Origin of the sequence: Flavobacterium polysaccharolyticum, assembly GCF_038739875.1 — a bacterium.
Taxonomy (GTDB): Bacteria; Bacteroidota; Bacteroidia; order Flavobacteriales; family Flavobacteriaceae; genus Flavobacterium; species Flavobacterium polysaccharolyticum.
This window is the reverse complement of the sequence record NZ_JBCGDP010000016.1, coordinates 1-57671: the sequence shown is the minus strand read 5'-3', so window position 1 is coordinate 57671 and position 57671 is coordinate 1. Positions and strand designations below refer to the sequence as shown.

Sequence of the window (57671 nt, the reverse complement as noted above, 5' to 3'; positions counted from 1 at the left end):
AAATTTAGACAAACGCGCCTCAATATAACGAGAAGCAGCTGCGCCATCGCCTGTTAGAATGTTACCCCAGTTTCCTTGGCAGTCAATCAATAAATCTTTTTGACCAATTTGCACCATAGCATCAGCAATACTCTGATCCCCGTGAGGATGGTATTGCATAGTGTGTCCTACCACATTTGCTACTTTGTTATAGCGACCGTCGTCTAATTCTTTTAACGAATGCATAATACGGCGCTGCACCGGCTTGAATCCGTCTTCGATTGCGGGTACGGCACGTTCTAAGATTACATACGAAGCGTAATCCAAAAACCAATCTTTGTACATTCCTGTAACTTTGGTAATGGTATCGTGCTCGTCTGCATTATTTTCGTAAAAATGGTGCATCCCACTTGAAGTCGATATATCATCGAATCCTTCTTGATCATTAGCATCAAAGCTGGCGTCGTTGTTTTCGTCTTCGTTAGGAAGGATGTTATCTTCTTCTTCGTCTTTCATTTATATCTTTATAAATCTACTTAATCGTTATTTCAGTGCTAAAAAGAATACTTTTCTTTGCAAATATGTTCTTTTGTGGTCACCCAATTTCCGCTTTTGTCTTTCGTTTTTTTGGTTTGCATTCCACATTCTTTATGATCATTACTTCTGATAATAAAAAATGTCCCACCAAAACCTAGGGCAAAAGCTAAAATAATGAGTACTATGGTTTTCTTGTTCATTTTTTATTCTTAATTCAATTAAAATATACCTTTACTTTTTAAAAAATTATATTCTTTTTCTCCATCCCCATCCTCAACAAAAAGTTCTATTCCAAATTTTCGAAATAGTTCCGCCATATCAGCATAACAATATTTTTGGAATCCTTCCAAATTATTTGAACTTCTCGAGCCAATACAACTTATACAAAACTCATTGTAACCAACAATTCTATTTTTTCCATCTCTAAACAATATCATATGTCTTGGAGAATAACAACCCGCTTCCATATCTTTCGGAACACAGGTGTCACTTATCAATAGATTTAAAAGTTCTTTCTCTTGAATTTTATTTAAAACCACTCTCTCTTGTATCATTGAACTATCAAAAGTAAGTTTATAATTATCAACTAATAGTTTATATGAGGGCCACTCACCCTTATATTTTATAGTATCCCAAAGAACTCTATTATAATAAGAAACCAATTCAATTTTAGAAAAATTCTTTATTGGAAAATCTCTCTTGCTAATTATTTTACTAATTGATTTTTCAATCGGAATCCCTTCGGATTCTTTCGATTGTTGTGCATTCTCATTTTTACAAGAAACCAATAGTAAAATAGCAATTAAAAATATTATTTTCCACATAAACTAAATTCTCACTTTAAAACAATACTACTCTTTCTCAATCACATCCAAATCTACCTTCAAGTTTTTGATGATAAACTCTTGTCGGTCTGGGGTGTTTTTGCCCATATAAAACGACAATAATTGCTCGATTGACGTATTTTTATCCATCATAATAGGATCCAATCGGATGGTTTCTCCAATGAAATTTTTGAACTCATCTGGCGAAATTTCTCCAAGTCCTTTAAATCGAGTGATTTCTGGTTTGGGTTTTAATTTTTCAATGGCGTCTCTGCGCTCTTCATCAGAATAGCAATAAATGGTTTCTTTCTTATTTCGAACTCTAAAAAGCGGCGTTTGCAAAATATACAAATGCCCTTCTTTGATTAATTCAGGAAAAAATTGCAAGAAAAAGGTAATCAACAACAAGCGAATGTGCATTCCATCGACATCGGCATCGGTGGCGATTACAATATTGTTGTAGCGCAAGTCACACATATCTTCTTCGATATTCAAGGCCGCTTGTAACAAATTGAATTCTTCATTTTCATACACAATCTTCTTACTCATTCCGTAAGAATTCAAAGGCTTTCCACGCAAACTAAAAACCGCTTGTGTATTCACATCACGCGATTTGGTAATCGACCCAGAAGCCGAATCTCCCTCGGTAATAAACAACGTACTTTCTAAATATCTTGGGTTTTTGATGTCTGGCAAATGCACCCGACAATCTCTCAATTTCTTGTTGTGCAAACTGGCTTTTTTAGCACGGTCTTTGGCTAATTTTCGAATGCCTGATAGTTCTTTTCGTTCGCGCTCGGCTTGTAGAATTTTTCGCAGCAACAAATCGGCTGTTTCTGGATTTTTATGTAAAAAATTGTCTAATTTATTTTTCACAAAGTCATTCACAAATGTTCTAACCGATGCCATTCCTGGCTCAGACCCCATATCCGTAGAACCTAATTTGGTTTTGGTTTGGGATTCAAAAACAGGTTCCATGACCTTAATACTAACCGCACTCACAATCGATTTACGAATATCAGAAGGATCGAAGGTTTTGTTGTAAAATTCACGTATGGTTTTGACTACCGCTTCTCTAAAAGCGACTAAATGGGTTCCCCCTTGCGTCGTATTTTGACCGTTTACAAAAGAATGGTATTCCTCGCTATATTGCGATTTACTATGGGTCATCGCGATCTCAATATCATCACCTTTAAGATGGATAATTGGATACACCATATCTTCCTCGGCAATATTTTCATCTAATAAATCTTTCAATCCATTTTCAGAAAAATATTTTTCACCATTATAGATAATTGTTAAGCCCGTATTTAGGTAACAATAGTTTTTAAGCATTTTTACTATATACTCATTTCTAAATTTATAGTTTTTAAAAATGGCTTCATCTGGTGTAAACGTAACTTTGGTTCCTTTACGCTTGGTGGTTTCGATAATATCTTCTTCCAAAACCAAATTTCCGGCTGAAAATTCAGCTGCTTTTTGCTTCTCGTCACGAACCGATTCAACTCTAAAATAATTGGACAAAGCATTAACCGCCTTGGTTCCTACTCCATTCAATCCAACTGATTTTTTAAACGCCAAAGAGTCGTACTTCCCACCAGTATTCATTTTTGAAACCACGTCGATTACCTTGCCTAAAGGAATGCCTCGACCATAATCACGAACCGCTACAGTTTTATCTTTAATGGTCACTTCGATAGATTTTCCAGCGCCCATTACGAACTCATCAATACAGTTGTCTAATACTTCTTTTAAAAGAATATAAATACCGTCATCCGGCGAAGAACCGTCACCAAGCTTTCCGATATACATTCCGGGACGCATCCGGATGTGTTCTTTCCAATCGAGAGAACGTATATTGTCTTCATTATAAATATTTTGCTCAACCATAAACAGATTTTGGATTTTCACGCAATATAGCATATATCTCCAAAAAATGAAAGGTGATACTCTTTAATTTTTTTTAATAAAATCTAGGGCTACAACAATGTTTTACATCTGTTTTGAGTAAATTTATCGCCAAATTTTTCCAATAAATGCCAAATACCATAAAACCGAGTTTAGACCAAATTAAACTCATCAACGAATATTTATTATTTGACACTCCAAACGAGGAACAGTACGACAACCTTACTTTTTTGGCTTCCCAAATATGCAATACTCCTATTTCTACAATCACCTTAATCGACACTACTCGTCAATGGTTCAAATCGAAAATAGGCTTTACGCACAACGAAAACCCTATAGAATATTCCTTTTGCGCCTTGGCCCTCTCCAAAAATCTAGATTTTTTAGAAATTCCAAACCTAATGTTAGACGAAGAATTTAGCGGCATAGGCAAATTAAACGGCTTGAAAGAAAACGGATTTTATGCTAGTGTAGCAATTCGAAATGAAAAAGGGATTCCATTAGCTACCTTGTGCGTTATAGATTATGAAAGCAAAAAACTAACAAACGATCAAAAAAAAGGATTACAAATTTTAGGAAAACAAGTAGAAGAACTTTTTAAATTAAGGCTTAAAAACGCAACACTGCTTAACAATTACAAACTATTAAGTGAACAATATGAGACTTTAAAACAATTCTCCAATCGTGTGTCGCATGACATTCAATCACCGCTTAACAATATTATTTCATTGATTACACTTTTCAGAGAAGAAAATGAGACTTCTTTTTCTAGCTCTGAATATTTGCAGTTAATGATTGAGAGTTCTAGTCAACTCAAAGAATATGTTACTAAACTCCTTTATTATTATCGTTCCGAAAACCAAACCATTGCCAAAAAAATCTTCGCCATTCAAGATATAATCACCACCACCAACTCTATTTTAAATCCTAAAAAAGAGTTCAAAATAATATCAACTTTCGAAAAAGTAGAAATTTATTCGGATCCATTAGCTTTGACACAAATAGTAATGAATCTCGTTTCGAACGGTTTAAAGTACAATTACAGCACTACTCCAGCAATTACATTTGGTTTCAAGGAAACTGCAACTTCCTACGAACTAAAAATTAGCGATAACGGAATTGGCTTGAGCGAAATTGAAGCCGCCACACTCATAGACAATGCGGCTAGTATTGCAAAAAAAGATCGTTTTGGCAACTACGGGACACAATTAGGCTGGACCACGATCAAAAATCTTTGCAGTAAAATAGGAGCAACCATTACAATTCATTCAAAACTCAACGAAGGCAGTACGTTTATTCTGTTAATTCCAAAAGACACCAACACAGTTTTGCTTTCTTAATATCGAATAAAAACCTAACGATCAGTACATTTTTAATCGAAATCTAAAACCTATGCAAAAACATTTTTTTTTAGATATTATATTTTCCGATTCAACCATCAAAAAAAGCTCGAAAAACAAGTTTTCTTATTAAACAACAAGCTGTTTTGAGGAAGCTAAAATCTTGCTGTAGTAAACCCAATTCTTAAAAAAAATTCATACTTTTGAAACTCAAAAAAAATAACGATATGGCAACAGTAACATTAGGTGGAAACCCAATTCACACTTCAGGCGAACTTCCTCAAGTAGGGAGTAAATTAGTAGATTTCAAACTAATCAAAAATGATTTATCAGTAGCTACATTGGCTGATTTTGCTGGTAAAAAATTGGTTTTAAATATTTTTCCAAGTATAGATACTGGAACATGTGCTACTTCAGTTAGAAAATTCAACGAAAGCGCTAGTTCATTAGAAAACACTACTGTTTTATGTATCTCTAGAGATTTACCATTTGCACAAAAGCGTTTTTGTGGTGCCGAAGGTTTAGAAAATGTAGTTAATTTATCCGATTTCCAAGAAGGTAATTTTGGCAAAACCAATGGTTTAGAAATCACTGACGGTCCTTTGGCTGGATTGCACTCTAGAGTAATTATTGTGTTAGACGAAAACGGTGTGGTTACACATACTGAACAAGTAGCTGAAATCGCTAACGAACCTAATTACGAAGCAGCTTTAGCCGCACTATAATACATTTATGGAATTTCAAAAAGACAATTCTTTTATAACCGGAAGATTAAAAAGTGTTACGTATGCTTTTAAAGGAGCGATAAAATTAATAAGTACGGAACATAGCATAATGGTTCAGTTTTCTATTGGAATACTCATTAGCATTTTAGGCTTTATAATGAACATTTCTGCTACAGAATGGTTGTTTCAAACTTTTGCGATTGGCTTAGTCATGAGCATTGAAGGACTAAATACCGCAGTAGAAAAAATAGCCGACTTTATTCATCCGAATTACAGTCAAAGAATTGGTTTTATCAAAGACATTGCTGCAGGGTCTGTTTTCTTTGCAGCAATTACTGCTATAATTATAGGTTTAATCATTTACGTTCCAAAATTCATATAGGCTTACTTCAAAAAAAGAATGGCAAAAACAAATAAAAAAAACTCATCTGAGACTCCTTCTGATGTTACTACTCCAAAATCTAAATTTTGGGAAGTATCCAAGCAAAACAAACTCATAATAGGCAGCTTACTGGTATTATTTTCTATTGGTTTACTAATCGCTTTTGTTTCCTTTTTTCTATATGGCCAAGAGGATCAAAGTGCTGTAAATAGTTTAGCCGATAGGAACGAAGTTGTACAAAATTGGTTAGGAAAAATTGGAGCTTTCCTTGCGGACGCTCTTATTTATAAAGGTTTCGGAATTGCATCTTTCCTATTTGTGCGTTTATTCTTTTTGACAGGTTTGTTTTTATTTTTAGATTTAAAAATAAAAAAACTCAAAAACATTTGGTTTTGGGACTTGTTTTTAATTGTAATTCTATCCGTTTTATTTGGATTCTTTGCGACTTCTGTGCCAGAATTAGGAGGAACCGTAGGCTACGAACTTAATTTGTTTTTTCAAGATTATATAGGAAAAACAGGCACGTTATTAGTGTTGATTTTCGGTATTTTGATTTACTTAATTTTCAAAATAAAAATATCACCAGAAAAAATTCAAAACATATTTCACTCGACCAAAGATGAAATTAAAGATGAAATAGCCAATAATCCTTTTCCCAAAGAGACTTCAAACACATATAATTTAGAAGAATTTGCCATTGAAGAGGAAGAAGATTTAGAAGACATCATTCATCTTAAAAGCTCAGGTTCACAGTTTGAAATCAATAAAGAAGCCTTGAAACCTACAATTAGTAGTGCTTCAGAAATTAATTTGGAACCCCAGTTGAAACCACAACCCGTAGTTACTCCAATTCCAAATGAAGTAATCACTACCAACGACGACGCTTTTGTAATTGAAAAAGCAGCCGAAGAAGATATTATCGAAGAAAATCTTGCTTCACGTTTGGTTTCTGATTTCGGTTTATTCGACCCAACGTTGGATTTATCGCATTACAAATACCCAACAATAGATTTATTAAAAGAATATTCTACTGGCGGAATTACCATAAATCAAGAAGAATTAGAAGAAAACAAAAACAAAATCGTTGATACCCTTCGCAATTACAAAATAGAAATTGCACAAATTAAAGCAACAGTTGGTCCATCGGTTACCTTATATGAAATTGTTCCAGAAGCGGGAATCAGAATTTCAAAAATCAAGAGTTTAGAGGACGATATTGCTTTGTCATTATCCGCACTTGGAATTCGTATCATTGCACCAATTCCTGGCAAAGGAACCATTGGTATTGAGGTTCCAAATAAAAATCCTACTATGGTCTCTATGAAAAGCGTCATTGGTTCGGCTAAATTTCAAGAAGCCGAAATGGAATTACCAATTGCTTTAGGAAAAACCATTTCTAATGAAACTTTTGTAGTCGATTTGGCAAAAATGCCTCACTTATTGATGGCGGGGGCTACTGGACAAGGAAAATCGGTAGGATTAAATGCCGTGTTGACTTCTCTTTTGTACAAAAAACATCCAGCCGAAGTAAAATTCGTTCTGGTCGATCCTAAAAAAGTAGAGCTTACTCTTTTTAATAAAATAGAAAGACATTATTTAGCTAAATTACCCGATACCGAAGACGCCATTATTACCGATAACGCGAAAGTTGTAGCAACTTTAAATTCGCTTTGTGTAGAGATGGACAATCGTTATTCGTTGTTAAAAGACGCTATGGTGCGCAACATCAAAGAATATAATGATAAATTTAAAGCCCGAAAGTTAAATCCAGAATTAGGACACCGTTTTTTACCTTATATTGTATTGGTAGTCGACGAGTTTGCCGACTTAATTATGACGGCTGGTAAAGAAGTAGAGGTTCCAATTGCCCGTTTGGCTCAATTGGCTCGTGCCATTGGAATACATTTGATTATCGCTACCCAAAGACCTTCGGTGAATGTAATTACAGGTTTGATCAAAGCCAACTTTCCAGCTCGTATCGCCTTTAGAGTAACCTCAAAAATTGACTCTAGAACTATTTTAGACACACAAGGAGCTGATCAATTGATTGGTAGAGGAGATTTATTATACACCAACGGTAATGATGTTGTTCGTGTACAATGCGCCTTTATCGACACCCCAGAAGTAGAAAAAATAACCGAATTCATAGGTGCTCAAAAAGCCTATGCCACTGCTTATTTACTTCCAGAGTTCGTTGGAGAAGAAAGTGGCATTAATCTTGATATGGATGTTTCCGAAAGAGACCCCTTATTTAGAGAAGCCGCCGAAATTATTGTCAATGCACAACAAGGCTCCGCTTCTTTATTACAACGCAAACTCAAATTGGGATACAACAGAGCGGGACGACTAATTGATCAATTAGAAGCCGCCGGAATTGTAGGCTCGTTTGAAGGAAGTAAAGCACGTAGTGTTAATATCCAAGATATGAGTTCTCTTGATCAATTTTTCAATAACGAACTAAACAATTAAATCATGTTACCTAGTATTCAAAACTCCTCACTTGTTCCTTCAAATAACAAGTTCCAATCTATTATGTCCTTATTTACAGCAATTGCTTTGTTTTTTGTTGTTTTTTCATCATCCGCTCAAGACAAAAAAGCAAAAGCTTTATTAGAACAAGTCACTAGCAAAGTTAAAAGCTACGACAACATTGCGATTGATTTTAAATACAGTTTGCAAAATGCCAAAGAAAACATCAATCAAGACAGCAAAGGAAATGTTACCCTAAAAGGAAACATGTATGTACTCAATTTCATGGGGGTTACCAAACTTTTTGATGGCAAAAAAACCTACACTATCGTTCCTGAAGATGAAGAAATTACGATTTCTAAATTGAATGAGAATGACGATAACGCCATTACACCTTCTAAAATGTTGACTTTTTTCAACTCAGGCTATAAATACACTATGGACATCATTCAAGATGTTAGAGGGCGAAAAATACAATACGTAAAACTAGTTCCAACGAATGCAAAAGATCAAAGAAAAGAAATCTTATTAGGTATTGATATTCAAACCAAACACATTTACAACTTAATAGAATTTGGAAAAAAAGGAACGAAAACCACACTTACCGTTAATTCTTTTAAAACTAATCAGCCATTATCAAAAAATCAATTTACCTTTGTGCCGAGTAAATACCCCAATTACTACATCAATAAATTAGATTAAACATAGGTGAAGATACTTGACAAATATTTATTAAAATCCTTTTTGATTACATTTACTACGGTTTTTGTTATCCTTTTTTTCATCTTTATTCTCCAAACTGTTTGGCTTTTTATCACTGAATTAGCTGGAAAAGATTTGGATTTCATAATGATCGTCAAATTTTTATTATTTTCTATGCCAAGGATTATTCCTTTGGTTTTACCGCTATCCGTCCTGTTAGCTTCTATTATGACTTTTGGAAGTTTTTCCGAAAATTATGAATTGGCAGCCATGAAATCCTCAGGAATTTCGTTGCAGCGTTGCTTTCGTACCTTGGTTATTTTTATCTTTTTCTTGAGCATTGTAGCTTTTATGTTTGCCAATAACGTAATTCCGTATGCTGAGTATAAATTTATGAGTTTCAGAAGAAACATTGCCCAAGTAAAACCAGCTTTGGCTATAGCCGAAGGACAATTTAATACCGTTGGTGTGTACAACATTAAAGTGAATAAAAAGTCAGGGGATAAAGGGAATTTTTTGAGTGGCGTTACCATTCACAAGAAATCATTGATGGGCGATGGCAACAAAACCGTAATCAAAGCCAAAACAGGCGAATTGATCAGCAACGAAGCTTCAAATTTATTGCAACTGGTTTTGAAAGATGGGTACTATTATGAAGATGTCACGCCAAAGAAGTACGAAGACAGAGAAAAAATGCCTTTTGTAAAAAGCTCTTTTAAAAGAGACATTATCAATATTGACTTATCTAAATTAAACACAACAGCTGTAGAGGATACCAAAGACTCCAATACCAAAGGAATGCTTGATGTATCGGAACTAAGATATACCATCGATTCTTTATCAAAAAGCAAAGCCACGGAAGCCAAGTCTTTTTCTGAAAACATCAATCAGAAAGTCACTATTCCATTAGCCTCTACCACTACTCCAACTAATGATACGGTAAAAAAAACAAAAAAGATCAATACCAAAGATCCATTGGGAGTTTTTACTGACGAAGAAAAAGCAACCGTGTACAAAAATGCTTTGGCCAATACACAAAGTACCGTGGTAAGTATTGATGGCACCCTTTCGGATTTAAAATTAAAACAGAAAAACATCAACAGTCACGAATTTGTTATTTATGAGAAATTTGTAATTGCTTTTGCTTGCTTCTTGATGTTCTTCATTGGTGCACCATTAGGCGCTATTATCCGAAAAGGCGGTATTGGACTTCCTATAGTATTTGCGGTTTTGATATTTATCACCTTTCATTTCATAAACACCTTCGGAAAAAGAATCTCACAAGAAGACGGACTAACTCCTTTCATGGGAGCATGGATGTCCTCGTTCATATTGACGCCTTTGGCAATTTTGTTAACCCACAGAGCCATCAATGATATTGGTATCATCAATATGGATCGTATAACAGAACCTTTTCAAAAATTGGTTAAAAAATTATTCCCTTCTAAAAACTAATTCTACACATGGTAGCAGATAAAATACAACTCAATACAATTGAGGAAGCAATTGAAGACATTCGTCAAGGTAAAATAATTATTGTAGTAGACGATGAAGACAGAGAAAACGAAGGTGATTTTTTGGCCGCAGCCGAAAAAGTAACACCCGAAATGATCAATTTCATGGCTACCCACGGACGAGGACTAATCTGTGCTCCTCTTACCGAAAGTCGTTGTAAAGAACTAGGATTACATGTGATGGTGAGCAACAATACCGATCCTATGGAAACCGCTTTTACTGTTTCGGTAGATTTGAGGGGCAATGGCGTTACTACTGGTATTTCTGCTTCAGATAGAGCCAAAACCATACTTTCTTTGGTAGATGCCAACACCAAACCACACGATTTAGCACGACCAGGACATATCTTCCCGCTTATCGCGAAACAAGGCGGTGTTTTGAGAAGAACCGGACATACAGAAGCTGCCATCGATTTTGCGCGTTTAGCAGGCTTTAAATCCGCTGGTGTGATTGTAGAAATCATGAACGAAGACGGAACTATGGCGCGTTTGCCACAATTGGTCAAAGTGGCTAAAAAATTCGATTTGAAATTGGTTTCAATAGAAGCATTGGTAGCTTACAGAATGCAACACGATAGCCTTATTGTTAAGAAAGAAGATTTCGATATCCACACTCGTTTTGGCACCTTTAGATTTCGTGCTTACCAACAAACCACCAACAAACAAGTACATATCGCCTTAACCAAAGGTACATGGAATTTAGGAGAGTCCATTTTAACTAGAATCAACTCTTCTCAAGTCAATAATGATTTACTAGGTACACTAACCAACAACGCCGACAAACAGCTGGACGATATGTTTACCACCATTAACAAGGAAGGAAAAGGCGCCGTAATCTTTATCAATCAAGATATGCAAGCAATAAATTTATTGAGCCGAATTGCTGAATTGAGAGAATTACAAGCCAACGGCGAACTCAAAGCGCCTAAAATAAAAATTGACAGCAAAGATTTTGGCATTGGTGCACAAATCCTTCACGATCTAGATATTTCAAAAATACGTTTAGTGACCAATTCTGCTCACGAAAAACGTGTAGGTATGATTGGGTATGGCCTAGAAATTACAGAATACGTAAACTATTAACATGGGGACTTTAGAAGAAAGAATCATAAAATCAGAAACACATATTTTTAAGGCTGTTTTTCCGAGTACCACCAATCATTACGACACTTTATTTGGAGGTACGGCGCTTCATCTGATGGACGAAGTGGCTTTTATATGTGCCACAAGATTCAGCCGAAAGAAAGTAGTCACGATTTCAACCGGGCAGATTGATTTTAAAAAACCCATTCCGGCTGGAACTTTGATTGAATTGGTTGCAAAAGTAATCAGCGTTGGCAGAACCAGCTGTAAAATTCATGTGGATATTTTTATGGAACAAATGTATTCCGAGCTTCGCGAAACAGTAGTTTCAGGAACTTTTTCGTTTGTTGCGGTTGATAAAGACAAAAAACCAACCCCAATTTTAGAATAATTGCATGCTGTAGCTCAAAAATAGCCAAAAGCTAAATCCTGATTATGAAGCGTTTGAAAATTAATTTAAAATAAACTTCAAAAAAGGTTAAAAAAAGTTTTGAGAACCGAAAAAGCGTGTTATATTTGCACTCGCAATCACGAAATGATAGCGACTTACTGGAGAAATGGCAGAGCGGTCGAATGCGGCAGTCTTGAAAACTGTTGACTGTAACAGGTCCGGGGGTTCGAATCCCTCTTTCTCCGCTGAAAAAAATCCTAAATGGTGTCAAAACCCTGTAAATCTTATGATTTACGGGGTTTTTTGCTTTTGCACATATACCAAATTATTCATCGAATCTTATCGCTAAAGGGGCAAAATCGAGACCCTAGAAAAAACCTAAAACCTAGGGTCTCGCTAAATCCTTTTAACCCTTGCAAACACTGGGTTTACAATTGAAAAACTATAGCTAGTTCATTCAGTAAACATCTTGTTTGACTCGGATTAGGAATTTAAATTGATAAATAATTAATCAGTCAGTAAAATGAAAGCGAAAGTAAACCTGCATTTCTATGCAAAATCCACAAAAGCTAATGCCAAAGGGCAATGTCCAATTTATGTCCGTCTTACTGTAAACGGAATCAGAACAGAATTCAGTACTAAAAAATTCATAGAACCTAGCCGATGGTTATCTGAAGCGTCAAAAGTTAAAGGAACTACAGAGGAAGCCCGTTCAATAAATGGCTATCTTGATTTACTTAAATCTAAAGTTCTAGATGTTCAAATGGAACTAATTCACAAGAATCAAGAATTGAATATTGAGAATTTTAGACAAGGACTTTTTGGTGCTGATGAAAAACAACGAATGCTCGTTCCCATCTTCCAAGACCATAACAGTAAAATAAAAGAACTGGTTGGCAAAGAATACGCTCCCGGAACATTGGAGCGCTATACGACTTCTTTGAAGCATACCGTTGAATTTTTAGAGTGGAAATTTAATGTGTCAGATATTGAGATTTCCAAAATAAATCATGCTTTCATTACTGATTACGAATTCTATTTAAGAAGTGTTAGAAATTGTTCGAATAATACTGCTGTAAAATATATCAAGAACTTTAGTAAAATAATCAAGATTTGCTTGGCTAATGACTGGTTGGAGAAAAACCCATTTGCGAACTATAAAGCAAAAGTTAAAGAAGTTGAACGAGTTTACCTAACAGAAAAAGAAGTCCAAAATATCATTGAAAAAGATTTAAAGAATGATAGGCTTTCTCTTGTTCGTGATATCTTCCTTTTTAGCTGCTTTACAGGTTTAGCATACATAGATGTCAAAAACTTAACAAAGTCGCATATAAGTTACGGAATTGATGGAGAGAAATGGATTTTTACCCATAGACAAAAAACCGAATCTGCTTCAAAAATTCCAATACTACCAGTTACTCAAATGATAATAAATAAGTACGAAAATCATCCTCAATGTGTTGGAGAAGACAAACTACTTCCGATTCTTTCAAATCAAAAGATGAATGCGTACTTAAAAGAAATTTCGGGAATTTGTAAAATAGATAAAGAATTGACCTTTCATATTGCCAGACATACTTTTGCAACAACCGTTACACTTACTAATGGTGTCCCAATTGAAAGTGTAAGTAAAATGCTTGGACATAAAAATTTAAGAACTACGCAACACTACGCCAAAGTGTTGGATAGAAAAGTAAGTGAGGATATGCAGGCTTTAAGAGATAAATTATTCTATTTAAATCCTTTAAATTCTTCACATTTAGATAAAAAAGTAAAATAATTACAAAAAAAATGAACGTTGTTCAAAAAAAATACATATCTTTGTAAAGAAAATAATATTTATGAGTGTAGCAGATAGAAAAGCGCGAGAAAAAGAAGCATTAAAAGCATTGATTTTAAAAGGAGCAAAAAAACTTTTTTTAGAAAAAGGAATTGAGCAAACAACTATTAGAAACATAGCTGATGAAATAGATTATAGTGTTGGAACCGTATATGTTTACTTTAAAGATAAAAATGCTATTCTACATGATTTACACTCTATTGGTTTTCAGGAACTTGGAAGTAATTTTCAAGAATTATTTATCATTGAAGATCCAATGGAGAGATTAAGAAAAATGGGGATTGTATATATCAAGTTCGGAATAGAAAACCAGGAAATGTATGATTTAATGTTTAATGTTAAAGCACCAATGGAGTATCTTGAAGAATCCGATAACGACTTTTGGGATGAAGGCGTTGCAACTTTTGACCTGGTTAAAAAAACAGTTGAAGAATGCATCAATAAAGGACATTTTGAAGGACATAATGTAGAATCGCTTTCGTTTATGATTTGGAGTTTAGTTCACGGTATGTGTTGTCTTGAAATTAGACAAAGAACAAAAGGTGTGAAATTCACGAACCCTGATACTATCCTATTTGACGGATACAATGCCTACTTGAAAATAATAGATAAATTATAATTTTTTTTTGTTCAAAAAAATGAACAATGTTCAAATAACAAACAATGTATTAAAATGAAAAAAACACTAATTCTAATGGCAATTTTACTTGGGTATTATGGATATTCCCAGAGTAAATTAGACGGTTACATTGAAACCGGATTAAAAAATAATGAGATCATCAAGCAACATAACTTTGACATTAACAAAAGTCTGTATGCCTTAAAAGAAGCACATTCACTATTCTACCCCAGCGTTTCCCTAAATACCAACTACACAAAGGCTGACGGAGGAAGAACAATAGATATTCCTATTGGAGATATGCTAAATCCAGTGTACAGCACATTAAATCAAATGACTAATTCAAATGCTTTTCCGACTTTACAAAATCAATCAGTTCTCATAAATCCTGATAATTTTTACGATGCAAAAATTCACACTACAATGCCATTACTGAATTTTGAAATCATTTATAACAAGAGAATTAAAACACAACAAAGTTCCTTGCAAAAAATAGAACTCGAAATTTACAAAAGAGAGTTAGTTAAGGAAATAAAAATCGCCTACTACAAATACCTCCAATCAATTGAGGGAATTAAAATTTATGAGGATGCTTTAAAACTGGTTAAAGAAAATCAGAGAGTGAACCAATCCCTATTTAAAAATGACAAAATAAACCGTACAGCAGTTTTGCGTAGTGATAACGAGGTAATCCGTATAGAAGCAAATCTTGAAATCGCAAAGCAAACAAGTAATAATGCAAAAGCTTATTTCAATTTCTTACTAAATCAAAAACTTGATTCTGAAATAGAAGTTGATTCTGAAAACGAGTTGCTACCTAATGCTATGGTCAATGAGAATACCCAAAACCGGGAAGAACTTTCAAAATTGAGCATAGTTAAAGAGCTTAATGGTAATGTAAACAAGCTAACACAATCGTATTGGTTTCCAAAATTAAGTGCTTTTACTGATTTTGGTTTTCAGGATTTTGATTTTGAAATAAATAAGGACTCTCGCTATTATTTCGCAGGTGTTGCTTTGGAATGGAATATTTTTTCAGGTAACAAAAATAAATTCAAACTCAAACAGGTAGAAGAAGATACTAAAAAAATAAATTCTCAAATTGACAATGTTAAACAGCAGTTGTTGCTTCAGTTTCAAGTTACGCAAAATAATTTGAAATCAGCTTTGGAACAATTCAATGCTAATAAAAATCAAAAAGAGTCTGCCAAAAAATATAATGACGATATAACCAAATTGTATAAAGAAGGTCAAGCCATCTATATTGAACTTCTTGACGCACAAAATCAATGGGTAAATGCCCAACTCAATACTAATATAGCACTTTATAATTCGTGGATTGCTTTTGCAGAATTAGAAAGAGCAAATGCAACTTTTACTTTAAACAATTAAAAATTAAGATCATGAAATCAAAGATTCACGAATACCAAAAAAACAATTTTACACTTATGAGTAAGAAATCAATAATTATTTCCCTATTCGTATTACCTCTTTTCTTCGCTTGCAAAGAAGAAAAAAAAGTACACACTCCTTTCGAAGCTGCAGATGTTATTTCCATTAAAACCGCAACTGCCGAATCTCTGGCGCTTACCAGCAATATAAGTGCATCAGGATTGGTAACAACAGAAAACCAAGCCAATTACTCGTTCAAAATTGGTGGAGTTGTTAACCATATTTTTGTGGAAGAAGGACAGTTTTTCAAAAAAGGACAACTTTTGGCCACTTTAGACGAAACTGAAATCGGTTCAGGCTTGAATCAATCCGATTTGAATGTTAAAAAATACGAGCGTGATTATACTCGAGCTTTAAATCTTTATAAAGACAGTGTATATACTTTAGAACAGCTTCAAAACACAAAAACAGGTCTTGACATTGCCAAAAAACAAAAAGATGCCGTTGCTTTTAATGCTCGTTATGCAAAAATTTATGCCACAGCCGATGGATTTGTTACTTCAAAAATTGCTAATGAAGGTGAAGTTGTGGGTGCAGGATCTCCAATTTTGGCAATAAATGAAACCCGTCAAAATAGCAATTATTTGCTAAGAGTTGGCCTGACAGACCAAGAATGGGCAGCTGTAAAAATAGGTCAAAAAGCGACTGTTACTCTTGATGGTTATCCTGACGAAAGCTTTGATGCGTCTGTTTTTAGAAAGTCACAAGCGGCAGATGCTGCATTGGGTTCATTTCAGGTAGAACTAAAACTGAATATGAAAAACAGCAAACCAGCAGTTGGAATGTTTGGAAAGGCAGAAATTAAAGCAGATAAAGCCGAAGATTTTATCGTGATTCCTTATAATTCACTTATTGAAGCCGACGGTAATAAAGCTTTTGTATTTATCATAGAAAATAATAAAGTAAGACGCCAGCCCATTACGATTAATAAATTCGACAATAAGAAGGTGTTAGTAAAAGACGGCCTTCAAAAAACAGACCAGATAGTAACTTCCAATAGTGCCTATTTAAATGAACAATCAACGATTAAAATCATTAAATAATCTTACACCATGAAGATAACAAACTTTGCCGTCAAAAATTATCAGTTCACACTGATTATCTTTCTTCTTGTTGCAGTTGTAGGGGTTCTTACCTTATTTACGATGCCGAGAGCAGAAGACCCTTCCACACATCCACCGCAATATTTAATTACGGTTATTTATCCAGGTACGAGTCCAAAAGATATGGAAGAACAAGTCGTAAAACCTATTGAAAATAAAATTTATGGACTGGAGAACATCGAAAAAATACTAACCACTGTAGAAGATGGTGTAGCTGCTTTTCAGGTGAAATTTAAATACGGTGTGGATATTGATAATAAATATCAGGAAATATCTACTGAAATGAATGCACTCAAGAGTAGCGAACTTCCGAAAGATATTTATCAGATAAAAACTGAAAAAAATTCGTCTTCGGATGTAAAAATTCTTCAGGTAGCCTTGGTTTCTGAAAATGCATCCGACAAAAAATTGCGTGATGAAGCAGATAAACTAAAGGCAAAAATTGAAAAAATAACCAATCTTAAAGAAGTGAAATACTCAGGAATTCCAGAACAGGAAATCCGGGTGGATTTGAATTTGGAAAAATTAGCACAATTAAAAATTCCATTAAATGTAGTAATGGGAAGTTTACAAAGTGAAGCTGCCGATATTCCTGGTGGAAGTATTGATATGGGCACCAAAGTATTCAACGTAAAAACAAGTGGTAAATTCAAAAATGCAGATGATGTTGCCAATACGGTGGTTTACAATGCCAACGGAAAAATCATCTATATGAAAGATGTAGCCGAAGTAAACTATAAATCTGAAGTTGTAAATCATATCACCAGAATTAACGGACACCGATGTGTTTTGGTTACTGCTGGAATGAAAGACAATGTAAACATTAGCGATGTTCAAAAAGAATATTTGCCACTAATAGATGCATTTTCTAAAGACTTGCCTGCTAACATTAAACTAATAAAAAACTTTGACCAAGCCGATATGGTATCAAGACGTTTGGGGCATTTAGGTTTTGATTTTGGTTTGGCTATTCTTTTGGTTGTTATCACATTGGTACCGTTAGGAGGGAGAGCGTCTCTAATCGTAATGTTATCCATCCCTTTATCTTTGGCTTTAGGGTTAATTGCAATGAATGCTTTAGGGTATTCTTTAAACCAGTTGAGTATTGTAGGGTTGGTAGTCGCTTTAGGGTTACTGGTCGACGACAGTATTGTGGTCGTAGAAAATATTGAACGTTGGCTCCGTGAAGGACATTCTAAAATGGATGCCGTTTTAAAAGGTACAAAGCAAATTGGTATTGCTGTTGTAGGTACTACTGCCACTTTGGTTATAGCCTTTATACCACTGGCTTTTCTTCCAGATATGGCTGGTGAGTTTCTACGAAGTTTGCCTATGGCGGTTATAACGAGTGTATTGGCTTCTATGATTGTGGCTTTGACATTGGTTCCGTTTTTGGGAAGTCGATTTTTAAAAACACACGAACACGGTGAAGGAAACATCTTTCTTCAATATTTGCAAAAGTTTCTTACCAGAGCTTACAGAGATATTATGCCAAAGGCATTGAAATTTCCAAAAACGACGATTGCCATTTCTCTATTTTTAAGTGTTATTGCTTTTGGGCTATTCTCTGTAGCTGGATTTAAGTTATTTCCAACTTCGGAAAAACCTATGTTTTTAATCAACATAAAAATGCCACTTCAAGCTAATATTTCGGAAAGTGACAGGGTAACAAAACTTGTGGAAAAAGAATTGAAAAACCACAAAGAAATTGTGTATTTCACTTCAAATGTTGGACACGGAAACCCTCAGATTTACTACAACGTGCATCCACAGGACAGAAAATCTGATTTTGCCCAAATTTTCGTGCAATTGGAAGATGAAGCAAAACCTTCAGATAAAACTAGTCTTATACAAGAATTGCGTGAAAAATTTAAAACGATGCCTTATGGTAAAGTGGAGGTGAAAGATTTTGAACAAGGGCCACCATTGGAAGCCAATATCGTAGTGCGATTATTCGGCGAAGATCAAGCGGTTTTACGTAAGTTATCTTCTCAAGTAGAAACTATCTTGAGAAATCAGGAAGGAACAGTTTATATCAACAACGAGTTGAATACCTATAAAACCGATGTCAAAGTAAAGATTAATAAAGAAAAAGCGAGAACATTGGGTGTACTGACCAGTGAGGTCGATAAAGTAATTCGACTTGCTGTTGCCGGTTTAACAGTTGGAGATTATATAGATGACCGTGGAGATGCAAGAAACGTGACCATTACTTTACCAAGAGATAAGTTTTCTAATCTTGATGCATTGAAAAGTTTATATGTAAATAATGTTCAGGGGACACCAATTGCATTGAATCAAATTGCAACAGTATCTTTTGAAACAGCACCAACTGCAATTAATCACTTTAACAAATCGCCTTTTTCAAAAGTCAGTGCGATGACTAAAGACGGTTATTTAGCAAATGACCTGCTGGTAGATATTATACCAAAATTGAATAAACTTGAAATGCCAAAAGGTTATTATTACAAACTATCCGGGGAAAAAGAATCGGAAGGTGATGCTTTGGGTGGCAACTTTCTTTCAGTAATTATATTGAGTACGTTCTTATTTATTGCTGTTTTATTGCTTCAATTTAAAACATTTAAAGGAATCATTATTGTTATGTCCATCATTCCGCTAGGTATTTTAGGAGGTGTATTATTTTTAATAGCATCAGGAAACCCAATGTCATTGGTTTCTATTATCGGTTTCATTGGGTTGTCGGGAATTCAAGTCAAAAACTCCCTTCTTCTGGTCGATTTTACAAATCAATTAAGACAAGAAGGAAAGTCCATTGACGAAGCGATTGCTATTGCAGGAGAAACTCGTTTTCTTCCGGTAGTTTTAACATCAGTTACCGCAATCTGTGGTTTGATACCTTTAGCGTTGAATTCCAATCCTCAAATATCTCCATTGGCAATTGTATTAATTGGTGGGTTGATAAGTTCAACAGTTTTGGCAAGAATTGTAACACCGGTAATGTACAAATTGATTCCGCCAAAACTAGATGAGATATAAAAATGAATGTTATCTATTACAATATTAAAGACGATTCAATTGTCACTAAATTAAAAGAGATAATAAAATCCAAAATAGATAAAATATATTGGATGGAAACTCTAGTTCTGATAGAGTCTGAGAAATTACACTTTAAAAATGTTGTTCAGCTATTATATAACTTTTTTAAAGAACACAAGCTAGACATTGAGGACTTTGTTTACGTCTACAATTTTTCAGGGTATGATGAAAAAGATTGGTTTTGCCAAATACTGAAGAAAAGAGGTTTAAAAAAAATTAGTTCTAATTTTAAAAAATAAGTTAAAAAATGAAAAAAACAATTTTAATAACAGGAGCATCATCAGGCTTTGGCTTGCTGCTAGCAGAGAATTTACATCAACAAGGTCATAATGTAATTGGTACCAGTAGAAATGCAGATAAACTGCAAGCCACTGTTCCCTTTAAAGTATTGGCTTTGGATATTTCTAATGAGAATTCAATTAAAGAATTTACAAAGCAACTTTTTGAAACCGTAGATCAATTAGATGTTTTGGTTAATAATGCGGGTTATATGCTCATTGGATTAGCAGAGGAAACATCAACAGAAGAAGGGAGACTTCAATTTGAAACTAACTTTTGGGGAACAGTAAATGTAACAAAAGCTATATTGCCTTATTTCAGAAAACAAAAGTTTGGCCAGATTATTACAGTTAGCTCAATGATGGGGCTTTTATCTTTGCCTATGCACCCAATATATGCTGCATCCAAACATGCTTTAGAAGGATTCTTCAAATCATTGCGTTTTGAGGTAAGTCAATTTAATATCAAGGTTAGTATGGTACAGCCTATGTGGGCAAAAACAAATATTGGCACAAATATGACTGCTGTTGATGGGAATATAACAGAATACAAGAACTATAAAGAGCAAGTGAATAAGTATATCAAAAATGGTTTGGCAAATGGAGATGAGCCTTCTATAATAGTGAACAAAATTATTAAAGTGATTAATGCTAAAAAACCAAAGTTCCGAAACATTGTAGGGAAAATGGCGGGAATGGTATTATTCCTTAATAATTACGCCTATACACAGTTTGAAGGAGCAATATATAAAAGTGTAAAAACAGCAAAATAAATCATCTTAAATATGAATACAATGGAGAAAATTCGTAACGAATCAGAACAAGGTGAGTCCATGTCAAAAAACAAAGACACCGTCTCTCGTACAACGACTCTTGGAGAAGAGATGACACACATGGAGTTCGAACACGTCACCTTCGACCTGCCTCACGGCACCTTTCATGCTCTGCAAGGTGGTGATCCCAATGGTCAACCAACTATCTTCTTGCACGGCTTCCCAGACCATCCGCCGACCGCGAGGCTATTCCTAGCCGAGCTCAGCCGTCGCGGACGTTACGTCGTCGCACCTTGGCTTCGCGGTTACTCGCCGTCCCCGATCGCTGGGCCGTTCGACTTTGTATCCCTCACCAGCGACGTGCTCGCGCTAATCGACCGTTGGTCTCCTGGACGGCCTGTTGAGTTGATTGGCCACGACTGGGGCGCCCTGATCACATACGATGTCTGTGTCACAGCACCGGAGAAGATTGTACGCGCAGTCGCGCTCGCAATCCCTCACCCACTCACGTTCATGAGCCGACTAACGCACCTACCTCAGTTACGCCGGAGCTGGTACATGGGGCTTTTTCAATTTCCTGGAAGCGGCTGGGTAGCCACCGCTCGCGATCTTTCCCTCATTGACAACCTTTGGCGTCAATGGTCGCCCGGCTTCTCGCTCGATCCTGCTCTCAAGGCGGAACTACATGAGCACCTGCGGGCGAGCATGCCTGCGCCTCTAAAGTACTACCGTGCGATGTTGCGACCCGGCATGCTTGGGGCGACGCGACGCATGTCTAAGCCAATCAAAGTGCCCTTGTTGCAGCTTTACGGTACCAACGACGGCTGCATCCTCCCTGCACAGGTTGACGACCGACATCGTTTTGCCGCCCAGCATACGATGGAGGTCGTCCCAGACACTGGCCACTTCCTTCACATCGAGGCACCCGAGGCGATCGCGGAACGGATCGCGGCATGGAGCCTTACTACTTTAAGAAACGGCACACATCTATAAGACAAATGACTGAAGTGAAAAAAATATCAAGACGAGAACTGATAAAACAAGGGGGACTTGCTTTATCAGTTTTAGCTTTACCTTTTCCATTAATAACATTTTCAAATTTTAACGAAATGACAGATAACAAAAATTTTGACGCAATCATAGTTGGCGGAAGCTATGCAGGACTTTCGGCAGCAATGGCTTTGGGACGGGCATTAAGAAGTGTTCTAATCATTGACAGCGGTTTGCCTTGTAACCGGCAAACACCTCATTCACATAACTTCATCACGCAAGACGGCGAAAAACCAAGGGTTATTGCGGAAAAAGCAAAAAAACAAGTGTTGAAATACGACACAGTAAAATTCGTAACTGACCTTGCCGTTAGTGGATCGAAAACCGATAAAGGCTTTGAGATTTCAACGCAATCAGGAAAAGTATTTTTAGCAAAAAAACTCGTTTTTGCAACAGGCTTAAAGGACAGAATGCTAAAAATTGAAGGGTTTTCTGAATGTTGGGGAATTACCGTAATTCATTGTCCCTATTGCCACGGATATGAAGTAAAGAATCAAAAAACAGGGATTTTAGCAAATGGGGATGGTGCATTTCATTTGGCTCGACTCATTCACAATTGGACAAAAGATTTAACCATATTTACTAATGGAAAATCGGAATTGACACAAGAGCAAACCGATGAAATCAAAAGGCACAATATTTCAATAGTTGAAAAGGAAATCACCTCATTGAAACACAAAAACGGTGTTGTTGAAGAAATAATTTTTTCAGACAATTCAAGTTTTGAATTGAAAGCGATCTATTCAAGACCTCCTTTTGAACAACACTGTAAAATCCCCGAATTACTGGGTTGTGAACTGACAGAACAGGGACTTATCAAAGTAGATGGATTTCAGCAGACAACTGTAGAAAATATATTCGCTTGTGGAGACAGTACCAATCCTGTTCGTGCTGTATCATATGCTGTATCGACAGGGAATAATACAGGAGTATTCTTAAATAATGCAATGACAGAAGAAGATTTTTCAAAATAACAATAATAGCTGCATATAATCTGCGGCTGGCGTTAACCGTCAGCAGCAAGCAATTTTTAAATCAATTCAGTATGAAAACTTCAATACCGCGCATACCTCCTCCAATTCATTTACTTGTAGGATTAACTGCGATGATACTACTCAGTTCATTTGTTCCAATCGGACATTGGTTAGTTTTTCCTTGGAGATACATAGGAATTATAATAATTGTTCTTGGATTTTCTCTTGCTATTGGAAGTGGCATGTTCTTTCGAAAATTTGGCACAGATCCTCGCCCAGGTAACCGGGCATCCCTAATTGTAACAAAAGGACCATTCAAGTTTACAAGAAATCCGATGTACCTGGGGTATATCACTATACTTATTGGCACTTCAATACTTTTAGGAACATTTTCTCCTCTCATTGTAATCCCAATCATTTTTTTAATACTTCACACGCAATTTGTACTTCGAGAAGAGAAATGGATGGAAGAATGGTTTGGCGAGCCATACTTAGAATATAAAAAGAAAACCCCAAGGTGGCTAATTTAAGAAAAATGCCTGACCCTAAAAGAAAACAAAGTACACAACAGCACATCCATAATAAATTAATTGAAAAAGCAAAAGAAGCATTAATGACTACGGAGTTTTAGACTTTTTGGGAAATTAAATAGAAAATAAAATGGAAAATAAAAGACTTCAATTACTTAAAGATTTCATTGGAAAACCATTTTCAGGAAGCCCGTCCCCATTCGCCAAATGGCTAAATGGGACGGTAATTTCTGTTGATGAAAATTCAGTTGAATTTCAATTTGAGGTAAGAAAAGAAATGACTAATCCGGCCGGGACACTTCACGGCGGAGTTATTTGTGGGATGTTTGATGATTGTATCGGTGTAAATTTTATGATTTTGGGCACAGAAAATTTCTTCCCTACAATTAATCTAAATGTTGAATTTTTTAGTTCAGTGAAAGAAGGAGATACTGTCATAGTAAAAACAAATATTATTAAAAAAGGGAAATCGGTAATCAATGTAAAAGCAAATATGCTTAGTTCTAAAGGAATTATTGCTTCCGCTACTTCAAACCTTGTAATAAGTGATTTGAAAATCAATCTGTAAACAGATTTATGAGTAATTGATTAATGATGATGACAATTTAAAATTAAATGTCAATGTATAGAATAATCAGAATAATAAAGGAAAATTGGATTTTGATATTGACTCTAATTGTGGTGCTTTTTACTGTATTTCAGTTATATATAACTGTTAAATAATTGTGTTTCTCAATTTCCATTAACACTAACCATTTTATTTTAATCCTCATTTTGAATAATAAAGCACTAATTCACTTAACAAAACTTAACGAACAACTCAGTTTCATAGATTTAGAAATAGATAACCAAATAGAGAAATGTGAAAGTGCGATTGACATTATTTTAAAATCAATAGATGTGGTTAAGAAAATCATATCTAAAAACTCGTTTAAATCTGATTTGGAAGAGGTGCTTTTTTTCAAAGAAACGAAACCTCAATTTACCTCTAAACTTATATATTATAACATGATTTATAAGATTGAAATGAAAAGGCCAAATGGAGGAAATAGAATATTAAAAAAATACTATCACAACGAACTTCTGAAATTAAAATCATTCTTTGATAATGAATTAGAATTCTACCAATATTACCGTTCAGGAAGTACTTACTTGGATTATAAGTACTTCCAAAGAGGTAAATTCGATATAAAGTTGGCATTAGATAGCTATTATTTCGAAGCGGATACTACATTTTCAACTTCACACGATTTTAAAGTTGCAAGAATTTTGGCTAATGACTTGATTCAATTATATTTAGAGAGCCAGTTGGTTATGATTGAAAATAAAGATAATGGTGAGAAATCACAACGTAAACCAAACATCAAATTGATGTGGACAGGCTCAAAAGTTGCCTTAACTGAATTATTATATGCTCTCCACTCTGAAGGTGTTTTCAATAATGGTGCTGTTGATTTAAAAAATATTGCCGAATATTTTGAGCAAGTTTTTGAAATAGATTTAGGACAATATCGCCGTACTTTCCTTGAAATTAGAGCAAGGAAGAGTGATAGGACAAAATTTATTAACTCCTTAAATGAAACTCTTTTAAAAAGAATGGACAATGCAGATGACATAGTTTAGTTAAAAATCGTTCACAGCATAATCCCCGTTGTGAAATAAAAACCCTCAAACTGGACAATTTTGTGCTATAACAATCTAAATCATATGTTATGGCAATAGAAGTAATTACCCGTGAAGACTTAAATGAATTCAGAAGTCTTTTATTAAATGATTTAAAACAAATCATTCAACCTCAATCTCAACAAATAAAGCAATGGCTCAAATCTAACGAAGTCCGAAAATTGCTTAATATTTCCCCAGGAACTTTGCAAAATCTCCGAATTAATGGGACACTTTCTTATACCAAAATTGGAGGTATAATGTATTACAACTATTCGGACATTGAAAAAGTCTTGAATGGTAATACTCAAAAGAGGAGTTCAACTCTTTTCAAATAATGTAATACAATTGAATGAATTACATTAAACATCTGACAGGTTTTTTTTATTGCATCGGCAATGAAGAAATCATTTACCCAACTCACATCAGTTTGTATTTGGCATTGTTTCAAAGTTGGAATGTAAATCGGTTTAAAAATCCCATTACAATTTCTAGGGATGAAATGATGAAAGCCAGTAGGATTGCCTCAAAAGCAACCTATCATAAGTGTATTAAAGAATTGCAATTGCTAGGATTCATAGAATATTTACCATCCTATAATCCGTACCATGGTACAGAAGTAATAATGTATAATCTTTCTGATGGGAATAAGCGAAGAAGTAGTTCAATAATTGGCAATACAAAACCAATAATTGAACAAGTTAATGGTCAGGCTACTGAACATGTTATTGAACCCCATATATATAATAATAAACAAACATTTAAAAACAATAAAAACATATCTATTGAAAGCAATTTTGAGGATTCAATCGATGAAGAATATTTAGAAGCTGACGAGAAAGAAAAAAAAAGTTCCGCAAAAAAAAAAGAAAGTCCAAGTTTAGAATTGGTGAAGGAATATTTCAAGTATCAGGATTATCCTGAGATTGAAGCTGAACGATTTTTTAATTATTATACAAGCAATGGCTGGTTAATTGGTGGCAAAACCAAAATGAAAGATTGGAATGCGGCAGCAAGGAATTGGATGCTTACAACTTCAAAATTTTCAATCAATTTACCTCAGAGTAAAGTACAATCAAGAGCTAATAATTTACACACGCAGGAAGATAAAGACTATGCAGAACCATTGTAAGAGAATCAACTATGAATTTACAATACAACTACCCGGAAATTCTAGCTTGGTTGGAACAAAAAGGGAAACAAGACTATGGAGACAAGTTTCATTTTAAACAACAGGATACGCCTAATATCACAAAGCTTGTAGCCTATTTTTTGAAAGATGAGACAAAAACTAATGAGTATGGCATTGATTTGACTAAAGGGATTCTATTATCGGGTCCTGTAGGCTGTGGAAAGACAACTTTAATGACTTTGATGAAATATGTTGCCAAACAGAATAATAGATTTTATCTGAAGACATGTAGGGATATAAGTTTTGAATTTATCAAAGAAGGATATGAAATTATACACCGCTACAGTCGAGGAAGTTATTCTCAAACTGAGTATAAGAATTATTGCTTTGATGATTTAGGAGTTGAGCAAAACTTAAAATACTATGGCAATGAGTGTAACGTAATGGCTGAAATCATTCTTTCGAGATATGATCTATTTATTGTAAGAAAAGTACAAACGCATTTGACAACTAATCTCTCAGCTTCAGAAATAGAAACAGCTTACGGAAATAGAATCAGGTCGAGATTAAGAGGGATGCTGAACCTCATTGCATTTGATAAAAACACGGCAGACAAACGCTAACTAAAAATACCAATATGAAAATAATTTTAAAAAAAATTAAGAAAATAGACATTGAGATAATACAATATGAATTGCTGAAGTTCATCAGAAATAAGGTTGATAATATTCATCATTGCAAAGATTATGAAAAGTATTGCAATGATATAATTGTCATTGACACCCTACAAAGTATGTTCTACATTTTTAGAACAAAAATTGAAGCCCAAAAAGTAAATTCAAATATTAGCTTAACTCCAACACAATCAGTTATTCTAATCTATTGTTGCCAATGGGAAAGAAAAGAGCGAACCCAAGAGCAGGGAATTGTAATGCAAACTATCTCTGATATAATTCACGAAAAGCTTGTCAATATTTAAAATCAAAAATTATGAAAGTAAAAAACCGCTTTAAAATAGTTTACCTAAATGCACTAGCATTAATAATATGCTTTGCAATCATTATAACCTCACCATTGCAATTTTTAGATTTTATCTTCAGAGGTAAAAATCGAATCCTAAAGTATTTGGAAGATAAGGTTTTTAGAATCTTATTCCGTATAAATGATTTGAGAAAGAATACCTAACAGAAACAAGGCTACAAATGAGTAAAAAAAATAAAAAACCGCTTCCGCATTCGGCAACTAAAGCTGAACTGATTGCAATGTATTGCAATCAGTTCAGTGAAGCCAAAATTAGAAGCCAAATAAATGAAATCCTAAAAGAGAAGAACATTTCTAAAGATACCAAAATAATACCTCATTTGGAGTTTATGGAGTTTGTAGAAACTTACGGATTGCCAAAAGGGTATTATTTTGAAGATGATTAATTAATATTTGTGCTTTAGCAAATAGCTTTCTATTTCAGTATCTTCAAAAATGTTTTCTTCAATAACAACCTGTTTAAAAATGTCTACTTGAATTTCTGTATCGAGCTCAACTTCATTCATTGATTGTGCATTTTCAATGTAAAAATACCACCCAACATTATCAACTCTGTTTTGATAGTCATACATTAATTTTGCAAGCTCCAATTCAGATTTTGATGCTTTTAGTAGCGAAGCCCATTTATCAAAGTTTGCAATTTTTGCAATTACATGCTGGGCATTCATAAGACTAAAATTGTTCTCATTAATGTCAAAATCTGCAATAACCATTTCTATATCAAAGTACTTTGGTGAGTATTCATAAAGAAATGCACTGCTCGTTTTGTCAACAAGAGTTGTTTTTGTTTTAAAATCTTTGTGTAGATTTTTTGCTTGAAGTTTGAAATAGTCAATAGTGTTCATAATATAAATCCTTTAATTTCAAAGATTATTATCCTGAGGTTTTGCGTTCGTATACTATTGTCGGATAATAAGCCCTGAAGGTTTATATTATCTAGTTATTGGTTGATAAAATCTTTGCACGAACGAGCTGGCATACCAAAAATACCTGATACAAATATATAAATTTCATTGAAATTATTTATTCATTTTTTTTAACTTTTAATTGGTTAATCAATTTTGCTAGTGTGAACAGTATTGCAATAGAATTGCAATGATACCTAACAATACTTTACGATACCTAAGAAATCTGTACAATACCTTACCATACCTCACCTTACTTCAAGGCGAGGTTTTTTTATTTCAAACATTTGCTTATGAAAGTTAGTAAATGAAGATGACCAAAGATGAAATCAACTTAATTCTAAAGCGAAGGATAAAAAACGGTGATGAGTTTAATCATCTAATTGAAGAACCTAAAGGACAAAAAGTAAAACTCAAAAAGGGAGATACTTTTTATTCTGTCTCAATGATGAAAGTGTGGGTAGAAACTTTTTACAAACAGGTTGCTAAATTATCACAAATACTGAAAGGAAAAACGATTCAAGAGACAAGTGATAAAATTCATTATTTCTTGTATTACGATATCCAGTATCAAGCTGATGGGGTAACACAGAATTTAAGAAGTCCTGCCAATAGTTGGTTTAACCGCCGTGAGGGAATCGATTGTAAAAGCTATTCTATTTTCGCCAGTTCTGTATTGATGAATTTGGGAATCAAGCATTACATCAGGCAAATCAAACAGCCCAAGTTCAACCCAAAGCAGTACACACATGTTTATGTGATTGTGCCTTTTGACCAAGTAAGCGGAAAATTGGTTAATGGTTATGCAATTATTGACGGAACAATACAGAGCAACAAAGAACCAAATTATACGGATAAAAAAGATGTTTTTATGGATCAGAAATTACCACACATAGGATTGAATTGTCCTGCTCCTAGAAAGAAAGGTTGGTATGTAACCAAGAAACCTTGCAAAAGAGCATATGAGTTATACGATTTTGCTAGAAGTGCTGAACAAGCAAAGAATATGCTAAAATCATTAGGTAATGATGCAATTGCCCATAAATCAACAAGTGAAGGCGGTGCATATAATATCTATGTCAAAAGTAATAGTGTTTATGGCAGTAAAAGAGGACTTAAAGGTGTAGTGAAAAATACAATTCAATCCCGTAGAAGATTTCCATTTTAAATAATTTGATTATGATAATATTAGAAGAACAAGCGGGATTAAACGCTGGATTAAACCGAGGGCTGAAAATAGGAAAAATGCTCAAAAAGAATGTCCGACTAAAAAATGTTAGTATTAAAAATGCTGTGAAAGTTGGTAAAGCGGTAGTTCCGATTGCCACAACTGCTATGAGTTTTTTCCCTGCTACTGCACCCATTGGGATAGCCTCAAAAATAGCCAAAGCTGGAAAACTGGCTAAAATTGCAGCCAAAGCGGGTAAGATTGGAAAAATTGCAATGAAAGTCAAAAAAATTGCAGGTACAAAAGTTGGACAGTTTGCACTAAAGAATATTGTAAAACCTGCGGTTAATAATGCAATTTCCAGAATTAGTAATCAACCGCAATCTATTAGTGACTCACAGTCATTTGAAACTGCCGAGCCAGTAGAAGTAATGCCAAATGCGACTCCTACGCCTGCTCAATTGGAAACCATTGCAGAGGTAAAAGGAGTTCCGGCGGAATCCTTAACTACTGGCACAACAGAAACTGGTGAGGCACTTCCAAATGATGCACAGCTTGAAACTATTTCCAAAGTTAAGGATATTCCTGTGCAAAATTTAAAGGAAGAAGCCCAAGCTCAAAAAGAAACAGCACAACTCGAAAGTGGAGCTTCAACGGTTGACAAGCCTAATTACACGATTCCAATTGTTATCGGTGTTGGAGCTGTAGGAGCCATTCTTTTAGCAACAAGTTCAAAAAGTAATTAATAAACATAGAAATGAAACAAGAATTAATAACAATCAGTTCTGCCGTTGTTGTAGGTGCTCTATCAAGAGGTCTTACAGGCACTATGACCGAGACATCCTCTAACACGGTAAAAGGTGTTGTTAATGGAGCGGTTGCTATTGGTGCAGGATTTTTAGCGGTAAAAGTAAATGGAAGTGATACCAAAAGTTCACTTTTAAGAGGTTCGGCAATCGGAGTTTCCATAGCCCACGGTCTGGAATTAGTGAAGAATATTTTTTTATCTGAGAAAATAGCGGCCAAGCTAAATCCTGAAACAACCATCGGAAGATTTATGCAAAAAACCGCAGGTCTTTCGGGAGCAGTTAATGGTCTAAGTGGGTATATCGATGCTTACGGTAACTATCATGAAGATGGTTTAGGCGGTTACATCGATATCAACGGTAACTATGTAGAAAATGGTTTAAATGCTTATGACGGTGGTGATGGCTTAGGCGCTTACGAAGAAGAAGGCTTGAACGGGTATTTTGATGATGCAGGAAACTATCATGAAGATGGTTTAGGAGGTTACATTGATGTAAATGGAAACTATGTTGAAGATGGCTTAAGCGGTTATGAGGATGACGGATTAGGTGCTTATGAAGATGATGGCTTAGGTGCCTATATCGATGAAAACGGAAACTATATCCTGTAACCCACAATAAGAAGTAAAATTTAATTTATAAAGAAAAATGGAAAATAGAAATCCACAATTGCAAAGAGCAATTAAAGTTTTAGGAGCAAGACAACGTCAAAACACTCAAGTTGCAAGACCACAAGCTACCAAATTGGTCGATAAGACATTCTACCTTAATGTAAAAGTTGACGGAATGAGTGGTATTAATGAACTCGTTGATGCCAATACCAAGAAAATTGTTGGGGTTACCAACTTTGATGGAAACCTACTTAACTCAGGGCGTGATGTGGTTATTGATGCTATTCGTGTGCAGTTTACCACAAAAGGAGATAAAATTGAAAATGCGGATTGGCAAAGTAGAGATACACTTCCTGCAGAATTGCAAAATGCAGATTTAAGACTGATTCAAACCAATGATATGCTCATTGATTTGCCGCTTACCGATGTTCAAAACTTCAAGACTGAAGATTATCGTCCCATTGCAACCACCCCTCTTTTGAGAGCTAAAGAGGAATTTAAATTGGAATTGGAGTTTCCTAAAGGTGTTACCGTTCCGATAAAAGAAGGAATCCACATGTTTTTACGATTGGAATTTAGAGTAACTGAGGCTAAAAAATAAGAGAACAAATAAAAGCCGAAGTCATAACGGCTGCGGCTTTTTAAATTTTAAAAAGTATGCGACAAATTCAACATGTTGTAAAGGCAATCATAAAGCCAGGAGAAAGTAATACTTCTGAGAATTTTAAACTTCCAATTGGTTTTACTACAGGTGTAGCAGTGTACACTAATGGAGTTGAAAAAAGTATCAGTGCAATGACATCCATTGAAATGAAAGATGATAACAGTATTGCTATCATTCCTTCGGTTCATATTGATAATTGGAGACAATCAAATGGTGGCGAATACGAAAAGAGTTTTAAACCTTTGAATTTCGACACTGGGAACAAAGATTATTCACTCATTTTCGCTTTGGACGAACCATTAAAAAGCAATGTTCCATTAAAATTTCATGTAGTGTTTTTATATAACAATAACATTAATAAAGTATAGCATGTTTGTAGAATCTGCTTTTATAACAAGAGAGTTCAAAGAAGAACAAATTCCCGTTTTAGAGGGAGTTACCTGCCTTTCGGTTGTAAACACAGGAACTACAATTGCAATTATCAACGGTGTTACTATTTACCCAACACAGAAGCAAATATTAATTCCACCCGATGGCACTTTTTCAAAGGTAAAGTTAGAGGTCAATTATGTGACAAGCGAATCAACTTTCGACCCAATATTGGTAAAGAGAATCATTACTGTGGAAGAACGAAACAGGATTTTACTTATCTACAAAAAACTAATTTAAAATGGAGCAATTAGATGATTTGATGGATAAACTGGCAAGCGATAAATTTTGCGCTGTAACGGTTTACGACAGGACTACTTCAAAGCCAATTTTTCGCAATATTACCCATGAACAGATAAAAAACGATTATGGTACAAGTGAAGAATTCTTTGAGAAACTCTATAGTGATGGGTTTACTAAACTCACCATTCAGGAAAAGCGTAAAAATGGTGTAAATGCCTTTAAAATTGAAGGCGACCCTTTTGATGTGACTTTTGGGGAAGTTAAATCTAAGTCAAGAGACGTAGAAGACGAACCAAATCAAGTTTTTAAAAAGAAGAAGAAAAAGAAAAAAAGTGCTGGTCTGATGGGTTTGGGAATTGCTGACATCTTCGACTTGAAATTACAAGCTCGTGATCGGGATGAACTAGCTAAAAAATTAGAAGAATCTGAAAAATACAATCGGGAACTTAAAGCTAAAAACGAAGAACTTACAGAGGAAAAACTGCAAAGAAAGTACACAAAGGAAAGTAACGATAGCCTGAATAACATGCTTTTAGGAGTAGTCAAACAAGCCCCAATCATTTTAAAAGGATTAGGGTTTAATATCCCTGTTGAAAATGGTGGTTTAGCAATGGCTTCACCTGAAGATTTGGAAGATGAAAACTATACCGACACAAAAAAAGCTTTCTTGGATATTGCCCGAACCCTTGACGATGATACTATTACGCTGCTTTCAGTCATTTATCAGAAAATCAACGAAAAGACCGAAAACAACTTCTTTTCTCAGGAATTATTCGAGCTTTTACAAAAACATCAAATGTTAGTATGAATACAATAAGTATAAAAACAAAGGAAACCAACCCTTTCAAATTACAGAAGAAAACTAAGCTGATTCAGGAATTAGCAGATTTAGATAATGAAGTTTTGGAAAAATTGGTGGAGCTGAAGAAATCCAAAAAAGCCATTGCAATGGTTACCGACCCGCAGAGCTGGCAAACAATCAAAGAGTTCATAATGTAGAAAGTTGGAGTAACCTGCCTGTATGCTCCGTTTACGGGTGGGTGAAACAATGATAAAGTACAGGTGTAGGCATTGCTCCAAGTTAAGAGAGTAAAAATGAAACGAGAAGAGTAAAATGAACCAACTACTGGGACAACTCTTTAGAATGCTAAAAATAAAATTCTCAGAGTAAAAATGAAATTGGGAGCAATACTACAGCCAAGAAATGACTATGAAAAGACAAGGTTTACATAATCCCGCAGTACTTACAGCAGTGGCTTCATCCCCACAAGGACAAAAAGCAATTGCTAGTACTCTTGAGAATACTAGTGCAGGAGTAAATGCCACGGTCTCGATAGTAAAAGGTGTTTTGAAAATGGGACTTTTTTTAGGTGTGGGTTACTTTGCTTATAAGAAGATTTTTAACGGTTTTTCACCACTAAAAGAGAACAAAAGAGACAGACCAAGTAATATTTCAACAGGAATGGCAAAGAACAAAGCCGAAGCAATTTACAGCGCTATGTATGGTGTTGGAAATGGTTTTAAATCGGTAAAGCAAAACCTTATGGGTGTAAATCCGAACGGATTTGTGAGAATTCATAATGCTTTCGGACTTAGAAAAGGAATCAATCCCTTATCCAAGAAAATGACTCTGATAGAATGGTTTGGAGACCAGTTCAGTCAAAATGAACTAATGGAATTACGCTTTTTAATTCCCAACTTTTTTTAATCATGGACAGTTCAAAATTACTGCCTATCTCGGTTAGTGTAGCGGGATTGGGAATATTGCTTTTTGCCATAGCTCAAGCAAATAAAGATAAAAATGGAAATGCTTATTTGAATCAAGGAACTGTAGAAAATAGCTTCAATGCAAAAGAAATAGCCACCGTGCTTTACGATGCTATGAAAGAAGCCAATTTCACCAATACTGAGAAGCGCAAAACCATTTTTACAACACTCACAGGGGTAAGTCAAGCACAGTTTTCATGGGTTATTAAAGCCTTTGGAAGTAGATATTATAATACTCTTACAGGTAACACCTATTTCGCCTTATGGCAAAGTCCTGTAAAGCATCCTTTGAAGGTTTGGCTTAAAGAGGAATTAAGTGACAGTGATTATAAATTATTGAAATCAAATTATCCAAAATACTTATAAAAATGACCACAGAAGATAAAATATGGATTGGTGGCGGAATCGCACTTGCTATAGGTGGTGGCATTTATTATTTCGTTCAAAAAAACAAGAATGATAATGAAATCAGTCAAGAAGTTGAAGCGGATTTGAGCAATGAAACTTTACCAGTAGCAACTCCGAAGCCTATAAGAACCCCAACATTGGCAACCGCTCCGATTGTTCCTATGAAAACGATTTCAGAACCTCCAGTCAGAAGTGCTGATGCATTTAGATATAACATAGGTCAGGAAGTGATGGCTTCAGGATTTAATGGAACAAAAACTTATGATGCACGAAAAATGGCAGACGGGAATTACACTAGTGAGGGAATTCGAAAAGCTACTTTTAAAAAAGGCGATAAAATCGGTAAAATCATTTGGGTTGGCAAAAGACCTGATGGAACATATCGCTATGTAGCTCAAAGAGACGGTACTTTTTTAAATGATATCTACTGGATTGCAGATCATAGTGTCATAAAACCTGTTGGTAAGATTTTACCAACTATCCAAGCGGTAACAGAGATATCAGGAATAGATAAATCTATGCTTCTTAAAAAAGGTAGTAAAGGCAAGGAAGTAAGAACACTACAAACTTTATTAAAAATTAAGGTGGACGGTGATTTTGGAAGAAATACAGAGAATGCTCTTTTCACTCAAAAAGGAATAAAACAAATCAGACTTAAAGACTGGAGATAATGAATACAAGTACAGGAGTATGGATTGGTTTAGGCGTATTGGGCGCAATCATTATCGCTTCAATGAGTGATGAATCTAAACCTAAAATAGAATCCAAATCAAACGAAAAACCAAATGTCGAACCCAAAAAGGTACAATTGTAATGGAATTTTTATTATCAAATAGTACGCCTTTTTTGAAGGCTTTTAAAAAGTATGCAATTAATACTCCAAAGCGTGTTGCGCATTTTTTAGCGCAGCTTCACGAGGAAACGGGCGGATTTATAAAGCTATCTGAAAATTTGAATTACACACCTGCTGGACTAATTGAAACTTTTGGGACAAATCAGATTTCGATTGCTCAAGCCAATCTTTATGGTAGAACCGCTAAACGTAAAGCGAATCAGGAAGCCATTGCCAATATAGTGTATGGTGGTAAATGGGGGAAAGCCAATTTGGGTAATACACAAGTTGGTGACGGTTGGCGTTTTAGAGGACGTGGATTAATTCAATTAACAGGTAGAGTAAACTATCAGGCTTACAAGGATTATTCAGGAGTTGATGTTATTGCAAACCCTGATTTAGCATCACGTCCTGACATTGCAATTGATATTGCAGGTTGGTTTTGGAGTGTGAGATTCAAGCTTAATCCAATTGCAGACACCAATAATGTCACATCAATTACCAAGAAAATTAACGGTGGTCTTACCAATTTTTCTGAGCGTGTCAAACAGCTTAATTATTACACAGGTATTGACACACTTGGGATATTAAAAAAAAAAGCGAGTCCGAGACCGGTCAAATCGAAGAGTAAACCTGTTTATAGCTACTACAACCCTTTTACTAGGGTGCTCGATTTTGGTTCTAAAACTAAATAAAGGATAAAATATGTTACCAATAGAAACCATACTAAACTATTTCTTGGGTTCAACGACCCTGATTTCAATATACATTGCTTGGAGGTCAAGGAATTCTGAGCTGAAAAAAAATGAAGCATCAGCTCTTGAAGCTATCGATTCGATTTACACCAAAATGTCAATTGTAACGGATAAGAAGTTTGAAGAAATGCAGAGGATTATTGATGAAAACACTATTGAAATTAAAAACCTTAAAGAACAATTGCAAGAATACCAGGAAAGATGTGCCAGCTGTTTGAATAACAAGAATAATGAAAAGACAAATTCTGAATAGAATCATTTTTGCCGCCAGTTTGTATTATGAAATTGATTTGTTTCAGGCAATAGAGACTAGCAAACTACTTCTTTTCATTATCAAAATTCATCTTAACAAACCTAAACCATGAAAAAATCAATCCAATTACTCATTCTCATTTTTTGTATTCTGCTAACAAGCTGTTCTTCTACTAAAAAACTCAAAGAAGAAAACACTTTACTTAAGAGCGAGATTCAGAAACGGGACAGTATTAAAAATACGGTTATCAATCAAGCAATCGATGATAAATTAATTACTCCGATTGTACAAAGTCAAACTGGAAATTCTGTTTTTGATAGTCTTGTAAATGCCAAGGTAGATGAAATACTATCCAAACTAAACACTTCCAAGAATTCGGGTGACAATGGTTATAAACTCATTTATGACAAGCTTAAAAAACAGTTGGAGTTTTACGCCCAAATCGCCCAAACTCAGAATGAAAATACAGCGGTTAAAAATGAAAAAGTAAAAACGATTATCCAGGTAAAAAAGATTCCCATGGTAGTAGAAAAACCACTTTCTAAACTGGAAAAGTTTTTAATGGGATTAGGGATTTTGGCTTTGCTCTACATTGTGTATAAAATAATAGACATAATCAGAAGAAAAACAAGCGTATGGGCATAAGAGCAAAACATATTGTAATCACAGGGGCATTATTAGGCATTGGAGCATTATGGTACAGCAGTAAACTCAATAAGTGGAAAGAAACAATGAAAAAACTAAAAGCATTACCAACTGGAATTAGAAACTTCGATATTAATTTCAAACGAGTGCGTTTTAATTTGGATGTTACAATCTACAATCCTACAGGTGACAATTTCAGTCCTGATGGAGTTATTGCAACTATTAAACGAATTATTCTCAAAGATAAAACAGCCAAGCGAATTGCCACAATCACAGTCAATAAATCCTTTTTATCAATTCCTGCCAAAGGAAAACATGTACTGAAGGATCTAATTGTAGAAATTCCAATACTGGAGAATATTTCTAATTGGCAAAATCTCTCACAGATAAGAAGCGTAAATGATATCCAGACCGAAACAATTTTGGGAGTTTTAGGTAAAGAGTATTCAATAATAAAGTAAGCATGGATTTAATATCATCATTCAATAATCTTAACGGTAAAACTGTAAAACGTTCCGTTTTGAAATCTCTTTTAACAAGAGCTAAAAAGCAGAGGCATTCGATTATTGCAAGTCGGATTAGTAAAGTTTTACAGCAAAATAATGATGCACTTTTTACTATTGAGCTAATGCAATTAATAGAACCTGCTGGACTTAGTGGAGCAGAGCAAAAAATCATTCTTCCAACATTGGAATACATTTCTGAAGAAGATTCAGAAGGAGGGCTAAATGGTGTTTCTCCTGATGATATTTATAGCTACATCACAGACTTGATTATTAATACAATTGATAAGGTCGGGCATTTGCCTTGGCAAAAAGATTGGGTTGGTTCAGGTTCTGAAGGTGCAGCTAAAAATTATGTTAGCAAGAAAGAATATACAGGAGCAAACTTCCTACTCAATTTCGATATTAAGTTTGACAAAGAAGGTAAAGGGTATTTAGTACCAATTAAGTTCATTCAGCCTTATTATTTAACATTCAACCAGATTAAGGAAACTGGTGCAAGTTTAAAGAAAGACAGTAAAGCAAGACGTGTAATTTATTACACCATGATTTTCAGTTTTGACAACGGTGTTTTGCAGTTCAAAACTACGGACAGGGAAAAGTTTGCCGAGTTTGTAAAAGCCAATGGATTAACTAAAGAAGATTTAAGAGAGCATCTGCAAAAGATCCCAGTAATCAAATATTACAATGTCTTTAGAGCTGATGATTGTACAGGTTTGAAATTTCCTGAAGCAACAGGTAATAAAAACGTGAATCCAATTGAACAAGCCCAAAGTCTTATTGATGGATATAAAGATCCACCCACATACACTTTTGTTGGAGATAGAGCCTATTATCAACCTTCAACCGATAAACTTAACATGCCTAATATCAAAGCTTTCAAAAAAGAAGCTTCCTACTACTGTACTTTTTTTCATGAACTCACACACTCCACAGGAGCAAAAAAGCGATTGAATAGGGATATGACTGGAACCTTTGGAAGTAAGCCTTATGCCTTTGAAGAACTGATCGCTGAACTCGGAGCCGTCTTTATGTGCTCCGAAGCAGGCATATTGTTTCAAACTAAAGAAAATTCAGCAAAGTATCTTAAAAACTGGAATACTGTTTTGGTGAATGAATTGGAAAATGATAACCGCTTTTTCTTGAAAGCTTCAGCGCAATCCCAAAAAGCAGTCAATTACATATTAGGTAGAAATACAGAAAGTGAAGAATCGGAAATAGTGAAAGAAGAGGTTAAAAAAGTAGCTGCAAAAAGACCAGGAAAGAAAAAGGTAAAACCTAAAGTTACCAAAGCTAAAAAAATCGGACTATCAGCTTCAATTGTGGCAAGTAAAAATACTGAATTAACCAAAAAGAGAACTGTACAAACTGTAGTTAAAAAAAGAGATAGTAAAGTTGCTTCCAATCAGGATAAAAGCCTTAATGCGCTTGAAAAACTTGGTTTTATTTCTGCTAATTCTGTACCAAAGGAAGTAAAAGATGTTTTTGTACTGGGTGGCGAAATTGGGAAGTTTTTACAAAAACAACAGCCTCATAAAGCTTTAATCCTAATAAAAGGAAACAAGCACAGTTCAAAATCACAGTTGGCCATGCAGATTGCCAATGCTTTTGGAGAAGCACAAATTCCAGTAGCTTATATCGATTATGAGCAAGGAGGAATTGAAAGCAAGGACACAGTAGATAGTATCAACAGAAATACTACTGAAGCAGGAAGAAAGTATATAGCCATAAAAGGTTATTTAGAAAACCCTTTTGAGGAATTACAAGGATTCTGCAAGGTGGTCAAAGTCATTATTGCGGATTCTGTTACGGATTTGAAAATTACTGCCGACCAGCTAAATTATTTGAGAACCAAATACCCGAAAATTATTTGGTGCTTCATTTCTCAAGTGAAAGAAAACGGAGCTATGTACGGAGGTAATAAAATGGCTCACAATCCAACTTCAGTGATTCATTGTTCATCACATCCCGACCCTAAACAACGGTTTGCCACATTGGAGAAAAACAGAGGTAATGATCTTACTTTGAAATACTCGATGTACTTCAAAAAAGTAGTAAACGAACCCAAAAAAAAGAAATTATCATTTAAAGTCAAATAACTAAAATCAGAAATCATGGTAGCTAAAAAAGTAAAATCAAAAGGAAAAAAAAGAATCTCAGCTAAAAAGCTTTGTAGCGGTGTAATCAAACGTGAAGGCGTTAAAAAAGACGGAACTCTGAAAAAGGGTTATCGCTATGTTAAAGGAGGAAAAGTTGTGAAAGCAAAAGTAAAGAAATAGTTTTTGATTTGGGTTGATTGGGAAAGCCGTGTTGCAGAGATGTAGCACGGCTTTTGTATTTAGTTAGTGATATTTTATAGTTTAATTGTCAGGTTTGTCCTGATATTTTAGCTATGAAACACAATTATTAAATTATAAAAATTAATACTAGTTGTTAAATTATCAAGTACTTTCTATCGATAATAATAAATTTTCCATATATATAATCAGATATTTCATATTGCAATATACGATATGTGTCCTTAAAACTTTGTTTTTGTTAAATTTAATGATTAATATTGCATATCGCAATATGAAATATAGTTATGATACATGCAAAAAGTAACTTAAAACCACAGGACATCGTAATTTTATTGAAAATAATTGCATTAGGTGATAAAACTTGGTTTCATCATACCATTGCTCAAGAACTAGGTATAAGTCAATCAGAGGTTAGTCAATCACTAAACCGTTCCAAATATTCAGGATTAATTGATGATACAAGAAAAAAAGTAAACAAATTAGCTTTTACCGAATTTTTGCTTCATGGTGTTGCCTATGCTTTTCCACAACAACCCGGAGCTATTGTTAGAGGGGTTTTAACAGCACATGCAGCAGAACCTTTAAATCAAATTATCGAATCAAACGAAAAATATGTTTGGCCATATGCTAAAGGTTTAGAAAGAGGACAAGCTATTGAGCCATTATATAACACTGTGGTAGAAGCAACTTTAAATGATAAGGAATTATATGAATTATTAACAATGGTTGATACTATAAGAGTTGGAAGAATTCGAGAAAAAGAGATTGCAAAAAAAGAACTAGAAAAAAGGATTTTAAATTCTTAATATAAAACATTTGTAATGGAAGAGGAAATTAGAAATATAATTATCGAAACTGATTTAGATACTTCATTAGAAGATAAGAATGATGGTGGGCTTTATCCATATGATCCAGCTTATGAAAATATTGAAATTGGAGAAGATCCATTTTCAATATTTGAGTATTTAAGACAATTAGAAAAAGGAAAAATTACAATACAACCTGATTTTCAGAGAAATCAGGTGTGGAATAATACTCAAAAAAGTAAATTTATTGAGTCCATTATTTTAAACTTTCCATTACCACCAATTTATTTGAATGAAACTAAAGATTCAACATATATAGTTATTGATGGTTTACAAAGATCAACAGCCCTTAGAGAATTTTATCAAGGGAAGTATGCTTTATCAGGTATAGAGGCTTTACCTAAATATAATTCATATAGATTCAAAGATTTACCTGAGGTTTTACAATCAAAATTTGAAGATAAAAAATTAACTGTTTTCGTTTTAAAACCTTCAACACCTATGGTTGTTATTTATGATTTATTTAATCGTATTAATACAGGAGGTACACAATTAAATAGGCAAGAAGTTAGAAATTGTATATTTATTGGTAAATCTACTCAGCTACTTAAAGAGCTTTCAGAGCAATATTTTTTTAAAGAAGCCATAAGTTGGGGGGTTTCGGATAAAAGAATGAAAGATAGAGAAGTTATTTTAAGGTATTTATCATTTAGATGGTTTGATTATCAAAATGAATATACTGGTGACATGAGTGATTTTGTTGAAACTGCTATGAAGAAAATCAATAAAGTTGATGAGGAGAAAATAGAAGAAATTAAAGAGGACTTTTTAAGAGTAATGGGATGGTCATTTGAAATATGGGGAGACGCTAACTTTAGAATTCCAACCGATCATACAAGAGGAACAATTAATACGGCAATTCTTGAATCTGTTTGTGTGTATTTATCCTTTGCTTCAAATGAGTTTTTAATTAGAAATCAAGAAATTATAAAAGCAAATTACACTAAATTAATTAATGATCCTATCTATTTTGAAGCGGTTACAAAATCAACTGGAAATAAAGCTAAAGTTTTAGATAGATTTAGATTAGCAAAAGAAATTTTAAATCAAGATACAGAATGATCAAAGAAATACAAATACAAAATTTTAAGTGTTTTACAAATTCTAAACCATTTGAGTTTTCAAAAATTAATTTGTTAACTGGAATCAATGGTAGAGGAAAATCTTCTTTATTACAAGCTTTCTTGATTTTATCTCAATCAGCATGGAAAAATAAAAACTTAAAAAAATTAGTTATAAATGATGAACTGATAAATCTAGGGAACTTTGATGACATTAAAAACAGTGAAACTCCTAGAGGGGAAAATATTCATTTTAATATAAAATTTGATTTGCCTTTTATTGATGAAGCTAAAATTCAATTCAATGAAAATCCTGATGAACCATTACTAGCAGATTTTGTTAAGTTAGATATCATTTCACAAGACCAAAATTTTGTAATTAACAATTATGATAAAGAGATTAATGAAATAATATTGACTTTTTCTGAAATATTAAAAAAAATACATTTTGTTAGTGCTGATAGACTTGGTCCTGTTAAATATGTCGAAAAAACAAATTTACCCGAATTTTTACATGTTGGACCAAGGGGCGAGCACACAATTAATATCCTAGCAGAATCTATAAATTTATCTAATGTTAATGATGTATTATACCTTGGGAATGATGCAAAATCGGTACTTCAACAAACAATAGAATGGTTAAACTACATTCTTGAAGGAGCAAATATATCAATTGGAGGTAAGGATAAAGAAAGTAGTGTTTTATACATGCTCCTCAATAATAAAAACAATTCATATGCTTATAAACCTGCTAATGTGGGCTTTGGTTATAGTTATATTTTACCATTAATTGTTACAGGTTTAATTGCTAAACCAGGCGAAACAATCATTATTGAAAACCCAGAAGCACATTTACATCCTAGAGCACAATCTAAAATTGCAGAATTTTTTTCTAAAGTAGCATCATGTGGTATTCAGGTATTTATAGAATCACATAGTGAGCATATTTTAAATGGATTAAGAGTTAGTGCTTTAAAGCCTAATATAAATATTAAATATGATGAACTAGCTGTCCATTATTTTGATGAATCATTTGATTCTGTTAAATTAACAATGAATAATAAAGGTAAAATTCAAAATTGGCCATATGGTTTTTTTGACCAACAAGAAATTGATTTTGCAGATATATTTAAATATACACGTGATTAGTTATGATGGCAGAATTTTACATTATAGCTGAATCTTTTACTCAAAATGCAGCTTCATCTAAAGAACAAATTGAAACAAAAATTGAAGCATTCGGTAGCGATTTTATTAATATTCGAAAACATAAAGAAACCAATAAGCTATTTATCAATCCTGAAATTTATAACATATTATTTATAAATAATATTTCAATTTCTGATTTACTTTACAATGATGAAATTTCAAATAAAAACATAGATAGAGATGCAAGGAATATGCTAAAAAAGATAGTTTTGGAAACAGAAACTAATAGCATTAATAGTAAAGAGGTGATTGAGGTTTTATTACCTGAACATAATGAAGATTTATGTCATGGATTAATAGCATTCAATTCTGTTGACGGAGTTGATCCAGAATTTCAAATAGTTTATAATGAGAAAGGGTGGTTAAAATTTAGAAGACACTATCTTGGTTTATATCCAAAAAATGAAGAATTTTTTATTTCAGAATGTAGGAAGTATTTTCCAAATATTATATTTCACAACAATACAATCACCTCTATTAGTTCTATATTTAATAATTTTCCAAAAAAAATCGTTTATCATTTAGAAGCTTTAAACGACAGATTTAGAGAATCAGAAGATGGCTTAAGGCATCGTCAACAAGTACTCACACATTTTAGTGGTAACTGTAATTTAGATACAACAGCTTCATTAGAAGGAAATGCAGATAAAAAACCTCTATTTACCTATGAATTTGTAAATGACGAAGGAAATAATCAAAGTGTTTGCTGTGAACCACATATAAAATTGTGTACAAGTGATACACCAGGTGATAATACATATTATCAAAATAGAATATATTTTCATGAAGGATTCGAAAATATAGAAGAGAATAAAATACTAATTGGTCACATTGGTGGTCACCTTTAATAGATTTTAAAAGATGCCAACATTAAACTGGATAGGTAAAGAGAAAGTAGTAAATCATCATTTAGAGGTTCCTTTTAAGGTACTGGAACATTCCTATGGCTTTCAAAATGGTGAAATAACAGAAAAAGAATCAAGTAGTGGTAATAAAATAATTCACGGAGACAATCTAGAAGCATTAAAAGCTCTTTTACCTGAATATGAAAATAGAATTAATTGTATTTATATTGATCCGCCATATAATACTGGGGAAGAAAAATGGAAATACAATGATAACGTAAATCATCCAAAAATAAAAAAATGGTTAAATGATTTTGTGGGAAAAGAAGGTGAAGATTTAAGCAGGCATGATAAATGGTTATGCATGATATATCCAAGGTTAAAACTATTACAAAAACTCCTATCAGATGAAGGTGTAATTTTTATTTCTATAGATGATCATGAAGTTCATAATCTGATTTCAATTACAAATGAAATATTTGGAGTTCAAAACAAAGTTGCTTTATTAAGTTGGGAAAAGAAGAAAAAGGGTTCTCATTTAAATAATTGGATTACAAATGTCAAAGAGTATGTAATTGTATATTGTAAGAATAAGGCACATTTCAAGGGATTAATAGGGCAAGTTGTAAATCACAAAGAAACTTATCCATGTATTAATCCAGGCAATGCTATTGGATCAAGAATAATTCCTAAAGGTGTTAAATCCACATTCCGTGAAAAAAATCATATATTACCAAAAGGAAGTATAATTTCTGCCGGAAATATGAGTTTAGAGCTTGAATCAGAACTTGAATTGGAAAATGGTTTTTTAAAAAACGATGTAACAATTAAAAGCGAATGGAGATATGGTCAAGATAAAATAAATGAGTTTGCTAAATCTAATGAATTGTATTTCACAAGAGATTTATATTTGAGAAGAGAAGTAACTGAACCAAGATCTAAACGATTAAAAGATTGGCTACCAAGAGTAGATAATGAATATTTATTAGAATTAAAAAATGAATTGATTAATGAGTATGAAAAGGAAGTTATTGATAATGATTTAATTGACGAAATTAAAGATCAAATAAATAAAATAGAAGTATCAACACATAAAAATTTTGACACTGAAAATTTGAATGCTAGTGGATGGGGATCTAATGAAGATGGGGATGAAGAAAACAGAAAAATATTTAATAAAAAAGTATTTGATTTTCCTAAACCTTCAAAATTAATTTCAAAACTTATTTGTTCATTCAGAGACAAAGATGCAATTATTCTTGATAGTTTTGCTGGCTCTGGGACAACGGCACATGCTGTTTTAAATTTAAATGAGCAAGATGGTGGTAATAGAAAGTTTATACTTATTGAAATGGAAGATTATGCAGAAACAATTACCTCTGAAAGAGTGAAAAGAGTCATTAATGGTTATGCAGATATTGCTGGTACTGGTGGTAGTTTTGATTTTTACAAATTAGATCAATCACTTTTCAAAGAGGATGGAAATTTAAACGAAACTGTTGACATTAAAAAAATAAGGAGTTATATCTATTACACAGAGACTAAGACAGTTATCGATAATCAAAATCATATTGATAATAAATATTTCTTAAGTAAATACAATGACACCGCTTATTATTTTTATTACAAACCTGAAACGCCTAATGAATCTACAACATTAAATCATGAGTTTTTAGCAACCATGAAGACTAAAGCTGAACAGTATATTATATATGCTGACAATGTTAGTCTCGATGAATCATTCATGAAGACACATAATATTATTTTCAAAAAAATACCAAGAGGTATAACAAGATTTTAAAAAATGGAATTAAAACCTTATCAACAACAAGTAATCGCTGATCTTTCTATGTTTTTGGAATATATTCAAGAAACCAAAGATGTAAAAGAGGCATTTTATGATTTTTGGGCAAAGCATCCAAAAACCCCTTTATTTCCATTTGTTGGAACTGCAATTGAACCTTATAAAAATAACATTCCAAGAGTACCTCATATTTGTGTAAAAGTACCAACTGCCGGTGGCAAAACTTTTATTGCATGTAATGCTATAAAAACTATATATGATTCTTTTCCATTAGAAAAACCAAAAGCAGTTATTTGGTTGGTACCATCTATTACAATTTTAGATCAAACAATAAAAAATTTAAAAAATCCTTCACATCCATACCGTCAAAAAATTAACGCTCATTTTGGAAATAAAGTTGAGGTTTTTGACAAAGCAACATTGCTTCAAGGGAGTGGTTTTAATATTACTTCTATAAAAGAGCAATTGAATATTTTAGTTTTTAGTTTTGATAGTTTAAGAGCAAGAAACAAAGAAGATAGGAAGGTTTTTCAAGAAAACGGAAATTTACAATCTTTTGAAGCAGTTTTAGGTAAAGAAAATGACATTACTTTGGGTGCAGTAATAAAATACCTAAATCCATTAGTCATAGTTGATGAGAGTCACAACGCAGAAAGTGATTTAAGTGTCGATATGCTTAAAGAAATTAATCCTTGTTTTATACTCGATTTAACAGCAACACCAAGAAACAATAGTAACATTATTAGTTTTATTGATGCCTTAGAATTGAAGAAAGAAAATATGGTAAAACTTCCTGTTATTGTTTACAATCATCAAGACAAAACAGAAGTAATTAATTCATCTCTACAATTACAAAGACGCCTTGAAATTCAAGCAATAGAAGAAGAGAAAAATGGAGGGAAGTATATTCGTCCAATAGTCTTATTTCAAGCACAACCCAAAAATGGAAAAGACTTTATTAACGAAGAAGAAGAAAAATCAAATGTTCAAAAATTAAAAGAAAAATTAATTGAACTTAAAATTCCAGAAAATCAAATTAAAATAAAGACAGCAAATATCAATGAAATCAAAAACGAAGATTTGATGAGCAAAGATTGTGAGGTTAGGTTTATAATTACAATTAATGCTTTGAAAGAAGGTTGGGATTGTCCATTTGCATATATTTTAGCATCTTTAGCAGATAAAAGTTCAGCTGTTGATGTAGAACAAATTTTAGGAAGGGTATTAAGGCAACCTTATGTTACAAAACATAATTTTCCTTTACTTAATTTAAGTTATGTATTAACCGCTTCATCTAAATTTCTTGAAACATTAGATAATATTGTTAAAGGACTTAATAAAGCTGGATTTAGTGATAAGGATTATAAATTAGTTAATTCAACAACAATTGAAGAACCAAAAAAACAAAATCCGTTAGCACAACTTGATGTTTTTGCTAGTAATGAGCAATTAGTAAAAGACAGTTCTGAGGATATTACTGCAGATATTGATGTAACAAGAATTTCAATGCCTGCTGAAACACCAAGCACAACAATTTCAGAAATTGAGAAAACTGCTTTTGACCAAAACGAAATTTTTGAGAGAACCGTTTCCGAGATAGATGAAAACAAAACAATTGTTTTACCTAACGAAATTCAACAACTTGTGAAATCATATAGTATTAAAAACATTTTTAAAGAAGAAGCTAAAAAAATTTCTCTTCCACAGTTCTTCTTAAAAGTACCTGCAAATGATCTATTTGGAAAAAAAGAAGAAGAATTACCACTAGAAAAAGAAAATCTATTAGAAGGTTTTAAACTAAGTCAAGAAGAAAGAAAGATTGATTTTGCAAGTATTTCGTCAGAATTATACAAAGTAGATTTAGATGAAACAAAAAGCGAACACACTCCAACATTTGTTAGACTTGATGGTCTTGTAAAGGAAAGTGTGATGGCGTATATTCTCGACCCATCAAGAAAAGATACAAGAGTGAAAAATTTCACTAAAAGAATAATGGATATAATTGGAAATATGTATCCGATTCCAGACAAAGAAATTGAAAAATATATTAAACTAATTTTAGAAGATTTCACAGACGAACAGTTTAATGATTTTGCTAATAATGAATACACTTATACAGATAAAATAAAGAATAAAATAAAATTTTTATCTGAAGCATTTGCCGAACAAAAATTTAAAGATTTTTTAGATACTGATAAAGTATTTATTAAACCTTCATTTAATTTGCCTACTAACATTTCTCCTGGTACAACTTCAAAAGATATTACAAAATCGCTTTATGAGAAAGAGGGCAGTATGAATGGATACGAAGAGAAAGTTATTAATGAAATAGGTAACATGACAAATATTTCATTTTGGACAAGAAATATCGAAAGAAGAGGATTTAGGATAAATGGTTTTGTGAATCACTACCCTGATTTTATTATTCAAACAAAAAGTGGTAAAACAATAATTCTTGAAACTAAAGGCGACCATTTGGATGCTGAACAAAAAATTAGACTTGGTAATTTTTGGGCAAATAAGGCAGGCAATAATTACCGTTATTTTATGGTTTATGAAAGAAGAACTGTAGATGGAGCATATAAATTAGAAGATTTTTTAAACTTAATTAAAAATATTTAAGAAAACTATAATAATTATTTAGAAGATGCCGTAAGGGATTAAACATAATCAAGATTTAAATATGTTATCTTCATTAGAAAACTATCTAATGGGTAACTGATTTCTCTGATAAACAGCAATTTTATACTCTTTTGTTTCTCGTAAAGCATGAAGAAAAAAGTTGATATTATCCAAACTTAATTTTGATAAAATATCATAGCTTTTCTTATGGCATTTTCTATATTTTTTACCACTACCACAAAAACAAATAGAAACTCTATCTATTTTTTTTCCTTCAATAATTTGGATTAACCCAAATTCAATATTAAAAATATTATCAGTCATAAAAGTTTCTTCAAAAAACTCAATCCAACCTTTATTGCCGTGAGATCGTTCCTTTAAAAAATAACCATTTTGGTTCCTATATATTTGGCTGTAAAAATAATTTTTAACTTGATTATCTATGAATGAAAGCAAAGTTATGCCACTATTGCAAATTATGATTTCTTCTGGAGGTGAAGCTATACAACAGTTGCCCGTTGCTTCAAAAATATGCCAATCTACATTTTTTGGAATACGGCCACCAGTTTCAAATACTAATGGAAAACTATTAGGATAATTAGGTACACATTTAATTTCAATTTGATAGCTATCTTCAATTGCACCATATTGATCCGTTAAGTTGAAAGAACCAAAGACACATGGAATACCATCATCATTTTTATATGATAGTTCCTTGTGTTTCTTAATGACATCTGTTATTTGTTCTACAAAAATGGTATAGCCTTTCATTTATTATTTCCCCCAAGGTCTAGATAATGCCGCTCCACCAGTTGTGGCAGCGTTACTATTTGATTGTTCATTTTTATCTTCTCCATCAGGAAATCTGGTTCCTAAATGTTTTTGCCATAATCTACTTGCTTTTAGTTGATTTTGCTCCTTTAATGCAGCTTCTGCATCAGAAAGAAAACTATCCAAATTGTTTAGAAAATTATTTTTTCTATTTTCATCATAATCTGAAAACAAATTGTCTTTCGGTGTTACAGGAACTATACATTCAAATTTTTGTGCTAAAGCTTTTTTAATTTCTCTTAATATATCGGTTAATAAAATATCATCCCTATCATTAAGTACAATTTTATCTTTAGCATTCATCGCTAAAATAGTCATCGCAAGTCCACTTGGCATTTTATTTCTTTTATGGTCACACCAAGCTTTTAACTCCTTAATGGTTTTAATAATTTTTCCATTAGCATCCTTATTTTCATTAAACCAATCTATGAGTGCTTTTGGATCACTATCTTCCCAACCATTATTTTTAACTGCCAATTTATATTCTTGTCCATCAATTTTATAATAAACAGGAATATCAATTTCGTAATCTCCTGAAAATATGTTTCGAATACATTTTTTCCTATGTTCTGGTGAAGTAGAAGTATAACCGTTAACAGCATCCCAAATCCAATTTTGTAACGTGGTTGCAGTAACATCAGGGGTTCTAAAAAAATAAACACCATCATCCAAATCACAAATATCATCTTTAGTCCTAATACCAGTCTTCATTTTATAGGAGCCTTGTATGTAAAACTTTGGGATATATTCAGAATGATTTTCTTTAAAATATTTTCTAATTCTTTCTCTCAACCCATCTTTAGATGTGGTCATCTTTGTTTTCTTATTTGACGTTAGAGAAACTTCAGTATTAAATTCTCCAAACAAGTTGTGACAATTTGCCATATTTATATGTTTTTATAGTTCTTAATAGATTTAAAAAATTCTAGAATTTCAGGCTTTGTTGCGTATGTATTCCCAACTTGATTTCCTAATGATTTTATGGTGGATAACGTTTTTTTATCAGCTCTATCCATGGTAATAATATTCATTTGAGCTTTTGACAATTCAGGTGATTTTATTCGAAAGTATTTACCTTTTGGATTTATTTTAGGTACAATTTTTAATAAAAAATAATCTGTAAAATAAGACTGACCATCTAATGCTGTTTGAAACATTTTCTCCTTCCAACCGATAATGGATTTTGATTTATTTGATGTTGATACCCAACCATTAGGAGTAGCTATACTAGAAATTGATAAAATACGGAAATCATCAAATTCTTTTTCCTCACCTACATAATAATCTACTGCTTCCAATAGTCCACATAATGAAGGGTTATTTGCCCAAACACCACCATCAGTATATAAGAAATTGTTATGTTCATGAACAGGGTAATAGCTTGGTGCAGCTGAAGTAGCTAAAGCAATATCTACGAGTTTTATAGTATTATCTACAAAATGTTCAGTTTGACTACCTGACTTTTTAAAGACCTTTGGTTGACCATTTGTCAAATTAAAACTTGGTATACAAAGTAAATTAGTAGCATCATTCATCGTTTTGTCTCCAAACAAATCTTCAAGGATCCTTTTTAATGGCTTGACAGAATGTTTATTTGAAAAGAAAATTTGCTTAATGGATTTAAATGAATTCTGAAAACCTCTAATAAAATTACTATTTGAAGTAGGAAAAATTTTAGAGCCGTTTGTTGTATACAAATCAACCAAATCATTTGCACTCATTCCATTCGCAAGTCCTATGGCAATTAATCCACCGGTTGAAGTACCACAAATCATGTCAAAATGATCAGCAATTTTTTTACCAGTTTTGTTTTCAAGTGAAGCTAAAATGGAAGCACTATATAATCCCTTAATTCCGCCTCCATCAATTGAAAGTATTTTAAACGTTTTGCTTTCCATAATCAGTATTAATTAGAGTAATCATTATTACAATAAAACCTAGAAATAATCCAACAGATGCTTGGAAACTTTTTATTATATTATGTTGGATGTCATTGCAGAAACTTTCACAATTATAGTTTATTAAGCTATAAGGCATTCCTAATTTACTTAAAGCTTTCTCTACTAATTTTCTTCTTTCAAAATCGTTCCCTTGAAATTTTTCTACACGTGTTATACTTATTACATCTTGAAAAAAATCTTCAACTCTTGTTAACTTTACACCCACACCAATTATGTTTTCACAGATTAGATGCTGTCCTTGGCTATTATATCCAAGATATAATGCATGATGCTGCACAATACCTAACAAACTTTTTGGTACAACTACTCTGTCTCCAGGTTCTAAGTCTAATTGCTTTATTAATTGTAATTCTCTATTCATATTCATATTTTTATTTAATTGCTTTCATTGATATTAAATTGTCTAAATTATCTTTTGTAGTAGCATTAGCTTCACTCCTCAAATATTCTTTTCCAAATGCCTGAATATATGTTACTTTGGATTTTATAAACCAATCTGGGTAATTCCATATTATTGTTCTGATAACATTACCTTTTTTTAATAAAGCTATTGTACTGGCCTCAGATGTTTTTTCACCCATATTCCATGAATCTCCATCATTAACAGGATGTAACATTACATGAGTAATGTTTTTATTAGAATCTTTCCACACACCTGATATTACATAATTTGCTGACTTGCTCATTCTCCTTTTTTTTTAGTTAATCACCTTGTATACATTGTAATGCTATAAAAATTTCATAAATTGCCATTCCTATGGAAATTTTTTAAAAAATTTAAGCATTACTATAAAAATGAAGTCAGATAATAGAAAAGTTGCAACATTTGATGAGAAATGCCGTGCACTTCAGGAGATTTATACTTCTGAGTTTTACACGGTTCTTTTCAAGCATGCTATAATTAGGCTCAAGACTGTTTTTAATATAAAGTATAACAAGGAAAGAGGGTTTAGAGGTATTATGATTGAAGATGTAATTAATGATACAATAGAGTCATTTTTAAGAGATGGTGGCCGCCAATGGTATCCTGAAAAATTTCCTGACTTTCGAAAGCAGATTATCAGCGGACTTGATAGTGTAATTTATAACACTTTAAATGCGGAGCTTGAAAAAGCAAGTGACACATTTGAAATTTTAGAACATGATTCCGACATTTCTGAAGATGACGAAAAGTATAAGTTATTATTATCAGCATGTCATATAGAATTGGAATCAATGGGAGCAACAGATGTTGAATTACTGCTCTTTGAACCATATATTATTAATGAAATGAAGAGGAATGATTTATCACAATTACTTGGAATAAGTAATGAAGAATTAACAAATATCAAAAAGCGATTAGATCGCAAATTACCTCTTATTAAGGAAAAATTGAAAGTTTTGAATTATGAAAAATAAATTCATAAAAAAGATTGACGAAGCGATTATCTCTCAAGTTATTGAAGGAGATTCTAGTGCGTATGATGAAATGCTTAAAGCAGATGGTCATGATATTGCCGATATGGAAACTTATGCTCAAAAGAACTTCCGTAAGCATTCTTTTTTGTTAAAAGGAATAATTAATAAGCAGAAAGATTTATTATTATTAGAAAGAGCTTCACTTTTATTGCAAAACGCAATTGAAAAAAATATCGATAAGCCAATTAGTTATTTAAAAGGATTGATTGCTAATAATCAATTTCAAGTTCAATATAGAAATCTTGAAAACTTGGATGTTGAAGAAATCAAGGAAATTATTAAAGATCAAAATTTATTAGAATTATTGGAGCAATTGGAAGATGATCAAAAATAAAAAAGGTTCTAATAAAGCTAAAGCATTACTTGAGGAAATTGGCTTTGACGAAATTACCGACATTCCTATGGATATATTTGTTGCTGGACTTGGAGCAACATTAATTGAAGAGTCACTTCCTAATTCTGATGGTAAAATTATTAGGGGAAACACTAAAACTTTAATAAAAGTCAATTCGGATATTCAGTTTGAGGAAAGACGTCGTTTTACAATTGCTCACGAAGTCGGTCATTATCTATTGCATAGCAAGCTTGAACTTGAAGTACATAATGAAACTTCTAATTCCTTAAATTGGTTCAATTCTGCAGAACAGCAAGCAAAAAAAGGAGTTCAAGAGTGGGAAGCAAACGATTTTGCTGCAGAATTATTAATGCCTGAAGCATTAGTTAGAAAAGAAACCTTTCGTAAAAAATTTTCGCCTGATTTAGTTAAACAGTTGTCAAAAAGATTTAAAACAAGTATAACATCAATTATTTATCGATTATTGTCTTTAGATATATATCCACTTTTTGTTGTCTTTATAAGTGCAGGTATCGTTAGATATTGGAGTAAATCCAATAATTTTTGGGTAAGAGTTCAAAATATAACTAAACTTCCGCCGCCTCAAAATTCTGTTGCAGAAGAATATGTCGAAGCGGGATATGAGTATATTTACACAGGTAATGATAAAACTCAGACTATAGATAAATCAACTTGGTTCGAATTAAAAGAGGATGAAGATGATAGTGATTTTTTTGAATATTGTATTCCAACAAAACAATATCAAACTATAATTTCGGTAATATGGGAAGAATAAGAGTTATATCTAATTCTTAATTATTTCATCTACAGATTTGTAACAAGTACAGCCATTGAACATCTATTTTTTAGTTAATTTTGATAGTAATTTTTAATTCATTATATTTGCTTTGTAAGATTTCAAAATTTGCAACTCAGAAATGAGGGGCAAAAGCGAGACCCTAAAATAGGAAAAAAATATATAATCCTTATATATAAAGGCATTAGAGAAGGAGTACAAATCCCTCTTTCTCCGCGAAAAGCACCTCAACGAGGTGCTTTTTTCATTTTAATACTTTCCTTGCTATTTTATAGGATTAACAGGATCAAGTTCAAAACACCAGAAACTTCGAGGCGCAAACAGTAAGGCTCAATATTTATTACTCAAGAGTAAAAAACTACACTCCTACCATCTCCAAAAGAATCAAAAAACAAAAGATACAACCCTGAGTTAATTCAGATCACAAATAGGTGTACTGTTTTTTATAGCTACTTTACGGTTTTCCATTTTTCACTTCCACAAAATTTCGATACTTTTAGCACTAATTTACATTCAATTTAATACAAAACCCTACTTGCTTCATGGCAGCCGAACAAAAACAAAAATTAGAACAACAACTATGGAATATTGCCAACACCCTTCGTGGGAAAATGGATGCCGATGATTTCAGAGACTACATATTAGGATTTATTTTTTACAAGTACTTGAGTACAAAAATGGAATTGTATGCCAACACCATCCTTCAACCCGATGGATTGACCTTTCAAGACATCGAAGGACATGCAGAGGAAGCCGCAATTTTAGAAGAAATCAAACAATTAGCTTTAGACAAATTAGGTTACTTTTTATTGCCATCTGAATTGTTTTCAGAATTGGCAAGAAGAGGCAACGCAGGCGGAAAAAACAATTTCATCCTCGGCGATTTGTCCAAAGTACTCACACATATTGAGCAAAGCACTATGGGTTCTGAAAGTGAGGAAGATTTTGGCAACCTCTTTTCCGACCTCGATTTGACCTCACACAAACTAGGAAAATCCGAAGCCGACAAAAACGAACTCATTGTTAAAGTCCTCGTGCATCTAGACGAAATTGACTTTGATTTAGAAAATACCGATAGCGATGTACTGGGCGACGCTTACGAATATCTGATTGGGCAGTTTGCTAGTGGCGCAGGCAAAAAAGCAGGCGAATTCTACACGCCCCAGCAAGTCAGTAGCATTTTGGCTCAGCTAGTGACCGTTGGCAAAGACCAACTCAAAAGCGTCTACGACCCCACTTGCGGTTCGGGTTCCTTATTGTTGCGTGTAGCCAAAGAAGTAAAAGACGTCAGCGCTTTTTATGGACAAGAAATGAATCCTACGACCTACAACTTGTGTCGTATGAACATGATCATGCACGATGTACACTACAAGCGATTCGACATCAAAAACGAAGATACGCTCGAACGCCCACAGCATTACGATTTGCGTTTTGAAGCCATTGTGGCCAATCCGCCTTTCTCTGCCAATTGGTCTGCGAGTCCTTTGTTCATGAACGACGACCGTTTCTCTGCTTATGGCAAACTCGCCCCAAGCTCCAAAGCCGATTTTGCTTTTGTGCAACACATGATACACCAGCTAGACGAAAACGGAACCATGGCCATCGTGCTTCCTCACGGCGTACTGTTTCGTGGCGGTGCCGAGGGACACATCCGCGAATATTTGATTAAAGAAAAAAACTACCTCGATGCCGTGATAGGTTTGCCCGCCAATATTTTTTACGGCACCAGCATCCCAACCTGTATTTTGGTATTGAAGAAAAAACGAACCGATCCCGAAAACATTTTGTTTATAGACGCCAGCCAACATTTTGAAAAGGTAAAAACCCAAAACGTCCTGCGCAAAGAAGACATTGACAAAATAATCGATACCTATAAAAACCGCACCACCGAAGAAAAATATTCGCAAATCGCCCCTATTTCCCGTACAGACGCGATTTATCGCGTCTCTACCATCGCCGAAAATGATTATAATTTAAATATCCCTCGCTATGTAGATACCTTCGAAGAAGAAGACGCCATAGACCTACAAGCCATAACCGAGGAATTGCGCACCTTAGCCACCCAAAGCAAAACAACCGATGCTACCATAACCGATTTTTGTACCGAATTAGGAATCCAAACCCCATTTTAATCATGAAAAGTACTTTACATACACAAGAGTATTGGGGCGTTCCCCTATCGGGTCGGGCTATCCGTTACAATCTTTTTTGCCCGAAAAAAGGCAAAAAAGGATTTTCACTTCTATCCCTAACGCAAAAAAATACCTGCCATGAATAAACTAAACGTACCACAATTGAGGTTTAAGGGGTTTGAAGGGGAATGGGAGGAGAAAAATATTGAAGATTTATGTACTATGCAAGCTGGCAAATTCATTTCTGCATCGGAAATAAAAGACAATTATTCAGAAGATTTGTTTCCATGTTATGGCGGAAATGGGTTAAGAGGTTATACATCATCATTTAATTATGATGGTAATTATTCCTTGATTGGTCGTCAGGGTGCACTTTGTGGAAATATAACATTTGCAAAAAATAAATTTTATGCAACTGAACATGCCATCGTTGTAAATGTTAATCAAAATATTGATAAAAATTGGATGTATTATATATTGAATATTAAAAATTTAAATCAATATGCTACTGGTCAAGCACAACCTGGTTTATCTGTTCAAAATATAAAAAAAGTTAATGTAACTATTACAAACTCCCTCCCTGAGCAACAAAAAATAGCGTCCTTTTTAAGTGCGATCGATGAAAAAATACAGCAATTGTCCCGCAAAAAGGAATTGTTAGAACAATACAAAAAAGGCGTAATGCAACAATTGTTCTCAGGCAAATTGCGCTTCAAAGACGAGAATGGAAAGGACTACCCTGATTGGGAGGAGAAACGATTGGGTGATTTTAAGAATCTTGTTCATGGTGATGGAGATTGGATATTATCTGAAAATATTGATGCTGGTGAAAAATATTCTATAATTCAATTAGGTAATATAGGTTTTGGAAAGTTTATAAATAAACCAATGAAAACATTATCCGAAAAAAACTTTAAAGTAATTAAAGGAACTTTAATTGAAAACGGAGATTTACTTATTAATAGAATGGTTGATGTGAATTTGAATGCATGTGTATTTAAATTTACAGGATTATATGTAACAAGTGTAGATGTATGTTGGATAAGAGCAGGAAGTAATATTAATAATGTATTTTTTTCAAATCTTATTTTAACTGAAAAATATCAAAAAAAATTATTAAGTCTTTCAAGTGGTTCTGGTAGAGTTAGAATAAGTAAAAAAAACTTTTTTGATAAATTCTATTTTGAACTTCCATGTTTGGAAGAACAACAAAAAATCGCCAATTTTTTATCCAGCATCGATGCCAAAATAGAAAACACGAAGGACGAATTAGAAAAAATACAATTATTTAAAAAAGGATTGTTGCAAAAAATGTTTGTGTAGAGACGCGATTTATCGCGTCTATTTGTGCGTTATAAAATTGTTGGAAATGGTAGAAACGCGATTTATCGCGTCTATATTGGCAAATTCGAATTGTGAAGGATAGTAGAGAAGCGATTTATCGCGTCTGTACTGCGGATAGCATGGCGGATAATGCATACCGTAATTGCGATTTTGCATGATGTAGAGAAGCGATTTATCGCGTCTATTTGTGCGTTATAAAATTGTTGGAAATGGTAGAAACGCGATTTATCGCGTCTATATTGATGAAATCGAATTGTAGGTAATGAAAGAGACGCGATAAATCGCGTCTGTACCGGATAGCATATAGCAAAATGAATCATTTTATAAAAAAATGATGATATTCAATAATAATGAAATATGAAAAAATTTCAAAATAAATATCGCATTCCATCCGCCCGATTGCAAAATTGGGATTATGGCAATAATGGTGCCTATTTTATCACAATATGCACTGATAAAATGGAATGTTTGTTTGGGGATGTTGTTTCCAATGCGGATGTTTCCAATGCGGATGTTTCCAATGCGGATGTTTCCAATGCGGATGTTTCCAATGCGGATGTTTCCAATGCGGATGTTTCCAATGCGGATGTTTCCAATGCGGACGTTTCCAATGCGGACGTTTCCAATGCGGACGTTTCCAATGCGGACGTTTCCAATGCGGACGTTTCCAATGCGGACGTTTCCAATGCGGACGTTTCCAATGCGGACGTTTCCAATGCGGACGTTTCCA

At 33.5% G+C, this 57671-nt stretch carries 64 protein-coding genes and 1 tRNA gene (1 of these 65 running past the window's edge); 55 read left to right on the top strand and 10 right to left on the bottom strand.

Annotated features, from left to right (window positions below; all coding sequences use genetic code 11):
* The 4 genes in view from WFZ86_RS15195 to WFZ86_RS15180 are tightly spaced (at most 38 nt apart) and all read right to left on the bottom strand, a layout consistent with a single transcriptional unit that may run on beyond the window.
* Positions 1-495: the beginning of a DNA gyrase/topoisomerase IV subunit A gene (locus WFZ86_RS15195; RefSeq protein ID WP_342692718.1), read on the bottom strand. It extends 2211 nt beyond the left edge of the window; only the first 495 of its 2706 coding nucleotides appear in the window; its start codon is at positions 493-495; its stop codon lies beyond the left edge, outside the window.
* 38 nt (positions 496-533) lie between these two features.
* Positions 534-716, bottom strand: coding sequence for a hypothetical protein (locus tag WFZ86_RS15190; protein WP_342692717.1), 183 nt, complete (start codon positions 714-716; stop codon positions 534-536).
* Between the two features lie 18 nt (positions 717-734).
* Positions 735-1340 carry a hypothetical protein gene (locus tag WFZ86_RS15185; protein WP_342692716.1) on the bottom strand — a complete coding sequence of 202 codons (606 nt, stop codon included), beginning with the start codon at positions 1338-1340 and terminating at the stop codon, positions 735-737.
* Positions 1341-1367: 27 nt separating this feature from the next.
* Positions 1368-3230 (bottom strand): DNA topoisomerase IV subunit B, encoded by a 1863-nt coding sequence (locus WFZ86_RS15180; protein WP_342692715.1) that lies wholly within the window; start codon positions 3228-3230, stop codon positions 1368-1370.
* Positions 3231-3376: 146 nt separating this feature from the next.
* Between WFZ86_RS15180 and WFZ86_RS15175 the strand changes: the two genes are divergently transcribed.
* The 25 genes from WFZ86_RS15175 to WFZ86_RS15055 all read left to right on the top strand — a co-directional run bounded on the left by WFZ86_RS15175 (position 3377) and on the right by WFZ86_RS15055 (position 27754).
* Positions 3377-4588: an ATP-binding protein gene (locus WFZ86_RS15175; RefSeq protein WP_342692714.1), complete on the top strand. Its 1212-nt coding sequence runs from the start codon at positions 3377-3379 to the stop codon at positions 4586-4588.
* A 227-nt stretch (positions 4589-4815) separates the two neighbouring features.
* Entirely contained in the window at positions 4816-5313 is a 498-nt protein-coding gene (gene tpx, locus WFZ86_RS15170; RefSeq protein ID WP_342692713.1) for a thiol peroxidase, read from the top strand.
* Positions 5314-5320: 7 nt separating this feature from the next.
* Positions 5321-5695, top strand: a complete 375-nt coding sequence (locus WFZ86_RS15165) for a diacylglycerol kinase family protein (protein ID WP_342692712.1) — start codon at positions 5321-5323, stop codon at positions 5693-5695.
* Between the two features lie 18 nt (positions 5696-5713).
* Complete coding sequence (locus WFZ86_RS15160; protein WP_342692711.1) at positions 5714-8164, top strand: DNA translocase FtsK; 2451 nt, start codon at positions 5714-5716, stop codon at positions 8162-8164.
* Positions 8165-8227: 63 nt separating this feature from the next.
* Positions 8228-8866 carry an outer membrane lipoprotein periplasmic chaperone LolA1 gene (lolA1, locus tag WFZ86_RS15155; protein ID WP_342692758.1) on the top strand — a complete coding sequence of 213 codons (639 nt, stop codon included), beginning with the start codon at positions 8228-8230 and terminating at the stop codon, positions 8864-8866.
* A gap of 6 nt (positions 8867-8872) precedes the next feature.
* The gene (locus WFZ86_RS15150; RefSeq protein WP_342692710.1) at positions 8873-10321 is read left to right on the top strand and encodes an LptF/LptG family permease; all 1449 of its coding nucleotides are present in this window, start codon (positions 8873-8875) and stop codon (positions 10319-10321) included.
* Between the two features lie 8 nt (positions 10322-10329).
* Entirely contained in the window at positions 10330-11463 is a 1134-nt protein-coding gene (gene ribB, locus WFZ86_RS15145; RefSeq protein ID WP_342692709.1) for a 3,4-dihydroxy-2-butanone-4-phosphate synthase, read from the top strand.
* Position 11464: 1 nt separating this feature from the next.
* Positions 11465-11854, top strand: a complete 390-nt coding sequence (locus WFZ86_RS15140) for an acyl-CoA thioesterase (protein ID WP_342692708.1) — start codon at positions 11465-11467, stop codon at positions 11852-11854.
* Positions 11855-12014: 160 nt separating this feature from the next.
* Positions 12015-12099, top strand: a tRNA-Ser gene (locus WFZ86_RS15135).
* Between the two features lie 278 nt (positions 12100-12377).
* Positions 12378-13634 carry a site-specific integrase gene (locus WFZ86_RS15130; protein WP_342692707.1) on the top strand — a complete coding sequence of 419 codons (1257 nt, stop codon included), beginning with the start codon at positions 12378-12380 and terminating at the stop codon, positions 13632-13634.
* Between the two features lie 61 nt (positions 13635-13695).
* A complete protein-coding gene (locus WFZ86_RS15125) occupies positions 13696-14313 on the top strand; it encodes a TetR/AcrR family transcriptional regulator (RefSeq protein WP_342692706.1) in 618 nt (205 codons plus the stop codon).
* 54 nt (positions 14314-14367) lie between these two features.
* Complete coding sequence (locus WFZ86_RS15120; RefSeq protein WP_342692705.1) at positions 14368-15705, top strand: TolC family protein; 1338 nt, start codon at positions 14368-14370, stop codon at positions 15703-15705.
* Between the two features lie 11 nt (positions 15706-15716).
* The gene (locus WFZ86_RS15115; protein ID WP_342692704.1) at positions 15717-16808 is read left to right on the top strand and encodes an efflux RND transporter periplasmic adaptor subunit; all 1092 of its coding nucleotides are present in this window, start codon (positions 15717-15719) and stop codon (positions 16806-16808) included.
* A gap of 9 nt (positions 16809-16817) precedes the next feature.
* On the top strand, positions 16818-19868 hold the full coding sequence (locus WFZ86_RS15110; protein WP_342692703.1) for an efflux RND transporter permease subunit: 3051 nt from the start codon (positions 16818-16820) through the stop codon (positions 19866-19868).
* 307 nt (positions 19869-20175) lie between these two features.
* Positions 20176-20979, top strand: a complete 804-nt coding sequence (locus WFZ86_RS15105; RefSeq protein ID WP_342692702.1) for an SDR family oxidoreductase — start codon at positions 20176-20178, stop codon at positions 20977-20979.
* A gap of 21 nt (positions 20980-21000) precedes the next feature.
* Positions 21001-21972: an alpha/beta fold hydrolase gene (locus tag WFZ86_RS15100; protein ID WP_342692701.1), complete on the top strand. Its 972-nt coding sequence runs from the start codon at positions 21001-21003 to the stop codon at positions 21970-21972.
* A 116-nt stretch (positions 21973-22088) separates the two neighbouring features.
* Positions 22089-23003: an NAD(P)/FAD-dependent oxidoreductase gene (locus tag WFZ86_RS15095; RefSeq protein WP_342692700.1), complete on the top strand. Its 915-nt coding sequence runs from the start codon at positions 22089-22091 to the stop codon at positions 23001-23003.
* A gap of 71 nt (positions 23004-23074) precedes the next feature.
* Positions 23075-23533 carry a methyltransferase family protein gene (locus WFZ86_RS15090; RefSeq protein ID WP_342692699.1) on the top strand — a complete coding sequence of 153 codons (459 nt, stop codon included), beginning with the start codon at positions 23075-23077 and terminating at the stop codon, positions 23531-23533.
* A 130-nt stretch (positions 23534-23663) separates the two neighbouring features.
* Complete coding sequence (locus WFZ86_RS15085; RefSeq protein ID WP_342692698.1) at positions 23664-24101, top strand: PaaI family thioesterase; 438 nt, start codon at positions 23664-23666, stop codon at positions 24099-24101.
* Between the two features lie 206 nt (positions 24102-24307).
* On the top strand, positions 24308-25156 hold the full coding sequence (locus WFZ86_RS15080; RefSeq protein WP_342692697.1) for an RteC domain-containing protein: 849 nt from the start codon (positions 24308-24310) through the stop codon (positions 25154-25156).
* An 89-nt stretch (positions 25157-25245) separates the two neighbouring features.
* The gene (locus WFZ86_RS15075; protein WP_342692696.1) at positions 25246-25533 is read left to right on the top strand and encodes a helix-turn-helix domain-containing protein; all 288 of its coding nucleotides are present in this window, start codon (positions 25246-25248) and stop codon (positions 25531-25533) included.
* 14 nt (positions 25534-25547) lie between these two features.
* Positions 25548-26327, top strand: coding sequence for a transcriptional regulator (locus tag WFZ86_RS15070; protein WP_342692695.1), 780 nt, complete (start codon positions 25548-25550; stop codon positions 26325-26327).
* A gap of 11 nt (positions 26328-26338) precedes the next feature.
* Entirely contained in the window at positions 26339-26950 is a 612-nt protein-coding gene (locus tag WFZ86_RS15065; RefSeq protein WP_342692694.1) for an ATP-binding protein, read from the top strand.
* Positions 26951-26964: 14 nt separating this feature from the next.
* Complete coding sequence (locus WFZ86_RS15060; protein ID WP_342692693.1) at positions 26965-27306, top strand: hypothetical protein; 342 nt, start codon at positions 26965-26967, stop codon at positions 27304-27306.
* A 223-nt stretch (positions 27307-27529) separates the two neighbouring features.
* On the top strand, positions 27530-27754 hold the full coding sequence (locus tag WFZ86_RS15055; protein ID WP_342692692.1) for a hypothetical protein: 225 nt from the start codon (positions 27530-27532) through the stop codon (positions 27752-27754).
* On the opposite strand, the gene WFZ86_RS15050 is transcribed toward WFZ86_RS15055, so the two are convergent.
* A complete protein-coding gene (locus WFZ86_RS15050; RefSeq protein ID WP_342692691.1) occupies positions 27755-28213 on the bottom strand; it encodes a hypothetical protein in 459 nt (152 codons plus the stop codon).
* Between the two features lie 367 nt (positions 28214-28580).
* Between WFZ86_RS15050 and WFZ86_RS15045 the strand changes: the two genes are divergently transcribed.
* The 24 genes from WFZ86_RS15045 to WFZ86_RS14930 all read left to right on the top strand — a co-directional run bounded on the left by WFZ86_RS15045 (position 28581) and on the right by WFZ86_RS14930 (position 48064).
* Positions 28581-29441 (top strand): transglutaminase-like domain-containing protein, encoded by an 861-nt coding sequence (locus WFZ86_RS15045; protein WP_342692690.1) that lies wholly within the window; start codon positions 28581-28583, stop codon positions 29439-29441.
* An 11-nt stretch (positions 29442-29452) separates the two neighbouring features.
* On the top strand, positions 29453-30187 hold the full coding sequence (locus WFZ86_RS15040; RefSeq protein ID WP_342692689.1) for a hypothetical protein: 735 nt from the start codon (positions 29453-29455) through the stop codon (positions 30185-30187).
* Positions 30188-30198: 11 nt separating this feature from the next.
* Positions 30199-30858 carry a hypothetical protein gene (locus tag WFZ86_RS15035; RefSeq protein ID WP_342692688.1) on the top strand — a complete coding sequence of 220 codons (660 nt, stop codon included), beginning with the start codon at positions 30199-30201 and terminating at the stop codon, positions 30856-30858.
* A 37-nt stretch (positions 30859-30895) separates the two neighbouring features.
* Positions 30896-31459 (top strand): hypothetical protein, encoded by a 564-nt coding sequence (locus WFZ86_RS15030; protein WP_342692687.1) that lies wholly within the window; start codon positions 30896-30898, stop codon positions 31457-31459.
* Between the two features lie 56 nt (positions 31460-31515).
* Positions 31516-31890 (top strand): hypothetical protein, encoded by a 375-nt coding sequence (locus tag WFZ86_RS15025; RefSeq protein WP_291149698.1) that lies wholly within the window; start codon positions 31516-31518, stop codon positions 31888-31890.
* Between the two features lies 1 nt (position 31891).
* Positions 31892-32191, top strand: coding sequence for a hypothetical protein (locus WFZ86_RS15020; RefSeq protein WP_342692686.1), 300 nt, complete (start codon positions 31892-31894; stop codon positions 32189-32191).
* Between the two features lies 1 nt (position 32192).
* On the top strand, positions 32193-33002 hold the full coding sequence (locus WFZ86_RS15015) for a hypothetical protein (RefSeq protein ID WP_342692685.1): 810 nt from the start codon (positions 32193-32195) through the stop codon (positions 33000-33002).
* The gene (locus WFZ86_RS15010; RefSeq protein WP_342692684.1) at positions 32999-33193 is read left to right on the top strand and encodes a hypothetical protein; all 195 of its coding nucleotides are present in this window, start codon (positions 32999-33001) and stop codon (positions 33191-33193) included. Before WFZ86_RS15015 ends, WFZ86_RS15010 begins: the two co-directional genes overlap by 4 nt.
* A gap of 211 nt (positions 33194-33404) precedes the next feature.
* Complete coding sequence (locus WFZ86_RS15005) at positions 33405-33902, top strand: hypothetical protein (RefSeq protein ID WP_342692683.1); 498 nt, start codon at positions 33405-33407, stop codon at positions 33900-33902.
* A 2-nt stretch (positions 33903-33904) separates the two neighbouring features.
* Positions 33905-34327 (top strand): hypothetical protein, encoded by a 423-nt coding sequence (locus WFZ86_RS15000; RefSeq protein ID WP_342692682.1) that lies wholly within the window; start codon positions 33905-33907, stop codon positions 34325-34327.
* Positions 34328-34329: 2 nt separating this feature from the next.
* Entirely contained in the window at positions 34330-35040 is a 711-nt protein-coding gene (locus WFZ86_RS14995) for a peptidoglycan-binding domain-containing protein (protein ID WP_342692681.1), read from the top strand.
* A complete protein-coding gene (locus WFZ86_RS14990; RefSeq protein WP_291149680.1) occupies positions 35040-35183 on the top strand; it encodes a hypothetical protein in 144 nt (47 codons plus the stop codon). Before WFZ86_RS14995 ends, WFZ86_RS14990 begins: the two co-directional genes overlap by 1 nt.
* Positions 35183-35896 carry a glycoside hydrolase family 19 protein gene (locus WFZ86_RS14985; RefSeq protein ID WP_342692680.1) on the top strand — a complete coding sequence of 238 codons (714 nt, stop codon included), beginning with the start codon at positions 35183-35185 and terminating at the stop codon, positions 35894-35896. The genes WFZ86_RS14990 and WFZ86_RS14985 overlap by 1 nt, the downstream gene beginning before the upstream one ends.
* A gap of 10 nt (positions 35897-35906) precedes the next feature.
* Positions 35907-36209, top strand: coding sequence for a hypothetical protein (locus WFZ86_RS14980; protein ID WP_342692679.1), 303 nt, complete (start codon positions 35907-35909; stop codon positions 36207-36209).
* A 108-nt stretch (positions 36210-36317) separates the two neighbouring features.
* Positions 36318-36854 carry a hypothetical protein gene (locus tag WFZ86_RS14975; protein ID WP_342692678.1) on the top strand — a complete coding sequence of 179 codons (537 nt, stop codon included), beginning with the start codon at positions 36318-36320 and terminating at the stop codon, positions 36852-36854.
* On the top strand, positions 36845-37315 hold the full coding sequence (locus WFZ86_RS14970; RefSeq protein ID WP_342692677.1) for a hypothetical protein: 471 nt from the start codon (positions 36845-36847) through the stop codon (positions 37313-37315). Before WFZ86_RS14975 ends, WFZ86_RS14970 begins: the two co-directional genes overlap by 10 nt.
* Positions 37316-37317: 2 nt before the next feature.
* A complete protein-coding gene (locus WFZ86_RS14965) occupies positions 37318-39456 on the top strand; it encodes an ArdC family protein (RefSeq protein ID WP_342692676.1) in 2139 nt (712 codons plus the stop codon).
* Positions 39457-39471: 15 nt separating this feature from the next.
* Complete coding sequence (locus WFZ86_RS14960) at positions 39472-39636, top strand: hypothetical protein (RefSeq protein WP_342692675.1); 165 nt, start codon at positions 39472-39474, stop codon at positions 39634-39636.
* Positions 39637-39941: 305 nt separating this feature from the next.
* A complete protein-coding gene (locus WFZ86_RS14955; RefSeq protein WP_342692674.1) occupies positions 39942-40463 on the top strand; it encodes a hypothetical protein in 522 nt (173 codons plus the stop codon).
* Between the two features lie 15 nt (positions 40464-40478).
* A complete protein-coding gene (locus WFZ86_RS14950) occupies positions 40479-41585 on the top strand; it encodes a GmrSD restriction endonuclease domain-containing protein (RefSeq protein ID WP_342692673.1) in 1107 nt (368 codons plus the stop codon).
* A complete protein-coding gene (locus tag WFZ86_RS14945; protein WP_342692672.1) occupies positions 41582-42733 on the top strand; it encodes a DUF3696 domain-containing protein in 1152 nt (383 codons plus the stop codon). Before WFZ86_RS14950 ends, WFZ86_RS14945 begins: the two co-directional genes overlap by 4 nt.
* A gap of 2 nt (positions 42734-42735) precedes the next feature.
* A complete protein-coding gene (locus tag WFZ86_RS14940) occupies positions 42736-43641 on the top strand; it encodes a hypothetical protein (RefSeq protein WP_342692671.1) in 906 nt (301 codons plus the stop codon).
* A gap of 13 nt (positions 43642-43654) precedes the next feature.
* A complete protein-coding gene (locus tag WFZ86_RS14935; RefSeq protein WP_342692670.1) occupies positions 43655-45439 on the top strand; it encodes a site-specific DNA-methyltransferase in 1785 nt (594 codons plus the stop codon).
* A 3-nt stretch (positions 45440-45442) separates the two neighbouring features.
* A complete protein-coding gene (locus WFZ86_RS14930) occupies positions 45443-48064 on the top strand; it encodes a DEAD/DEAH box helicase (protein WP_342692669.1) in 2622 nt (873 codons plus the stop codon).
* Between the two features lie 81 nt (positions 48065-48145).
* Here the strand turns inward: WFZ86_RS14930 and WFZ86_RS14925 are convergent, their stop codons facing one another.
* From WFZ86_RS14925 to WFZ86_RS14905, 5 genes are read right to left on the bottom strand one after another with little or no spacing between them, the layout of a single operon-like run.
* Complete coding sequence (locus WFZ86_RS14925; RefSeq protein ID WP_342692668.1) at positions 48146-48835, bottom strand: hypothetical protein; 690 nt, start codon at positions 48833-48835, stop codon at positions 48146-48148.
* A gap of 3 nt (positions 48836-48838) precedes the next feature.
* Positions 48839-49780: a CBASS cGAMP synthase gene (locus tag WFZ86_RS14920; RefSeq protein ID WP_342692667.1), complete on the bottom strand. Its 942-nt coding sequence runs from the start codon at positions 49778-49780 to the stop codon at positions 48839-48841.
* A gap of 2 nt (positions 49781-49782) precedes the next feature.
* On the bottom strand, positions 49783-50793 hold the full coding sequence (locus tag WFZ86_RS14915) for a CBASS cGAMP-activated phospholipase (protein WP_342692666.1): 1011 nt from the start codon (positions 50791-50793) through the stop codon (positions 49783-49785).
* The gene (locus WFZ86_RS14910) at positions 50774-51217 is read right to left on the bottom strand and encodes a lecithin retinol acyltransferase family protein (protein WP_342692665.1); all 444 of its coding nucleotides are present in this window, start codon (positions 51215-51217) and stop codon (positions 50774-50776) included. The genes WFZ86_RS14915 and WFZ86_RS14910 overlap by 20 nt, the downstream gene beginning before the upstream one ends.
* A gap of 10 nt (positions 51218-51227) precedes the next feature.
* The gene (locus WFZ86_RS14905) at positions 51228-51542 is read right to left on the bottom strand and encodes a DUF3892 domain-containing protein (protein ID WP_342692664.1); all 315 of its coding nucleotides are present in this window, start codon (positions 51540-51542) and stop codon (positions 51228-51230) included.
* Positions 51543-51651: 109 nt separating this feature from the next.
* Between WFZ86_RS14905 and WFZ86_RS14900 the strand changes: the two genes are divergently transcribed.
* From WFZ86_RS14900 to WFZ86_RS20425, 6 genes are all read left to right on the top strand, one after another.
* The gene (locus tag WFZ86_RS14900) at positions 51652-52254 is read left to right on the top strand and encodes a hypothetical protein (protein WP_342692663.1); all 603 of its coding nucleotides are present in this window, start codon (positions 51652-51654) and stop codon (positions 52252-52254) included.
* Positions 52244-52648, top strand: a complete 405-nt coding sequence (locus WFZ86_RS14895; RefSeq protein WP_342692662.1) for a hypothetical protein — start codon at positions 52244-52246, stop codon at positions 52646-52648. Before WFZ86_RS14900 ends, WFZ86_RS14895 begins: the two co-directional genes overlap by 11 nt.
* Positions 52635-53444: an ImmA/IrrE family metallo-endopeptidase gene (locus tag WFZ86_RS14890; RefSeq protein WP_342692661.1), complete on the top strand. Its 810-nt coding sequence runs from the start codon at positions 52635-52637 to the stop codon at positions 53442-53444. The genes WFZ86_RS14895 and WFZ86_RS14890 overlap by 14 nt, the downstream gene beginning before the upstream one ends.
* 563 nt (positions 53445-54007) lie before the next feature.
* Positions 54008-55597: a type I restriction-modification system subunit M gene (locus WFZ86_RS14885; protein ID WP_342692660.1), complete on the top strand. Its 1590-nt coding sequence runs from the start codon at positions 54008-54010 to the stop codon at positions 55595-55597.
* A gap of 138 nt (positions 55598-55735) precedes the next feature.
* On the top strand, positions 55736-56920 hold the full coding sequence (locus WFZ86_RS14880; RefSeq protein WP_342692659.1) for a restriction endonuclease subunit S: 1185 nt from the start codon (positions 55736-55738) through the stop codon (positions 56918-56920).
* Between the two features lie 378 nt (positions 56921-57298).
* Positions 57299-57671 (top strand): pentapeptide repeat-containing protein (locus WFZ86_RS20425; RefSeq protein ID WP_425402881.1); only part of this gene is annotated, 373 nt, incomplete at its 3' end.

Excerpts from the sequence above, each read along its gene's own strand:
- WFZ86_RS15190 (WP_342692717.1), bottom strand. The coding sequence starts at position 716 with ATGAACAAGAAAACCATAGTACTCATTATTTTAGCTTTTGCCCTAGGT.
- WFZ86_RS15185 (WP_342692716.1), bottom strand. The coding sequence starts at position 1,340 with ATGTGGAAAATAATATTTTTAATTGCTATTTTACTATTGGTTTCTTGT.
- WFZ86_RS15180 (WP_342692715.1), bottom strand. The coding sequence starts at position 3,230 with ATGGTTGAGCAAAATATTTATAATGAAGACAATATACGTTCTCTCGAT.
- WFZ86_RS15175 (WP_342692714.1), top strand. The coding sequence starts at position 3,377 with ATGCCAAATACCATAAAACCGAGTTTAGACCAAATTAAACTCATCAAC.
- tpx (WP_342692713.1), top strand. The coding sequence starts at position 4,816 with ATGGCAACAGTAACATTAGGTGGAAACCCAATTCACACTTCAGGCGAA.
- WFZ86_RS15165 (WP_342692712.1), top strand. The coding sequence starts at position 5,321 with ATGGAATTTCAAAAAGACAATTCTTTTATAACCGGAAGATTAAAAAGT.
- WFZ86_RS15160 (WP_342692711.1), top strand. The coding sequence starts at position 5,714 with ATGGCAAAAACAAATAAAAAAAACTCATCTGAGACTCCTTCTGATGTT.
- lolA1 (WP_342692758.1), top strand. The coding sequence starts at position 8,228 with ATGTCCTTATTTACAGCAATTGCTTTGTTTTTTGTTGTTTTTTCATCA.
- ribB (WP_342692709.1), top strand. The coding sequence starts at position 10,330 with ATGGTAGCAGATAAAATACAACTCAATACAATTGAGGAAGCAATTGAA.
- WFZ86_RS15140 (WP_342692708.1), top strand. The coding sequence starts at position 11,465 with ATGGGGACTTTAGAAGAAAGAATCATAAAATCAGAAACACATATTTTT.
- WFZ86_RS15130 (WP_342692707.1), top strand. The coding sequence starts at position 12,378 with ATGAAAGCGAAAGTAAACCTGCATTTCTATGCAAAATCCACAAAAGCT.
- WFZ86_RS15125 (WP_342692706.1), top strand. The coding sequence starts at position 13,696 with ATGAGTGTAGCAGATAGAAAAGCGCGAGAAAAAGAAGCATTAAAAGCA.
- WFZ86_RS15120 (WP_342692705.1), top strand. The coding sequence starts at position 14,368 with ATGAAAAAAACACTAATTCTAATGGCAATTTTACTTGGGTATTATGGA.
- WFZ86_RS15115 (WP_342692704.1), top strand. The coding sequence starts at position 15,717 with ATGAAATCAAAGATTCACGAATACCAAAAAAACAATTTTACACTTATG.
- WFZ86_RS15110 (WP_342692703.1), top strand. The coding sequence starts at position 16,818 with ATGAAGATAACAAACTTTGCCGTCAAAAATTATCAGTTCACACTGATT.
- WFZ86_RS15105 (WP_342692702.1), top strand. The coding sequence starts at position 20,176 with ATGAAAAAAACAATTTTAATAACAGGAGCATCATCAGGCTTTGGCTTG.
- WFZ86_RS15100 (WP_342692701.1), top strand. The coding sequence starts at position 21,001 with ATGGAGAAAATTCGTAACGAATCAGAACAAGGTGAGTCCATGTCAAAA.
- WFZ86_RS15095 (WP_342692700.1), top strand. The coding sequence starts at position 22,089 with ATGACAGATAACAAAAATTTTGACGCAATCATAGTTGGCGGAAGCTAT.
- WFZ86_RS15090 (WP_342692699.1), top strand. The coding sequence starts at position 23,075 with ATGAAAACTTCAATACCGCGCATACCTCCTCCAATTCATTTACTTGTA.
- WFZ86_RS15085 (WP_342692698.1), top strand. The coding sequence starts at position 23,664 with ATGGAAAATAAAAGACTTCAATTACTTAAAGATTTCATTGGAAAACCA.
- WFZ86_RS15075 (WP_342692696.1), top strand. The coding sequence starts at position 25,246 with ATGGCAATAGAAGTAATTACCCGTGAAGACTTAAATGAATTCAGAAGT.
- WFZ86_RS15070 (WP_342692695.1), top strand. The coding sequence starts at position 25,548 with ATGAATTACATTAAACATCTGACAGGTTTTTTTTATTGCATCGGCAAT.
- WFZ86_RS15065 (WP_342692694.1), top strand. The coding sequence starts at position 26,339 with ATGAATTTACAATACAACTACCCGGAAATTCTAGCTTGGTTGGAACAA.
- WFZ86_RS15060 (WP_342692693.1), top strand. The coding sequence starts at position 26,965 with ATGAAAATAATTTTAAAAAAAATTAAGAAAATAGACATTGAGATAATA.
- WFZ86_RS15055 (WP_342692692.1), top strand. The coding sequence starts at position 27,530 with ATGAGTAAAAAAAATAAAAAACCGCTTCCGCATTCGGCAACTAAAGCT.
- WFZ86_RS15050 (WP_342692691.1), bottom strand. The coding sequence starts at position 28,213 with ATGAACACTATTGACTATTTCAAACTTCAAGCAAAAAATCTACACAAA.
- WFZ86_RS15045 (WP_342692690.1), top strand. The coding sequence starts at position 28,581 with ATGAAGATGACCAAAGATGAAATCAACTTAATTCTAAAGCGAAGGATA.
- WFZ86_RS15040 (WP_342692689.1), top strand. The coding sequence starts at position 29,453 with ATGATAATATTAGAAGAACAAGCGGGATTAAACGCTGGATTAAACCGA.
- WFZ86_RS15035 (WP_342692688.1), top strand. The coding sequence starts at position 30,199 with ATGAAACAAGAATTAATAACAATCAGTTCTGCCGTTGTTGTAGGTGCT.
- WFZ86_RS15030 (WP_342692687.1), top strand. The coding sequence starts at position 30,896 with ATGGAAAATAGAAATCCACAATTGCAAAGAGCAATTAAAGTTTTAGGA.
- WFZ86_RS15025 (WP_291149698.1), top strand. The coding sequence starts at position 31,516 with ATGCGACAAATTCAACATGTTGTAAAGGCAATCATAAAGCCAGGAGAA.
- WFZ86_RS15020 (WP_342692686.1), top strand. The coding sequence starts at position 31,892 with ATGTTTGTAGAATCTGCTTTTATAACAAGAGAGTTCAAAGAAGAACAA.
- WFZ86_RS15015 (WP_342692685.1), top strand. The coding sequence starts at position 32,193 with ATGGAGCAATTAGATGATTTGATGGATAAACTGGCAAGCGATAAATTT.
- WFZ86_RS15010 (WP_342692684.1), top strand. The coding sequence starts at position 32,999 with ATGAATACAATAAGTATAAAAACAAAGGAAACCAACCCTTTCAAATTA.
- WFZ86_RS15005 (WP_342692683.1), top strand. The coding sequence starts at position 33,405 with ATGAAAAGACAAGGTTTACATAATCCCGCAGTACTTACAGCAGTGGCT.
- WFZ86_RS15000 (WP_342692682.1), top strand. The coding sequence starts at position 33,905 with ATGGACAGTTCAAAATTACTGCCTATCTCGGTTAGTGTAGCGGGATTG.
- WFZ86_RS14995 (WP_342692681.1), top strand. The coding sequence starts at position 34,330 with ATGACCACAGAAGATAAAATATGGATTGGTGGCGGAATCGCACTTGCT.
- WFZ86_RS14990 (WP_291149680.1), top strand. The coding sequence starts at position 35,040 with ATGAATACAAGTACAGGAGTATGGATTGGTTTAGGCGTATTGGGCGCA.
- WFZ86_RS14985 (WP_342692680.1), top strand. The coding sequence starts at position 35,183 with ATGGAATTTTTATTATCAAATAGTACGCCTTTTTTGAAGGCTTTTAAA.
- WFZ86_RS14980 (WP_342692679.1), top strand. The coding sequence starts at position 35,907 with ATGTTACCAATAGAAACCATACTAAACTATTTCTTGGGTTCAACGACC.
- WFZ86_RS14975 (WP_342692678.1), top strand. The coding sequence starts at position 36,318 with ATGAAAAAATCAATCCAATTACTCATTCTCATTTTTTGTATTCTGCTA.
- WFZ86_RS14970 (WP_342692677.1), top strand. The coding sequence starts at position 36,845 with ATGGGCATAAGAGCAAAACATATTGTAATCACAGGGGCATTATTAGGC.
- WFZ86_RS14965 (WP_342692676.1), top strand. The coding sequence starts at position 37,318 with ATGGATTTAATATCATCATTCAATAATCTTAACGGTAAAACTGTAAAA.
- WFZ86_RS14960 (WP_342692675.1), top strand. The coding sequence starts at position 39,472 with ATGGTAGCTAAAAAAGTAAAATCAAAAGGAAAAAAAAGAATCTCAGCT.
- WFZ86_RS14955 (WP_342692674.1), top strand. The coding sequence starts at position 39,942 with ATGATACATGCAAAAAGTAACTTAAAACCACAGGACATCGTAATTTTA.
- WFZ86_RS14950 (WP_342692673.1), top strand. The coding sequence starts at position 40,479 with ATGGAAGAGGAAATTAGAAATATAATTATCGAAACTGATTTAGATACT.
- WFZ86_RS14945 (WP_342692672.1), top strand. The coding sequence starts at position 41,582 with ATGATCAAAGAAATACAAATACAAAATTTTAAGTGTTTTACAAATTCT.
- WFZ86_RS14940 (WP_342692671.1), top strand. The coding sequence starts at position 42,736 with ATGATGGCAGAATTTTACATTATAGCTGAATCTTTTACTCAAAATGCA.
- WFZ86_RS14935 (WP_342692670.1), top strand. The coding sequence starts at position 43,655 with ATGCCAACATTAAACTGGATAGGTAAAGAGAAAGTAGTAAATCATCAT.
- WFZ86_RS14930 (WP_342692669.1), top strand. The coding sequence starts at position 45,443 with ATGGAATTAAAACCTTATCAACAACAAGTAATCGCTGATCTTTCTATG.
- WFZ86_RS14925 (WP_342692668.1), bottom strand. The coding sequence starts at position 48,835 with ATGAAAGGCTATACCATTTTTGTAGAACAAATAACAGATGTCATTAAG.
- WFZ86_RS14920 (WP_342692667.1), bottom strand. The coding sequence starts at position 49,780 with ATGGCAAATTGTCACAACTTGTTTGGAGAATTTAATACTGAAGTTTCT.
- WFZ86_RS14915 (WP_342692666.1), bottom strand. The coding sequence starts at position 50,793 with ATGGAAAGCAAAACGTTTAAAATACTTTCAATTGATGGAGGCGGAATT.
- WFZ86_RS14910 (WP_342692665.1), bottom strand. The coding sequence starts at position 51,217 with ATGAATAGAGAATTACAATTAATAAAGCAATTAGACTTAGAACCTGGA.
- WFZ86_RS14905 (WP_342692664.1), bottom strand. The coding sequence starts at position 51,542 with ATGAGCAAGTCAGCAAATTATGTAATATCAGGTGTGTGGAAAGATTCT.
- WFZ86_RS14900 (WP_342692663.1), top strand. The coding sequence starts at position 51,652 with ATGAAGTCAGATAATAGAAAAGTTGCAACATTTGATGAGAAATGCCGT.
- WFZ86_RS14895 (WP_342692662.1), top strand. The coding sequence starts at position 52,244 with ATGAAAAATAAATTCATAAAAAAGATTGACGAAGCGATTATCTCTCAA.
- WFZ86_RS14890 (WP_342692661.1), top strand. The coding sequence starts at position 52,635 with ATGATCAAAAATAAAAAAGGTTCTAATAAAGCTAAAGCATTACTTGAG.
- WFZ86_RS14885 (WP_342692660.1), top strand. The coding sequence starts at position 54,008 with ATGGCAGCCGAACAAAAACAAAAATTAGAACAACAACTATGGAATATT.
- WFZ86_RS14880 (WP_342692659.1), top strand. The coding sequence starts at position 55,736 with ATGAATAAACTAAACGTACCACAATTGAGGTTTAAGGGGTTTGAAGGG.